Genomic DNA, 56,713 nt, shown 5'->3' with positions numbered 1-56,713 from the left:
GGCCGCTCCGACGGCGCGCGCCTGGAGTCGCTGGCCCGCGCCGCGCTCGCCGCCCCTGCGGCCGAGACCCGGGTGATCCCCGACGGCTTCGTCTACGAGATCACCGTCGACGCCCGGGTGGTGCGCTGCGCCGACCCCCATCTCACCGCCGCGCAGCGCCAGTTGATCAGCGCGGTCCTGCACGAGGGCGCGTAGGGTCCGCCGTCCGGACCTGCGCCCCGCCGGGGCGGACGGCGCCGCGGCGTAGGCTGGCCGCGGTGATCGACTGCGCCGCCTCGCGCACCGCACGCGCGCGGCGGGAACCGGAGGAATCGTGGAATACCTGAAGCTGGGCAGGACCGGTCTCGAGGTCTCCCGGATCTGCCTCGGCTGTATGAGCTACGGCGTCAAGTCCCGCGGCAACCACTCCTGGGTGCTGGAGGAGGAGGACAGCCGCCCCTTCATCCGCCGGGCGCTGGACGCCGGGATCAACTTCTTCGACACCGCCAACGTCTACTCCGACGGCACCAGCGAGGAGATCGTCGGCCGCGCCCTGCACGACTTCGCCCGGCGCGACGACATCGTGCTCGCCACCAAGGTGCACGGCCGGATGCGGCGGGGCGCCAACGGCGGCGGCCTGTCCCGCAAGGTGATCATGACCGAGATCGACCACAGCCTGCGCCGGCTCGGCACCGACTACGTCGACCTCTACCAGATCCACCGCTACGACCCGGTCACGCCGGTCGAGGAGACGATGGAGGCGCTGCACGACGTGGTGAAGGCCGGCAAGGCCCGCTACCTCGGGGCGAGTTCGATGTACGCCTGGCAGTTCGCCAAGCTGCAGCACGCCGCGGAGCGGGGCGGCTGGACGCCGTTCGCCGCCATGCAGGACCACTACAACCTGCTCTACCGCGAGGAGGAGCGGGAGATGCTGCCGCTCTGCGAGGACCAGGGCGTCGGCGTCATCCCGTGGAGCCCGCTGGCCCGCGGCCGGCTGACCCGCCCGTGGGACACCGCGAGCGCGCGCAGCGAGACCGACGAGTTCGGCAAGACCCTCTACCAGGAGGGCGACCGGCACATCGTCGACGCCGTCGCCGAGGTCGCCGCCGCGCGCGGCGTCGCGCCCGCGCAGGTCGCGCTGGCCTGGCTGCTGCGGCAGCCGGCGGTGACCGCGCCGATCATCGGCGCGACCAAGCCGCACCACGTGGACGACGCGGTCGCCGCCGTGGACCTCGTGCTCACCGACGAGGAGGCCGGGCGGCTGGAGGAGCACTACACGCCGCGCGGGATCGCGGGCCACGCGTAGCCCGCTCCCGCGCTGCGGGCGGGCGGGCGGGTCAGGCGGGCGGCGCGGCCTTGCGCAGCACCTCGATGAACGCGCGCATCCACCCCGGGTGGTCGGGCCAGGCGCGGGCCGACACCAGCGTGCCGTCGACGACGGCGTCACCGTCCTCGAACCGGGCGCCGGCCGCCAGGACGTCCGGTTCGAGCGCCGGGTAGGCGGCGGTGCGGCGGCCGTCGAGCAGGCCGGCCGCCGCCGAGATGAGCGGGCCGTGGCAGATCTGGGCGACCGGTTTGCCCGCGCCGAAGAAGTGCTCGACGATCCGCCGCAGGTCGGGGTCGTTGCGCAGGTACTCGGGCGCCCTGCCACCCGGGATGACCAGCGCCGCGTAGGCCGCCGGGTCGACGTCCGCGAAGGCCAGGTCGGCCGGCCAGGTGTAGCCCGGCTTCTCCGTGTACGTGTCGTAGCCGTCCTCGAAGTCGTGCACCACGAAGCGCAGCTTCTTGGCGGTGGGCGCGGCGATCTCCACCGCGTAGCCCTCCTCCGTCAGCCGCTGGTAGGGGTAGAAAACCTCCAGCGACTCGGCCGCGTCCCCGGCCACCAGCAGGATCTTCACCGTCATGTCCCGGCACCGTCCTCTTCCGCGTCGGGTCCGCCGGTTCCGGCGGGCCGCTGTCCACGATCCCCCGCCGCGCCGAAGCGCGCCAGCAGATGCCAGACCTTCTTCAGGTCCTGCGGGTCGTGCCGGCCGGCCCGCGCGGCGTCGCCTATCATCCGCGGGTCGAGGACGCCGTCCTCGGCGAGGGAGGCGCCCAACTCCGTGAACCGCGGGCCGCGGTAGTCCGGGTGGCGGCGCAACTCCTCGACGGTGAGCCGGAATCCGGCATGCCATCGCACCGGGCACGGCAGCGTGCGGGCCGCCGCCTCGACCTGCGTGCCGCGGTGGCTCGGGTCGAGCACCAGCGCCTCGACGTCCCGGTCCAGGCGCACCGGCCCGTGCACGTGCGCCTCGACGTAGTCGTCCAGCCGGTCCCGGCCGCCCGCCTCGGCCAGCTCGACCAGGGCCATCCGGGCGGCGGTGCCGAAGTCGGCGGGCTCCTCCGCGCTGTCCGGATAGCAGAAGGTGGCGCGCGCCAGCGCCTCCCGGGTCAGCCGCAGGTGCGCGGAGCCGAACCGGGGGGCGGCGCCGGCCGGCAGCGAGCGGAAGTCCAGCGCGCCGTACACCGGCCGCTCCGCGGCGGGCCGTTCGTCGTAAGCGCCGCCGAAGATCCGGCTCTCCCACCGCCAGCGGTCACCGCCGGGGTAGGCGGTCAGCCCCCCGTTGCCGGTGCCCGTCACGAACTGCGAGACGTACGTGCCGTCCGCGGCGAGCGCGGCCAGCGTCAGCCACCGCGCCCGCTCCCCCGCCGCCCGCGGCGCGGCCCAGCGGTCGGGGTGGAAGTTCAGCGTCACCCGCGCCCCGCTCCCGACCGGGCCGGCAGCCGCTGCCGACACAGCCGCGACATGGCGCAAGGCGCGCTCGGCCGCGCCGGGTTCCCGCTCTGCGGGCCCGCGGCACTCGGTGTCCGTGGCCACCTCTACGATCCGACCATGAGCATGATCGGAGAATACGTCCGCCTGACGCCGGCCGAACTCGACCGCCTGATCGGCGACGAGCAGTGGGCGGACGGGTTCGTGCACGAGCTGATCGACACCGAACTCGACGAGGAGCCCGAGGCGTCGCAGGCCCGCTGCCACGACACCGACAAGGCGTGGGACGCGCTGCGCTTCCTGCTGCGCCGGGCCGGCTTCCCCGTCGACATCGTGCACGGCGAGCAGTCCGTGCCGTGGGACGAGGACTGGGGCTACGGCCCGCCCCGCTACCTCACCGCGGCCCGCGTCCAGGAGGCCGCGCGGGCGCTCACCGCCCTCTCCCCCGAGCACCTCGTCGAGGGCGTCGCACCGGCCGACCTGGCCGCGGCCGACGTCTACCCCGCCCTGGTCTGGGAGCGCGGCGAATCCCTCGACTACGTCGCCGCCCACTACGAGGCCGTGGCGGTCTTCTTCCAGGCCGCCGCCCGCGACGGCCACGCGGTCCTCGTCTGGCTGGACTGACGGCCGGCGACGGCCGAGCGGCCGCGGCTGCTCACCCCGGACGGGCTGGAAGCACGGCGCGGCGAGCGCGCCGGGCCCCCACGGCTGCTCCGCCGTCGGCGCCGGCCGCATGGTCGGCCCCTTCCCGCCGCACGGCATCGGCACCGCCGGCCTCGACGGCGGCAACCCCCAGCCTGCTGCTCGCCCACGACCCCCTGACCCGGCTCCACGTCGTCGACGTCGCGCCCGGCGCGGCGCCCCCGCCGTGAGGGCCGGGGCCGTCAGCGGGTGCGGGCGGTCGCCGGCGCTTCGGCCGGCGCCGCCGGCCGCGGCACCGCCACGGCGGCGGGCCGGCGGACGGTGACCGCGACGACCACCGCGCCGGCCAACGCGGCGAGCGCGGACCACAGGGCGACGCGGTCGATGCCGGAGGCGTAGCCCGCGTGCAGGTCGGGCGCGGCCGCCCGGACCTTCGCGGAGAAGACCGCGCCGAGCAGGGCGATGCCCAGCGTCATGCCGAGCTGGCGGAAGGTGTTGACGGCGGCGCCCGCCATGCCGGCGCGGGCCGGCGGTACGGAGTCGACGGCCGCCGAGACCAGCACGGGGGTGGCCAGGCCGACGCCGACGCCGCTCACCGCGAGCCCGGCGAAGAGCGCGGACTGGCCGGAGGAGGCGTGCACCGAGGACCACACCAGCAGCGAGCCCGCGCCGATCAGCAGCATGCCGCCGGCGATCGGCACCCGCGGCGCGAAGCGGTGCATGTGCCGGCCGGCCGCGCCGGCGACCACGAAGGCGGTACCGGCCAGCGGCATCAGCGCCAGCCCGCCGCGCACCGGGCTGAGCCCGAGGACGTTCTGCAGCCACAGCGAGACGAAGACCAGTCCGCTGAAGGCCGCGAGCTGGTAGAGCAGGGCGCCCGCCAGCAGGCCGGAGAAGGCGGGCCTGCGCAGCAGGGAGAGGTCCAGCATCGGGTGCGCCGAGCGCAGTTCGGCGGGCACGAAGGCGACCGCGGCGGCCGCCGCGACGGCGAAGGCCACGACCGTCTGCCCGTCGCTCCAGCCGTGCTCGCCGCCGCGGATCAGCGCGTAGGTGAGCGCGGCGGCCGCCACGGTGAACAGCAGGCCGCCGGCCAGGTCGATCCGTCCGGCGCCGCGCGCGCCGGCCGGCAGCACGCGCAGCGTCAACAGCACCGCGACGACCGCGACGGGCAGGTTGACCAGGAAGATCGCCTGCCAGCCGAACCCCTCGGTGAGCAGGCCGCCCACGATCGGTCCGGCCGCGGCGGCGGCGCCGTTGACCGCGCCCCACACGCCGAAGGCGACCCCGCGGTCCCGCCCGTGGTAGGTCGCGGAGACCAGCGCCGCGGAGGTCGCGAACATCGCCGCGCCGCCCACGCCCTGCACCGCGCGGAAGGCGATCAGGGTGGCCGCGTCGGGGGACAGCGCGCAGCCGAGCGAGGCGAGCGCGAAGACGGTGAGGCCGGCGACGTACAGCCGCCGGTGGCCGAAGAGGTCGGCGAGCGAGCCGGCCGCCATCAGCAGGGCCGCGAGGGCGAGGGCGTAGACGTCGATGACCCATTGCAGGGAGGTGAAGGACGCGTCGAGGTCGTGCGCCATCCGCGGCAGCGCGACGTTCACGATGGTGACGTCGACGAGCAGGATGAAGGCGCCCAGGCTGATCGCCACGAGGGGCAGCCACTTGCGCATGGCTGAGCTCCGTTCCAGCGGGAGGGGAGGGTGGTCGCGGCGGTTGCGCCGGTGCCTCCACGATCCGGTGGAGCGGTCCCCCTTCCCCAGCCGGTGCGCGCTTCGTGGCGGAATCCGACATCCCGTAGGCTGACCGGATGAAATCCGACACCGCGTGGCCGCTGCTCGACGGGCTGGACGAGCTCGACCAGCGCCTGGTGCACGCCCTGCAGATCGACGGCCGGGCGGCCTTCAGCCGGATCGCCGAGGTGCTGGGCGTCTCCGACCAGACCGTCGCCCGCCGCTACGGGCGGATGCGCGGCAGCGGCATGCTGCGCGTGCTGGGGCTGGCCGATCCGCTGCGGATCGGGCTGACGCCGTGGTTCGTCCGGGTGCGCTGCACGCCGGACGCCGCGGCGTCGGTCGGCGAGGCGCTGGCGCGGCGGCCCGACACGCGGTGGGTGTCGCTGATCTCCGGCGGCACCGAGATCGCCTGCCTGGTGCAGGCCGCGGGTCCCGGCCAGGACGACGCGCTGCTGCTGCAGCGGCTGCCGCGGACCCCGCAGGTCGTGCAGGTGACCGCGCACGCCCTGGTGCACGTCTTCTTCGGCCAGGAGCTGAGCCCGGTGAGCCGCAGCGGCCCTCTCGGGCCCGCAGAACGCGCCGCGCTCACCCCGGCCGACGCGCCGGCCCGGCCGGTCAGCGAGGCGACCGAGCCGTTCCCGCTGAGCGCCCTGGACCATCGGCTGCTGGACGTGCTGGGCGCGGAGGGCCGCGCGCCCGTCGCCGAACTGGCCGACGCCACCGGCTGGTCGCAGACGACCGTACGGCGCCGGATGTCCGAACTGCGCGCGTCCGGCGCGCTCTACTACGACCTGGCGCTGGACGGCGACCAGCTCACCCCGGCGCTGCGCACCGCGCTGTGGCTGGAGGTCGAGCCGGCGCACCTGGCCGAGGTCGGCGAGGCGCTGGCCGGACACGAGGAGGTTGCCTTCGCCGCGGCCACCACCGGCGCGGCGAACGTCTACGCGGCCGTCAACTGCCGCAACCCCGGGGCTCTTTACCGCTATCTGACCGGTCCGGTCGCCAAGCTGCCCGGTATCCACCGCACCGAGACCGCGCCGATCCACCGCATCCTCAAGGGCCCCGGCCCGGCGTACGACCCGCAGCGCGCCCGCTCCACCCACTGACCGGCGGCCCCCGAGCGGCTGACCGCGGCCGGCCGGCCGTAGCCGGCCCGGCCGGCGCGCGGGCTCAGAAGCCGAGCTTGCGCAGCTGCTTGGGGTCCCGCTGCCAGTCCTTCGCCACCTTCACATGCAGGTCGAGGAAGACCGGCGTGCCCAGCAGCGCCTCGATCTGCTGGCGGGACTTGGTGCCGACGTCCTTGAGGCGGGCGCCCTTGGGCCCGATGACGATGCCCTTCTGGCTGGGCCGCTCGATGTAGAGGTTGGCGTGGATGTCCAGCAGCGGGCGGTCGGCGGGGCGGCCCTCGCGGGGGATCATCTCCTCGACCACGACGGCGATGGAGTGCGGCAGCTCGTCCCGCACCCCTTCGAGCGCCGCCTCGCGGATCAGCTCGGCGACCATGACCTGCTCGGGCTCGTCGGTGAGGTCGCCCTCGGCGTAGAGCTGGGGGCCCTCGGGGAGCAGCGGCACCAGCAGGTCGGCGAGGAGCGTCACCTGGTCGCCGCCGACCGCGGAGACCGGCACGATCTCGGCCCACTCCAGGCCGATGTCGCGGCCGAGCTTGTCGACGGCGATGAGCTGGGCGGCCAACTGCCGGGCGTCGACCAGGTCGGTCTTGGTGACCACGGCGACCTTGGGGGTCCTCTTCACACCGGCCAGCTCGCGCGCGATGTAGGTGTCGCCGGGGCCGAGCTTCTGGTCGGCGGGCAGGCAGAAGCCGATGACGTCGACCTCGGCCCAGGTGCTGCGGACCACGTCGTTGAGCCGCTCGCCGAGCAGGGTGCGCGGCTTGTGCAGGCCGGGGGTGTCGACCAGCACCAGCTGGGCGTCCGGCCGGTGCACGATGCCCCGCACGGTGTGCCGGGTGGTCTGCGGCCGGTTGGAGGTGATCGCCACCTTCTGTCCGACCAGAGCGTTCGTCAGGGTGGACTTGCCGGCGTTGGGGCGGCCGACGAAACAGGCGAAGCCGGACCGGTGGGCAGGGGTACGAGCGCTCATGGACCCCATTCTCCCCGATCCAGGGCACCGCTCCCGCCCACGCCCGCGCCGCGCGCCCGCCCGCGCCGTGCGCGGGCCGCGGTGAACAGCCGGAAACGCCCGCGCAACACGAAACACCCGCGAAACACGCCTGTCCACATCCGGTAACGCGCACGCCCGACGCTCGATGGGACCCGCGCCGACCGAAGGGACTCCCCCGTGCTGATCCTGTCCGCCGGTACACCCGCCGTCGACGCGGGCGACACCGCGTGGCTGCTGGCCGCCACCGCACTCGTGCTGCTGATGACGCCGGGGCTCGCGCTGTTCTACGGGGGCATGGTCCGCAGCAAGAGCGTGCTCAACATGCTGATGATGAGCTTCGTGTCGATCGCACTGGTCACCGTGGTGTGGCTGGTCGCCGGGTACAGCCTGGCGTTCGGCCCCGACGCGGGCGGCATCGGCCTGATCGGCGACCTGAGCCATCTGGGCATGCACGGCATCGGGCCCGCCTCGGTCACCGGCCACGTCCCCACGCTGCTCTTCGCGACCTTCCAGCTGACCTTCGCGATCATCACCGCGGCGCTGATCAGCGGCGCGGTCGCGGACCGGGCGCGGTTCGGCGCGTGGGTGGTCTTCGTGCTGGTGTGGACGCTGGCCGTATACGTCCCGGTGGCGCACTGGGTGTTCGGCGGCGGCTGGATCGCGAGCAGGCTGCACGCGCTGGACTTCGCCGGCGGCACCGTGGTCGAGGTCTGCTCGGGCGCCTCCGGGCTGGCGCTGGCGATCGTGCTGGGCCCGCGGCTGGGGTTCCGCAAGGACGCGATGAGGCCGCACAACCTGCCGCTGGTGCTGCTCGGCGCCGGGCTGCTGTGGTTCGGCTGGTTCGGCTTCAACGCCGGCTCCGCGCTCGGCGCGAACGGCCTGGCCGCCGCGGCTTTCCTCGACACGCAGGCGGCGGGCTGCGCGGGCCTGCTCGGCTGGCTCGTGGTGGAGAAGCGCAGGGACGGCCACCCGACCACGCTGGGCGCCGCCTCCGGCTCGGTGGCGGGGCTGGTGGCGATCACCCCGGCCTGCGGCAGCGTCGACCTGCTCGGCGCGGTCGTGGTGGGCCTGGCGGCGGGCGTCCTGTGCTCGTACGCGGTGAGCTGGAAGTTCCGCTGGGGCGTGGACGACTCGCTGGACGTGGTGGGCGTGCACCTGACGGGCGGCGTCGTCGGGACGCTGCTGATCGGGCTGCTCGCGTCGGCGACGATGACCGGCGGCCCGAAGGGCCTGCTCTACGGCGGCGGCCTGGGGCAGCTGGGCCGGCAGGGCGTCGCGGTGCTCGCCGTCGGGGCGTACGCGTTCGCCGTGACCTACGCGCTCGGCAAGGGCGTCGACCGGCTGATGGGCTTCCGGGCCAGCGAGGACGAGGAACGCACCGGCCTGGACCTGACCCTGCACGCCGAGACCGCCTACGATCACGGCGTACTCACGCACGGCACGACGCACGGATCGTTCCTCACCGGGCACTCCGCGCATCCCGGCATGTCGAACGCCGGCATGTCGCACGCCGCGCCCTCGCAGGACAGGAGCCCACTGGGATGAAGCTGGTCACCGCCGTCATCAAGCCGTACAAGCTCGATGACGTGAAGACGGCGCTGCAGGAAATGGGCGTGCAGGGCCTGACGGTCACGGAGGCCAGCGGCTACGGCCGGCAGCGCGGCCACACCGAGGTCTACCGGGGCGCCGAGTACCGCGTGGACCTGGTGCCGAAGGCACGGATCGAGGTACTGGTCGAGGACGCCGAGGCGGACGCCGTGATCGACGCGCTGGTGGCGGCGGCGAGGACCGGCAAGATCGGCGACGGCAAGGTGTGGTCGGTGCCGGTGGACACCGCGGTCCGGGTCAGGACCGGCGAGCGCGGACCCGACGCCGTCTAGCGGCCGGGGCGCGGGGCCGGGGTCAGCCGGCGGTGACCGTGCGGCGCACGGCGCCGTCGGGTCCCGCGAGGATGACCGGGGTGTCGGGCCCGCCGAGGTCCCGCACGGCCGCGCGGTCCTCGTCGGCCGGCGCGTCCGCGGCGGTGACCACCGCGGCGGCCTCCAGCGACGTCGCGCCGCTGGCCACCGCCATGGCGACGGCGGTCCGCAGCGCGCTGAGCCTGAGCGAGTCCAGGGCCACGGACCCGGCGACGTAGGTGCGGCCGGTCCCGTCGCGGACCGCGGCGCCCTCGGGCACGCCGTTGCGCGCGCGGGCGGACCTGGCGAGCGTGATCAGCTTGCGGTCTTCGGGGTTCTCGGCGGCGGCCGGCGCGGAGTCGCTCATACGCGCGATCATACGGCGCGGCTCCGGGCCGCAGGCCCGGCCACCGGCCTCACCGCGCGTGACCGGAGATGCGCGGGCGGCGACCAGACCCTAGTCTGCGAGATGTGAGCATCGTCCTCCTTCGAGGAGTTCCGCCATGTTTCTGCACATACCCGTGGTCATCGCTCTCGCCGTGGTGACCTTCTTCCTCACCCGCAAGGGCGCGCTCAAGGGCAGCCACGCGCTGGCCTGCGGCTCCCTCGGCTTCTTCCTCTCCGACACGAGCCTGTCCGGGTCGATCCACTCGGCCGGCGCGAACCTGCTGAGCATGCTGGGCCAGTTCGCCCTCTGACCGCGGCCGGCCGGGCCCGCACCCGGCAGCCCCTCCGGGCCGGCGACGACGTGCACCCCTCGTCGCCGCCGGCCGCGCCGTTCCCCGCGCCCCTCAAGGACCCCGGGCCGCGCCCGGACCGCCCTGGGGCTCGCGCCCGAACCCCGGGCCGCGTACGGAACGCGCCGGGCGTCACGCCCCACCAGGGGCGCGGGGAACCGCGCGAGCAACCCACCACCGGCCGGTGGCCGGCAACGACCGCAACAGCCCCTCCGGGCCGGTGACGACGCGCAGCCGCCGCGGTGGCCGGCCGGTGGCAAGCGGGGTGACGCCCCGGGCGTCAAGAGGTGGGGGCGGGAGGCTCGTCGAGGCCGAGGGGCTCGACGAGGACCGTGCCGATGCGGTTGCGCCGGCCCGCCTGAGTCTCCGCCGTCAGGCGGATCGCCACCGTCTCGCGGGACGAGGACGCGTCCTCGGGCAGCGGGAAGACCGCCGTCGCCCCGGGAATCGGCACCCGCCCGAGGGACTTCGCGAGGAGCCCGCCGACCGTCTCGACGTCGTCGTCGTTGAGCAGCACCCCGTACAGCTCCCCGAGATCGCCGATGTCGAGCCGCGCGGTCACCCGGAAGCGCTGCCCGCCGAGCGGCTCCACCGGCGGCGTCTCGCGGTCGTACTCGTCGGTGATCTCGCCGACGATCTCCTCGAGGATGTCCTCGATGGTGACGATGCCCGCGGTGCCGCCGTACTCGTCGACGACCACGGCGACATGGTTGCGCTCGCGCTGCATCTCGCGCAGCAGGTCGCCCGCGTTCTTGGTGTCCGGGACGAACGCGGCGGGCCGCATCAGCGAGGAGACCGGGTCGGACTCGGCGTCGCGGTTGACGTGCACGCGGCGTGCGAGGTCCTTGAGGTAGACGAAGCCGACCACGTCGTCCTCGCTCTCGCCGGTGACCGGGATCCGGGAGAACCCGCTGCGCAGTGCCAGCGTCATCGCCTGACGGGCCGTCTTGAACCGCTCGATCATGACGAGGTCGGTGCGCGGCACCATCACCTCGCGCACGATCGTGTCGCCCAGCTCGAAGACCGAGTGCACCATGCGGCGCTCCTCGTCCTCGATGAGCGACTCGGACTCGGCCAGGTCGACCATCGCGCGCAGCTCCGCCTCGGAGGCGAACGGGCCGCGTTTGAAGCCCTTCCCGGGTGTCAGCGCGTTGCCGAGCAGGATCAGCAGCCCCGGCACCGGGCCCATCACGCGGGCCAGCGGCAGCAGCACGTAGGACGCCGCGGTGGCGGTGTTCATCGGGTGCTGGCGGCCGATGGTGCGCGGCGAGACGCCCACCGCCACGTACGAGACCAGGACCATCACGCCGATGGCCACGCACACCACCTGCCAGGTGCGGTCGAAGCCGCGGTCGCAGACGACCGTGATGAGCACGGCGGCCGCAGTCTCGCAGGCCACCCGCAGCAGCAGCGCGACGTTGAGGTAGCGGGTCGGGTCGGAGGCGACCGCGAGCAGGTTCGCGGCGCCCTTGCGGCCGGAGCGCAGCGCGTCCTCGGCGCGGAACCGGGAGACGCGGGCGATGCCCGTCTCCGCGCAGGCGGCGAACCAGGCGACGACGACCAGCAGGACGGCGGAGACGATCATCCGGAGGGGACCTCGTCGCCGGTCAGTGGGTGGTCGGGGCCGGGGAGGGCCCCTCGACGCCGCGGTCGGCCCGCCAGTCGTCCAGGATCGCCTTCTGCAGGCCGAACATCTCGGCCTTCTCGTCCGGCTCGCCGTGGTCGTAGCCGAGGAGGTGCAGCACGCCGTGGATGGTGAGCAGCTGCAGCTCCTCGTCCATGGAGTGCCGGGTCGCCGCCTCCTCGCCCTGCCGCTTGGCCACCTCGGGGCAGAGCACGATGTCGCCGAGCAGGCCCTGCGCGGGCTCCTCGTCGTCCTTCCCGGGACGCAGCTCGTCCATCGGGAAGGACATCACGTCGGTGGGGCCCGGCAGGTCCATCCACTGCAGGTGCAGCTGCTCCATGGCGGCCGCGTCCACCACGATCACCGACAGCTCGGAGAGCGGGTGGATGCGCATGCGGTGCAGGGCGTAGCGGGCCGCGTCGAGGACCGCCTGCTCGTCGATGTCCCAGCCGGACTCGTTGTTGACGTCGATCGCCATGGGGTTACGTGGGTTGCTTTCTCTTGGACCGTGCGCGGTCGCGGCGGTCACCGGTGCGGTCGCCGTCGTCCGCGGTCTCGTTGTCGTACCGCTCGTAGGCGTCCACGATGCGTCCGACCAGCTTATGGCGTACGACGTCGGTGCTGGTGAGCCGCGAGAAGTGCACGTCGTCCAGGCCGTCCAGAATGTCCTGGACCTGGCGCAGCCCGCTCTTGGTGCCGCCGGGCAGGTCGACCTGGGTGACGTCGCCGGTGACGACGATCTTGGAGTCGAAGCCCAGCCGGGTGAGGAACATCTTCATCTGCTCGGCGCTGGTGTTCTGCGCCTCGTCGAGGATGATGAACGCGTCGTTCAGCGTCCGGCCGCGCATGTACGCCAGCGGGGCGACCTCGATGGTGCCGGCCGCCATCAGGCGGGGGATCGAGTCGGGGTCGACCATGTCGTGCAGCGCGTCGTACAGCGGCCGCAGGTAGGGGTCGATCTTCTCGTAGAGGGTGCCGGGCAGGAAGCCGAGGCGCTCGCCGGCCTCGACCGCGGGACGGGTCAGGATGATCCGGTTGACCTGCTTGGACTGCAGGGCCTGGACCGCCTTGGCCATCGCCAGGTACGTCTTGCCGGTGCCGGCCGGGCCGATGCCGAAGACGATCGTGTGGGTGTCGATCGCGTCGACGTAGCGCTTCTGGTTGAGCGTCTTGGGGCGGATGGTGCGGCCCCGGCTGGAGAGGATGTTCTGGGTGAGCACCTGCGCCGGGGTCTCCGCGCCCTCGGCGCCCGACGCGCCGTTGGCCCTGAGCATGGCGATGGAGCGCTCCACGGCGTCCTCGGTCATCGGCTGGCCGGTGCGCAGCACCAGCATCATCTCGTCGAAGACCCGCTGGACGAGGGCCACGTCGGGGGCGTCCCCGACGGCGCTGATCTCGTTGCCCCTGACGTGGATGTCGACGGTGGGGAACGCCCGCTCGATCACCCGCAGCAGGGCGTCCCCCGACCCCAGGACGGTCACCATGGGGTGCTTGGCCGGTACGACGAAGTGCGCGCGCGCCTGCGGGGGCTGCTGCGGCTGGTGCTTTGTCGGTGTCTGAGTCATGGGCCGGCGCTAGGGCCTGCTCATCCCGCCTTCTGCTGTGCGGGCCCGGTGGGCCCTGGGGCTACCAAGCCTACGACGGCTCGCCCCGGTGTCCGAGGGGTTTAGGGTCGGTCGCCGCCGGGCGCCGCGCGGAAGCCGACGGTGGGGACCGCCCGGCGCAGCGGCCAGGGGCGGGTGCCCGCGGGCAGCAGCTCGTCGAGGAAGGCGTATCTGCGCAGCGCCTCGCGCTCGCCGACGGCCTGCCCGGCGTACGCCTTGACCTGCTGCCACCAGCCGGCGATCTCGATCCAGCCGGGTGCGGACAGCGAGCCGCCGAACTCCTGCACGGACAGCGCCGCGCACAGGGAGGCGAAGGAGAGCCGGTCGCCGAGCGGCCAGCCGGCCAGCGTGCCGGTGACGAACCCGGCCACGAAGACGTCGCCCGCGCCGGTCGGGTCCAGCGCCTCCACCATCAGCGCGGGCACCTCGGCGGTCTCGCCGGTGGCGGAGTCCACCGCGTAGGCGCCCTCGGCGCCGAGGGTGACGACGGCCAGCGGCACCCGGTCGGCCAGCCGCCGGGCGGCCTCGCGGGGGGTGTCGGTGCGGGTGTAGCGCATGGCCTCCTCGGCGTTCGGCAGGAAGGCGGCGCAGTGCCGAAGGCCGTCGAGGTCGGCGGGGTCCCAGCGGCCGGTGTCGTCCCAGCCGACGTCGGCGAAGACCTTGGTGCCGGAGGCGGCCGCCTCCGCGATCCAGCCCGGGTCGCCGTCGGCGGCCTCCGCGCGGTGGCCGAGCGCGGCGACGGCGGCCCTGGCGGGCGGCGGGCAGGCCGGCACCGCCTCCTCGGGCGGCGGCGCGCGGTGGCCGTGGCTGACCATGGTGCGCTCGCCCTCGTACGCCATCGACACGGTCACCGGGGAGTGCCAGCCGGCGATCCGCCGTGACGGCGCCAGGTCGATGCCCTCGCCGCTGAGCAGGCTGTCCCAGCAGTAGTCGCCGTACACGTCGTCGCCGAAGGCCGCGGCGAGGGTGGTGCGCAGGCCGAGCCGGGCCAGCGCGGTGGCCATGTTCGCGATGCCGCCGGGGCTGGAGCCCATGCCCCGGGCCCACGACTCGGTGCCGCGGACGGGGGCGCTGTCCAGTCCGGTGAAGATGATGTCGAGGAACACGGTGCCCGTCAGATAGACGTCGGTCGCCGGGTCCCCCGCGGCGCGCAGCGCGCCGAGCGGGTCGAGAACGGGATGGTCGTCCATGCCGACACTCTTGCACGGCGCGGGGGTCGCCCCGGGGCGGCGCGTAGGGTCGGTTTCCGGGCGGAACCGAGAGGGAGACACGACGTGCGGCTCACGATCCTGGGCGGGGGCGGTTTCCGCGTGCCGCTGGTGTACGGCGCGCTGCTGGACGATCCGACCGTCGACGAGGTCGTCCTGTACGACACCGACCCCGGCCGCCTGGACGTCGTCGCCGCGGTGCTGGCGGCCCAGGCGGCGCAGGCCGCGCGGCGGGAGGGCAGGCCGGGCCGGGCGCCGGCGGTGCGGCTGACCGCCGACCTGGACGACGCGCTGACCGGCGCGGACTTCGTGTTCTCGGCGATCCGGGTCGGCGGCACCGCGGGCCGGGTGCGCGACGAGCGGCTGCCGCTCGCGGAGGGCGTGCTCGGCCAGGAGACGGTCGGCGCGGGCGGCGTGCTCTACGGCCTGCGCACGCTGCCGGTGGCGGTGGCGATCGCCGAGCGGATACGGGAGTTGGCGCCGCGCGCGTGGGTGATCAGCTTCACCAATCCGGCGGGCATGGTGACCGAGGCGATGGCGCGGGTACTGGGCCCGCGGGTGATCGGGATCTGCGACTCGCCGGTGGGCCTGGTGCGGCGGGCCGCGCGGGCGGCGGGCGCCGACCCGGACGCGCCGGGGTTCGGCTACGACTACGTGGGCCTGAACCACCTGGGCTGGCTGCGCCGGATGACCGCCTCGGCGGACGGCCCCGACCTGCTGCCGGGGCTGCTCGCGGACCCGTACGCGCTCGCCTCGTTCGAGGAGGGGCGGCTGTTCGGCGCGCGGTGGCTGGCGGCGCTCGGCTCGCTGCCCAACGAGTACCTGCACTACTACTACTTCCGGCGCGAGTCGCTGGCCGCGGTGCGGGCCGCGGACACCACCCGCGGGGAGTTCCTCGACCGGCAGCAGTCGGGCTTCTTCCGGGCGGCGCTGGGCGCGGCGCCGCAGGCCGCGTACGAGCTGTGGCAGCGCACCCGGCGCGAGCGCGAGGAGACGTACCTGGCGGACAGCCGGGCGGCCAGCGGCGGTTGGCAGCGCGACCCGCACGACCTGGACGGCGGCGGCTACGACCGGGTGGCGCTGGCGCTGATGCGGGCGATCGCGCACGACGAGCGGACCACGCTGATCCTCAACGTGCCGGGCGGCGGCGCGATCTCCTTCCTCGACCCGCAGGCGGTGGTGGAAGTGCCGTGCGAGGTGGGCGCGTTCGGGGTGCGCCCACTGCCGGTGGCGGCGCCCGACGAGCACCAGGCGGGCCTGATGCTGACGTTGAAGGCGGTGGAGCGGGCGACGGTGGAGGCGGCGGCGACGGGTTCGCGTACGGCCGCGCTGCGGGCGCTCGCGCTGCACCCGCTGGTCGACTCGGCGTCCGCGGCGGACCGCATCCTGACCGCGGCCGGTTGGTGACACCTCTCTGAACTGCACGTTAACCACGGAGAAATCCGCGTGGCGCAGACTCCTTCGACCACCTCCGTGCACCACGCGCGTAGACACTCCTTGACCTGCCAGGATGCCGGGGTCTAAGTTTCGCCGCACCAACGAGAGTTGAAGGAGCACCGCCATGCCCCGTGCCCGCCTGTCCCGCCGCTCCCTGGCACTGACCGCCGCCGCGGTCGCGCTGGGGGCATCGTTCTACGGTGTCGGCGCCGCCACCGCGGACAACTCCGTGCCGCGCAGCGACAAGGAGATCCCGAACCTCACCAACGTGGTGAACGACATCAAGGCGTACTACGGCGACACGGTGGACGCCTCGGGCGAGCACTACGCCTCCGCCACGAGCAACTACGCCAAGCAGCTCGCCGGCATCGAGGCCAAGGCCGAGTCCACCCTCGCGCACGGCGGCCACAGCCGGCACGGCGCCAAGCCGGCGATCGTGCTGGACGTCGACGACACCTCGCTGCTGACCTACAACTACGAGCTGGAGGTGGGCTTCAACTACACCCCGGCCAGCAACTCGGCGTACCTGGACACCAAGAACATGGCGCCGGTCTTCGGCATGGACGCCCTCGCCAACTGGGCCTCCGACCACGGCTACACGGTGTTCTGGATCACCGGCCGCCCGGAGGCGCAGCGCGCCGACACCGTCCGCAACCTCACCGCGGTCGGCTACCGGGCCGCGCCCGACGCGGCCCACCTGTACCTGAAGAACAAGGACAACCCGCCGGCGTACCTGCCGTGCGGCGCGACCTGCTCGACCATCGACTACAAGTCCGGCACCCGCGCGCACATCGAGTCGCTCGGCTACGACATCGTGGCCAACTTCGGCGACCAGTACAGCGACCTGTCCGGTGGCTACGCCGACCACGCGTACAAGCTGCCGAACCCGATGTACTTCCTGCCGTAGCGCCGGACCGGTCCGCGCCCCGCCCCCGCCCCCGCGTCTCAGCGGCGCTTGGGGACGGGGACGCGGACGAGGTCGGCGGCCACCGTCAGCGCGCCCTCGAACCCGGCGGCGCGGGCCTGCCGGCCGAAGGCGCCGGGGTCGGTGTAGCGCTGCGAGAAGTGCGTCAGCACCAGGTGCCGCACGCCGCCGTCACGCGCCACCGCCGCGGCCTGACCGGCCGTCAGGTGCCCGTACTCGGCGGCCAGCCCGGCGTCCTCGTCGAGGAACGTCGACTCGATGACCAGCAGGTCGCAGCCCTCGGCGAGGGCCGGCACCGCGTCGCACAGCCGGGTGTCCATGATGAACGCGAAGACCTGGCCGGGCCGGTGCTCGCTGACCTCCTCCAGCGTGACGCCGTCCAGCTCGCCGTCGCGCTGCAGCCGGGCGACGGCCGGGCCGGTGATGCCGTGTGCGGCCAGCCGCTCCGGCAGCATCCGGCGGCCGTCGGGCTCGGTCAGCCGGTAGCCGTACGCGTCGACGCCGTGCGACAGGCGGGCGGCGCTCAGCGTGAAGGCCGGGGTGCGGGCGAGCACGCCGTCGCCGGTGACGGGCTCCTCGCGCAGGTCGGCGCCCTCCCGGTAGAGGGTCGCGTGCCGCAGCCGGTCGAAGTAGGGCCGGCCTGACGCCGGGTAGTGGGCGGTGACCGGGTGCGGCACCCGGTCGAGGCTGATCCGCTGGATCACGCCGGGCAGGCCCAGCGCGTGGTCGCCGTGGAAGTGGGTGACGCAGATCCTGGTGAGGTCGTGCACCGCGACGCCGGCGTGCAGCATCTGCCGCTGGCTGCCCTCGCCGGGGTCGAAGAGGATGCCCTCGCCGTCCCAGCGCAGCACGTAGCCGTTCTGGTTGCGCTGCCGGGTCGGGACCTGGCTGGCGGTGCCGAGGACGACGAGTTCGCGCATGCCGGCGCCCCGGGCCGTCCCGCCGGCCTCAGACCAGCCGGTGCAGGTCGCGGCCGCCCAGGACGTGGGCGTGCGCGTGGAAGACGGTCTGGCCGGCGCCCGCGCCGGTGTTGAACACGATCCGGTAGCCGCTGCCGGCCACCCTCTCCTGCGCGGCGACCTCGCCGGCCTCGCGCAGCACCGCCGCGCTCGCCTCGGGGTCGCCGGCGGCGAGCGAGGCGGCGTCCGGGTAGTGCGCCCGGGGGATCACCAGCACGTGCGTCGGCGCCTTCGGGTCGATGTCCCGGAACGCGACGGTGGTGTCGGTCTCCCGGACGATCGTCGCCGGGATCTCCCCGGCCGCGATCTTGCAGAACAGGCAGTCGGCCTGCGGCTCCCCGGCCATGTGGGCTCCTCCGTGGTGGCGTGGTGGGCGCAGCCTACCGGGCCGCGGGCCTTCGCCCGCGGCGCCCGGCGGGCGTTCAGGCGAGCGGCGGCAGCGGTGGGGGCGTCTTGGCCGGGGACTCCTCCAGCGCGGCCAGCGCCAGCGCGACGGCGGCGTCGAGCTGCGGGTCCCGGCCGGCCGCCCAGTCCTGCGGGGTGTGCACCACCTCGACGTCCGGGTCGACGCCGTGGTTCTCCACGTCCCAGCCGTAACCCTCCAGCCAGAAGGCGTACTTGGGCTGGGTGACGGAGGTGCCGTCGACCAGCCGGTAGCGGCTGTCGATGCCGATCACGCCGCCCCAGGTGCGGGTGCCGACGACCGGACCGATGCCGAGGGTGCGGACCGCCGCGTTGACGATGTCGCCGTCGGAGCCGGAGAACTCGTTGGCGACGGCGACGACCGGGCCGCGCGGCGCGTCCTGCGGGTAGCTGTAGACGTGGCCGTGGCGCGGCAGGTCCCAGCCGACGATGCGGCGGGCCAGCTTCTCGACCACCAGCTGCGAGGTGTGGCCGCCGCGGTTCTCCCGGACGTCCACCACCAGGCCCTCACGGGCCACCTCCACCCGCAGGTCGCGGTGGAGCTGCGCCCAGCCGCTGCTGACCATGTCGGGGACGTGCAGATAGCCCAGCCGGCCGCCGGACGCCGCGTGCACGTGGGCGCGGCGGTCGGCCACCCAGTCGTGGTAGCGCAGCGGCTCCTCGTCGGCCAGCGGCACCACGACGACCTGCCGGGCCGGGCCGCCCGCCGCGGGGACGACGGTCAGCTCGACGGGCTTGCCCGCGGTGCCCACCAGCAGCGGCGCGGGGCCGGTCAGCGGGTCCACCGGGCGGCCGTCGACGGCCGTGACGGTGTCACCGGCGCGCACCGCGACGCCGGGCGCGGCGAGCGGGGAGCGGGCGTGCGGGTCGGAGGACTCGCCGGGCAGCACCCGGTCGATCCGCCAGCCGCCGTCCCCGGCGCGCGACAGGTCCGCGCCGAGCAGGCCCTGCCGGTGCAGCGGGTCGTGGTAGCCGCCGGGGCCGCTGACGTACGCGTGCGAGGTGCGCAGCTCGCCGTGCAGCTCCCACAGCACGTCCACCAGGTCGTCGTGGGTGGCGACGGCGTCGAGCAGCGGCCGGTAGCGGTCGCCGAGCGCGTCCCAGTCCAGGCCGTTCATGTCGGCGCGCCAGAAGTTGTCGCGCATCAGGCGGTGCGTCTCGTCGTACATCTGCCGCCACTCGGCGGCCGGGCGCACCGTCACCCGGACCCGCGCCAGGTCGACCGCGGAGACGCCGTCGGCGTCGTCGGAGGAGTCGGCCTTGCTGTCGGCGGCGGTCACCCGCAGCCGGCCGCCGCTGGTGAGCAGCACCTTGCTGCCGTCGCCGGTGACCGCGAAGTCGTCGACGTCGTCGGAGATCTCCTCGGACCGCAGGTGCCCCAGGTCGTAGCGCTCCAGCACGGTGCCGGGCGGCTGCGCGTCGGGGGTGGCCAGCGACGCGCCGAGCATGCCGGTCAGCGGGTGGCGCAGCCACAGCACGCCGCCCTTGGCGGCGCGCAGCCCCGAGTAGCGGCCGGCCTCGACCGGGAAGGGCACGATCCGGTCGGCGATGCCGTCCGCGTCGACCCTGGTCGGGCGCGGCCGCTCGGACTTGGCGTCCTTGTCCTCGCCGCCCTTCTGCTGCTCGCCGTCCTCGGCCGGCGCGGCGCCGTCGCCCTCGTCCCCGTCGGTGTCGTACGGCCGCCCGTGCCGCTGCGGGCCGAACGGCGACGGGGTGGTGGCGGCCAGCGTGATCAGGTAGGGGCGGCAGGCGTTGGGGAAGGACAGGTCGAAGACGTGCGCGTCGTAGACCGGGTCGAAGGCCCGCTCGGACAGGAACGCCAGGTGCCGGCCGTCGGCGGTGAAGGCGGGCGCGAAGTCGTTGAAGCGCAGCGGCGTCGCGTCGACGGTGGCGAGGTCGGCGGTCGAGGCCAGCTTGATCTGGCGCAGCGAACCGGCCCCGGGGTGCGACCAGGCGAGCCAGCCGGAGTCCGGCGAGAAGGCCAGGTCGGCGGCGTCGCCGCCGTCGGTCGCGGCGACCTCGCGGACCTCGCCGGTCTGCGTCTCGACCAGCAGCACCCGGCCGTCGTGGGTGGCGACGGCGATGCGGTGGCCGTCCGGCGACACCTCGATCCCGTGCACCCGGCCGAGCCGTCCGGCGGCCAGCCGGCGCGGCGCCGTCCCGGCCGGCAGCCCGGCGGCGGGCGCGACCTCCAGGGCGTCGTCGCCCTCGGCGTCGGTGACCCACACCACGTACGGGTCGGCGCCCTGCTGGAAGACCCGCGGGCGCCGGGTGCGCACCCCGTCGTCCGCGGCCAGCGCGCGGGCCGGACCGCCGCGGTGGGTGACCCAGTGCGTGGTGCCGCGGATCTCCACCGCGCTGCCGCGCCCGGTGTGGTCGGGGCGGGCGTCGCCGAGGTGCTGGGCGGCGCGCACCGGGTGCGGCTGCAGATCGCCGCGCTGCCCGCCGACCCGGATGTCGAGGGCGCGCGGCTCGTCGCCGTCGCCGAGGCCGTCGAGCAGGTGCAGGCGGCCGCCGGCGGTCCAGGCGACGCGGACGCCGTCGGTGGCGGCATGCCGCGCGTAGAACTCGCCCTGCGGGGTGTGCCGCCGCAGCTGCGTGCCGTCGGGCAGGCTGGAGTACAGCGCGCCCTGGCCCTCGTGGTCGGAGAGGAAGGCGATCCGCCCGCCCACCCACATCGGGCACTCGATGTTGCCGTCGAGGTCCTCGTGCACGCGGTGGAACGCGCCGCCGCCGTCCGGGTCGAGCCACAACTTGCCCGCGGTGCCGCCGCGGTAGCCCTTCCAGTACGCCGCCTCGCGGCCCATGGTGACCGACAGCAGCAGCACCGCGCCGTCGGGGCCGTACGCCACGTCGCCCACCGGCCCGTACGGCAGCGTGGTGAACGCGCCGCCGTCCAGCGGGAGTCGGCGCGCCCAGGTGCGGCGCAGGCTGGCCCGGCCGTCGGCGGTGGTGACCACCGGCAGGCCGTCGGGGGTCCAGGTGCGCACCGCCGTACGGGCGTTGCCCCAGTAGGTCAGCCGGGTCGCCGGGCCGCCGTCGAGCGGCGCGAGGTGCACCTCGGGGGCGCCGTCGCGGGTCGACGTCCAGGCGATCAGGTCGCCGCCGGGGGCGATCCTGGGCCGGCCGACGGGCATGTTGTCCGCGCTGACCCGCCAGGCCCGGCCGCCGTCCAGCGGCGCCACCCACACGTCGTCCTCAGCGGTGAAGGCGATCACGTCGCCGTGCGGATGCGGGTTCCTGAGGTACGAGGGCTGCGGCGGCCTCGGATGCGTCGTCACCGGCCCAGCCTAACTTCGATCAACTCGGCGTCGCAGTACGGTGGACGCAGTCGCCCAGGCCGCCCACGTCGAAGACGGTCCGGCCGCCGGCCACGGCGGTCAGCCGGCCGCGGACGCAGGTGTCGTCCTGCTGCTCGGTCACCGTGCCCTGCACGGTGATCCTCTGCTGGTCCTCGGTGCGGCCCAGGCAGTCGACCTTCACCTGCCGGCGGCCGGTGGAGGCGCTGCACGACAGCCACTGGACCTTCACGTGGTCGCTCCTGAGCGCGTGGGTGGCCAGTTGGTCGGTGGTGACCGACACCGCGCTCTCCGAGAGGCCGTCCGCGGGGTCGCACCCCGACGCCCCGACGAGCAGGGCCGCGGTCGTCGCCGTCAGGGCCGCGACCGCCCAGATCTTCCCGTTCCGTCCCATCCCCCCACGGTGCCCCCGCGCCGCGGTCCGGTCCATCCCCCGAACGGCCGATACGCCCCTTACGGGACAGGGCGGTCGACGCGGCACCTCCGGCCGGCACTCCTGAGGTGACCGTCGTCATGAGGGGCGCCCAGTGCGGTGGCGGCGACCTGCGGCCGGGCCTCGTCGACGGCAGCGGCCGACGGGCGTACGCCGGGCGCGGCCGCCGCGCCCGCCGCCGGATCGACGCCCACCGCTGCGCCGCGTGCGGGCACCTGGAGCTGTTCGCGACGCACGGGGACCGAACGGGCCGGTCGGGCTCAGTCCCAGCCGCGCAGCGTGACGCCGGGAGGATCGCCGGCCAGGTGCGCGCGCAGCGCGCCCGCCGCGCTCGGCACGAAGGCGCCGGGCAGCGCGCCGGTGTCCGCCCACGCGACCGCCGCGTGCTTCTCCGGTTCCCGGTTGGACAGTTCACCGGTCCACGCGTACGCGGCGAACACCACCGTGACGAACCCGCCGGGCGACTGCGCGCCCCAGGCGCCGTGGACGAGATGGGCCAGCACGAGGTCGTCCTCGCGGACCGACAGGCCGGTCTCCTCGTGCAGTTCGCGCACCGCCGCCGCGGTGACCGGCTCGCCCGGTTCGCGCTTGCCCGACGGCAGGTCCCACAACCCCCGCCCGAACCTGGCCCGTTCGCCGCGGCGCAGCAACACGACCCGCCCGGCCGCCCGGTCGTGCACGATGACCGCGGCGACCAGCATCGTCATCGCGCCGACGGCCGCCGGACGCACGGGCGTTCGCGGCGCGGGGCCGGGCGGAGGGGAGCCGGGCGGCGGGCTGCCCGGCGGCGGGTGCGGCGCCACCGGTCAGGACCAGCGGCCGGTACGGGTGAGCAGCAGCGCGGTGGCCGCGACGCCCGCGGTGGACGTGCGCAGCACGGTCGGGCCGAGCCGGTACGCGGGCGCGCCCGCCTGCGCGAACGCCGCCGACTCCTCCGGCGCCACGCCGCCCTCCGGGCCGACCACCAGGACCAGCGAACCGGCCGCCGGCAGCGCGGCGGTGGCCAGCGGCGACGAGCCCTCCTCGTGCAGCACGCCGGCGAAGTCCGCGCCGCGCAGCAGCTCCGCCACCTGACGGGTCGTCATCGCCTCGGTCACCTCGGGGAACCGCAGCCGGCGCGACTGCTTGGCCGCCTCCCTGGCCGTGGCGCGCCACTTGGCCAGCGACTTCGCCCCCCGCTCGGCCCGCCACTGGGTGACGCAGCGCGCCGCGGCCCACGGCACGACGACGTCGACCCCGGCCTCGGTCATGGTCTCCACGGCCAGCTCGCCGCGGTCGCCCTTCGGCAGCGCCTGCACGACGGTCACCGAGGCGGCGGGCCGGGGTTCGGCGCGGACCTCCCGGACGTCGACGTACAGCACGTCCTTGCCCTCCACCGCGGCCACCAGACCGAACGCGCCGCGCCCCTCGCCGTCGGTGAGCACGACCTCCTCGCCCGCCGTCAGCCGCCGCACCGACACCGCGTGGCGGCCCTCCGGGCCGTCGAGGGCGATCCGGGTCGGCGAGCCGTCCAGCGCGGCGGCGGGCACCAGGAACACCGGCGCCGTCATGCGCCCGCCTCCCGCGCGGCGCGCAGCTCCGCGGCGAGCGTCTCCACCAGCGCCCCCGCGGGCAGCTCGCGGGCCAGCCGGTGCCCCTCGCCGGCCCACAGCGCCATGCCGTGCGGGTCGCCCGCCTCGGCCGCCGCCCGGCGCAGCGCCGAGGTCAGGTGGTGCACCTGCGGATAGCCGGGCGGCGCGTCCTGGCCGTGCTCGCGCAGAAAGCGGTTCAGCAGGCCGCGGGCCGGGCGGCCGGAGAACGCCCGGGTCAGCTCGGTGCGCGGGAACGCCGGATCGGTGAGGGCCTTCTTGTGCACGGGGCTCGCGCCGGACTCCGGGCAGACCAGGAAGGCCGTGCCGAGCCCGGCGGCGTCGGCGCCCGCGGCCAGCACGGCGGCGATCGCGCCGCCGCGCATCAGGCCGCCGGCGGCGACGATCGGCAGCCGCACGGCGTCACGCACCCGCGGGACCAGGGTGAGCAGGTCCACGCCCGAGCCGTCCAGCCGGGGGTCGTCGCGGTGCGTGCCCTGGTGGCCGCCGGCCTCCACGCCCTGCACCCACACCGCGTCCGCGCCGGCCTCCTGGGCGGCGAGCGCCTCGGCCGGCGACGTCACCGTCACGACGGTGTACGTCCCGGCCTTCGCGAAGGCCGCCAGCACGCCGGGGTCCGGGCAGCCGAAGGTGAAGCTCACCATCGGCACCGGGTCGGCCAGCAGCGCCGCCACCTTCGCCTCGTACGCGTCGTCCGCGCCGGCGTCGGGATCGCCCAGCTCGGCGCCGTACCGGGCGGCCTCGGCGGCCAGCTGCCCGGCGTACGCCGCCACCGCGGAGCGGTCCGCGGCCGGCGGCTGCGGCAGGAACAGGTTCACCCCGAACGGCCGCGAGGTCAGCTCCCGCAGCCGGCGGACCTCCTCGCCCATCGCCTCCGGAGTCCTGTACCCGGCGGCCAGGAACCCGAGGCCGCCCGCGGCGGCGACCGCCGCGGCCAACCGCGGCGTCGAGCCGCCGCCGGCCATCGGCGCCTGGATGATCGGACACGCCGAGAAGGCGGAGAGATCGGTCAACGCGGACATGCCGCCATCCTCCCACGCCCCGGGCATGCCCCCGTTTCCCAGCGGCCCGCGACGGGCTCCCCCGCCCACCGGCCCGCCACCGTCCGGCGGGCCGGCGACGGCGACGGCAGCACCACCGGGCCGGTGGCGAACCGCGGGCGGTGTCCGCGAGAAAACGTCCTCGCGCCCAGCGCAGGGCACTGCGCCCCCCAGGGGCGCCGGGGGGGCGCAGCGCACGCCGCCAGGTGAACGGCGGTCGTGTTAACGCCCGTTGAAGGCGTCCTTGAGGCGGGAGAAGAGGCCCTGCTGGCCGGGGGCGAACTGGCCGGTGGGGCGCTCCTCGCCGCGCAGCTTCGCCAGCCGCCGCATGAGCTCCTCCTGGTCGGGATCGAGCTTGTGCGGCGTGACGACCTCGACGTGGACCACGAGGTCGCCGCGGCCGCCGCCGCGCAGGTGGGTGATGCCGCGCTGGTGCAGCGGGATCGACTGCCCCGACTGGGTGCCCGGCCGGATGTCGATCTCCTCAAGGCCGTCGAGGGTCTCCAGCGGGCATTTCGTGCCAAGCGCGGCCGCGGTCATCGGGATGGTGACCGTGCAGTGCAGGTCGTCGCCGCGGCGCTGGAACACCTGGTGCGGGACCTCGCGGATCTCCACGTACAGGTCGCCGGCCGGGCCGCCGCCGGGGCCGACCTCGCCCTCGCCCGCGAGCTGGATACGGGTGCCGTTGTCGACGCCCGCGGGGATCTTCACGGTCAGCGTGCGGCGCGAGCGCACCCGGCCGTCGCCCGCGCACTCCGGGCACGGCGTCGGGACGACGGTGCCGAAGCCCTGGCACTGCGGGCACGGCCGGGACGTCATGACCTGGCCGAGGAAGGAGCGGGTGACCTGGGACACCTCGCCGCGGCCGCGGCACATGTCGCAGGTCTGCGCCGAGGTGCCGGGCGCGGCCCCCTCGCCGTTGCAGGTGCCGCAGGTGACGGCGGTGTCGACCTGGATGTCCTTGGTGGTGCCGAAGGCCGCCTCGTCCAGCTCGATCTCCAGCCGGATCATGGCGTCCTGCCCGCGCCGGGTGCGCGAGCGCGGTCCGCGCTGCTGCGACTGTCCGAAGAAGGCGTCCATGATGTCGCTGAAGTTGCCGAAGCCGGCGCCGAAGCCGCCCGGCCCGCCGGCGCCGCCGGCCGCGGACAGCGGATCGCCGCCGAGGTCGTACACCTGCTTCTTCTGCGGGTCGGAGAGCACCTCGTAAGCGGCGTTGATCTCCTTGAACCGCTCCTGGGTCTTCGGGTCCGGATTGACGTCCGGGTGCAGTTCGCGGGCGAGGCGCCGGAACGCCTTCTTGATCTCGTCCGGTCCTGCGTCGCGGCGTACGCCGAGCACGGCGTAGTAGTCCGTGGCCACTTACGACTCCGCCAGGATCTGTCCGACGTAACGTGCCACTGCGCGTACCGCTCCCATCGTTCCGGGGTAGTCCATGCGGGTCGGTCCGACCACGCCGAGTTTGGCGACTGCCTCGTCGCCCGAACCGTAGCCGACTGCCACCACGGAGGTGGAATTGAGGCCCTCGTGAAAATTCTCATGCCCGATGCGCACGGTCATCGTCGAGTCCCTGGTCTCGCCGAGCAGCTTCAGCAGGACCATCTGCTCCTCCAGTGCTTCCAGCACGGGCCGGATCGTCATCGGGAAGTCGTGGTTGAACCGGGTGAGGTTCGCCGCGCCCCCGAGCATGATGCGCTCCTCCTTCTCCTCGACGAGCGTTTCGAGGAGGGTGGCGAGCACCGTCGCGACGGCCGGCCGGTCGTCGGGTTCGAAGCTCTCCGGCAGGTCCTGGACCTGCGGCGGAACGTCGCTGAAGCGGCGGCCGACGATCCGGCTGTTGAGCCGGGCCCGCAGGTCCGCGAGCAGGGTCTCGCCGACCGGCGCGACGCAGTCGACGATCCGCTGCTCGACCCGGCCGGTGTCGGTGATCAGCACCAGCATGAGCCGGGCGGGCGCCAGCGACAGCAGCTCCACGTGCCGCACCGAGGAGCGGGTCAGCGACGGGTACTGCACGACGGCGACCTGCCGGGTGAGCTGCGCCAGCAGCCGCACCGTGCGGCCGACCACGTCGTCGAGGTCGACGGCGCCGTCGAGGAAGTTCTGGATGGCACGGCGTTCGGCGACGGACAGCGGCTTGACGCCGGCCAGCTTGTCGACGAAGAGCCGGTAGCCCTTGTCGGTGGGGATGCGGCCGGCGCTGGTGTGCGGCTGCGCGATGTACCCCTCGTCCTCCAGCACCGCCATGTCGTTGCGGACCGTGGCGGGCGAGACGCCGAGCTGGTGCCGCTCGGTCAGCGCCTTGGACCCCACCGGCTCCTCGGTGCCGACGTAGTCCTGAACGATCGCACGCAGCACCTCGAGTCTGCGTTCGCTCAGCATCGTGCACCTCCAGCCCCGGGATCTCGGACGTCCTGCCTGGCACTCCGCCGTTTCGAGTGCCAGCTCTCCCGCAGCCAGTGTACGGCGAGGCGGCAAGGGCTCGGCAAGACCGGCTCGGTATCGGACATCGCGCGACGGCGGGGACGGGCGGGGACGGAAGGACGCATTCACGGCCGGGTCGGGACAACACGCACGGCCGGGCAGGCGGGCGCGGGCGGCCGGGCGGCGAGCGCACGGCGACGGTAGCGTCATCCCCGTGGACGGTGCGGACGAGGCCGGCGGCGCGGTTCCGGCCGGGCCCGCGTGGGAGCAGCTGGCGCCCGGGGTGGCCCGGCGGCGGCTGCCCTTCCTCGACGTGACGATCGGGCTGGTCGTCGGCGCGGACGCGGTACTGCTGGTCGACACCGGTTCCACCCTGGGCGAGGGCGCGGAGCTGCGCGACCAGGTCGCGGCGCTGACCGGCCGCCCGGTCACCCACGTGGCGCTCACCCACGGCCACTTCGACCACGTCTTCGGCGCGGCCGCGTTCCCGGACGCCCGGGTGTGCGGGGAGCGGTCCCTCGCCGGGTACCTGGCACGCGAGCGGGAGCCGCTGCGCGCGGCCGCGGTCGCGTACGGCGTCGACCCGCGGGAGGCGGCACGGGCCGCGGCCGCCCTGCGCGCTCCTGACCTGCCGGTGGCCGGGGAGCTGGCGCTCGACCTCGGGGGCCGGCCGGTGCGGCTGCTGCACCCGGGTCCCGGGCACACCGGGCACGACCTGGTGGTGCTGGTGCCCGGCGCGGGCGCCGGCGACCCGCCGGTGGTGTTCTGCGGCGACCTGGTGGAGGAGTCGGGGGAGCCGCAGGCCGACGAGGACGCGGTGCCCGCCCGCTGGCCGGGCACGCTGGACGCGCTGCTGGCGGCCGGCGGCGAGACCGCGCGGTACGTGCCGGGGCACGGCGCGGTCGTCGACGCCCGCTTCGTGCGGGCCCAGCGGGACACGCTGGCCCGGCGGTTCGGCGCCGCCGGCTGAGCCGGACGGCCGCCGCTGGCTACCATCACCCCCATGCGCAGCCGCAGTTACGACGCCGATCTGACCCCGCCCTGGAAGAAGCAGGGACCCGCCCCCGAAGTGGCCGCGGAGGCCGACCTGGTGGTCGAGGAGGCCGCCACCGGCTTCTGCGGCGCGGTGGTGCGGGTGGAGAAGACCGCGGAGGGCCTCACCGTCACCCTGGAGGACCGCTTCGGCAAGCACCGGGTGTTCCCGATGGCGCCGCGCGGCTTCCTCATCGACGGCAGGACGGTGACGCTGGTGCGGCCCGCCGCCGCGCCGGCGCCCCGCGGCCCGCTGCTGTCCGCCTCCGGCTCGATCGCGGTGACCGGCGCGAAGGCCCGCGTGGCGCGGGCCGGCCGGATCTACGTCGAGGGCCGGCACGACGCCGAGCTGGTCGAGCGGGTGTGGGGGCACGACCTGCGGGTCGAGGGCGTCGTCGTGGAGTACCTCGAAGGCGTCGACGACCTGCCGGCCCTGGTGGCCGCCTTCGGGCCCGCCCCCGACGCCCGCCTCGGCGTGCTCGTCGACCACCTGGTGCCCGGCTCGAAGGAGTCCCGCATCGCGGCGTCGGTCACCGGGCCGGACGTCCTGGTCGTCGGCCACCCCTACATCGACGTGTGGGAGGCGGTGAAGCCGTCGTCGGTCGGCATCCCGGGGTGGCCGCGGGTGCCTCGCGGCGAGGACTGGAAGACCGGCGTCTGCCGGGCGCTCGGCTGGAGCGACCTCAGCACCGGTGAGGCGTGGCAGCGGATTCTGTCCGCCGTCAGCTCCTTCCGGGACCTGGAGCCGGAGCTGTTGGGCCGCGTCGAGGAGCTCATCGACTTCGTCACCTCCCCCTGACCCACCGGGCTTCGCCCGGAAGCCGCCTCCGACCGCCCGCCGGCCGGTGGCCCGGACGCGATCGCGACTGCCCCTCCGGGCCGGTGGCCAACCGCGCGCCGCGCGGCGGCTGAGCGCGCAGTTCCCCGCACCCCCTCAAAAACGGGCCCGCGCCCGCGCAGGGCCTCGCCCCCAGCAGCCCACCACCGGGCGGTGGACAGGGGGCGCGGCGTCAGTCGACGAGGTCGCGGACGACGGCGTCGGCCAGGAGGCGGCCGCGGAGGGTGAGGACGGCGCGGCCGAGGGCGTAGGGGCCGGGTTCGAGGAGGCCGTCGCGCAGGGCGCGGGCGGCCGCGCGGGCGCCCTCGTCGGCGAGCAGGTCGAGCGGGCAGCCCTGGGAGAGCCGCAGCTCCAGCAGGATCCGCTCGACCCGCCGGTCCTCGGCGGCCAGCACCTCGCGGCCCGCACCCGGGCTGCGCCCCTCGCCCAGGGCCTGCGCGTACGCGCCCGGGTGCTTGACGTTCCACCAGCGCACGCCGCCGACGTGGCTGTGCGCGCCGGGGCCCGCGCCCCACCAGTCCGCGCCGGTCCAGTACAGCTCGTTGTGCCGGCAGCGCCCCTCGGGGGTGGTCGCCCAGTTCGACACCTCGTACCAGGAGAAGCCCGCGGCGGCGAGCCGCTCCTGCGCGATCAGGTAGCGGTCGGCGTGCACGTCGTCGTCGGTCGTCGGGACCTCGCCGCGGCGGATCCGCGCGGCCAGCCGGGTGCCCTCCTCCACGATCAGCGCGTACGCCGAGACGTGGTCGGGACCGGCCCCGACGGCCGCGTCGAGGGAGGCCCGCCAGTCGTCGTCGGACTCCCCCGGGGTGCCGTAGATCAGGTCGAGGTTGACATGGTCGAAGCCGGCCGCGCGGGCCTCGGCGACGCAGCGCTCCGGCCGCCCGGGGGTGTGGGTGCGGTCCAGCACCTTCAGCACGTGCTGCCGGGCGCTCTGCATGCCGAAGGAGATCCGGTTGAAGCCGCTGTCGCGCAGCCGCGCCAGATAGGCGGGGTCGACGGACTCAGGGTTGGCCTCCGTGCTGACCTCGGCGCCCGGCGCCAGCCCGAACTCGGTGCGGATCGCATCCAGCATCCGCCCGAGGTCGGCCGCCGGCAGCAGCGTGGGGGTGCCGCCGCCGACGAAGACCGTCTCGACCGGCCGCGGGTCGTCGCCGAGCACCTTGCGGGCCAGCCTGACCTCGTCGATCAGCACGTCCGCGTAGTTCTCGCGGGAGGCCGGCGCGCCGCCCGAGCCGCGCAGCTCGGTCGCCGTGTAGGTGTTGAAGTCGCAGTAGCCGCAGCGGGTCGCGCAGTACGGCACGTGCACGTAGAAGCCGAGCGGCCGGTCGGCCGCGCCGGCCAGCGCGTGCGCCGGCAGGGCGCCGTCGGCGGGCACGGGTTCGCCGTCGGGGAGTACGGAAGGCATCCTCCCAGTATCCGGCACGCCCGCGGTGTCCCGGCCGGGCCGCCGTCCAGGCCGGGCCGCCGTCCCGGCCGGCGTCAGGCCCGCAGCACCAGCAGCGCCAAGTCGTCGGCGGGCGGCTCGGCGTCGAAGTCGTGCACGGCCCTGCGGATGCGCTCGGCGACGCCGGCCGCGTCCAGGCCCGCGCAGTCGCGCAGCGCCGCCGCGAGCCCGTCCCCGTCGTCGAACTGGCGGGGGCCGTGGCGGCGTTCGGTGACGCCGTCGGTGACGCACAGCAGCACCTCGCCGGGCGCGAGGTCGAAGGACTGGGCGGTGTAGCGGGCGTCGTCGGCGATGCCGAGCAGCAGCTGCGGGTCGGCGGCGGGCCGTACCGAGCCGTCCGCGGCCAGCAGCAGCGGCAGCGGGTGGCCGGCGGAGGCCAGCGTGCACCGGGCGCCGGCCGTACGCCCCTGGCCCGCTCCGTCCCGGCGGTACGGCGTGACCTCGCCGTACAGCAGCGACAGGAAGCGGCCCTGGCCGCCGTCCCAGGTCGCGGTCTCGGCGAGCAGGGCGGTGGCCGCCTCGTCGGCCAGCGCCCGGTTGAGCCGGTCGAGGACGTCCGCGACGCCGTAGCCCTCGCGGGCCAGCAGCCGCAGCACCGGGCGGGCGATCCCGGCGAGCGACGCGGCCTCGGGGCCGCCGCCGCAGACGTCGCCGAGCGCGAAGCACCAGCGGCCGTCGCCCGCCGGGAACAGGTCGTAGAAGTCGCCGCCCACCCAGTCGCCGGCCGCCGGCTCGTAGACCACCGCGTGCGCCACCCCGGGGATGTGCCCGGTGGCGGGCGGCAGCAGGCCGCGCTGCAGCACGGTGCTGATCATGGCCTGGCGGGCGTACTGCCGGGCGGTGCCGAGGGCCAGCGCGACCCGGCGGGCGAAGTCCTCGATGAGGCCCGTGGTCTCGTCGGGCAGCCCGAGCACGCCGCTGCGGCCGAGCATCAGCGTGCCGTGGCAGTGGCCCGCGGCGACCAGCGGCACGGCGAGCGCGCCGAAGGGTTCCGCGAGCGGCCGCCGCACCCCGGGGGGGTTGCCTGCGGCGGGCGGCAGCGCGGGCGGCGACTTCTCCAGTACGGCCCGCAGGTCGTCGATGCGGTGCTCCGCGCCGTGCCAGACGTGCGCGAGGCGCGGCGCCGCGTTCTGCGGGTACAGCCACACCGCGCACCAGTCCGCGAGGCGCGGCACGAGCAGCTGGGCGGCCAGCGAGGCGATGTTCTCCTCGTCGAGCTGTCCGGCCAGCAGGTCGGACGCCTCGGCGAGGAAGGAGAGCGAGCCGCGGCTGATCCACTCCGGGTCGGCACGCCGTGACGGGCCGGGCCGGACCGGCGCGAGCAGCTGCGCGGGGGCGGGGGCGTCGAGGTCCCGGCCGGGACCGTGGACGCCGTCGGCGTCGTCCGCGTGGTCCGCCTCGTCCGCGTCGAGCGGCACGCGGCACCAGACGGTCTTGCGGTCGCGGTGGTAGGTGATGCCCCAGGAGTCGGCGAGGACCGCGACGAGGTGCAGGCCGCGGCCGCCCTCCGCGCTGTCCGGCGGCCCCTCCATGCCGGCCCGCAGGGTGCGGGCCGGGTGGCGGTCGGTGACCTCCAGGACGAGGGCGGGGCCGCCCTGGTCGGTGGTGTCCAGCCGGCACAGCAGGTCCACGGTGGTGCCGGCGTGCACGACGGCGTTCGTGACCAGCTCGCTGACCAGCAGCGTGCCGTCCTCGACGGCCCGCTCGGCGAAGCGCGGGTCGGCCCACGCGGCGAGCGCGGACCCCAGGAAGCGGCGGGCCGCGGCGGCGGCCAGCTCGTTCCCCGGCAGGGTGGTCGCCGCCACGCGGTGGTCGGGCCTGGGGCCCGCGTCGGTCACGCTCATCGCTCCAGGCTCCCAGCGATGCCGCCTCGCGGCGGCGAGCCCGGGTCAACGTCCCCCGTTCGTACGACGTCGGGCCGCGCGGGGCCCCGCTCCCCTGCCGCGTCCGCTATGGTCCGCCCCCGCCCCAGCGCTGGGCGCGCGGCCGTTTGCCCAGCCCCTTCAGGCCGGTGGCCGGCCGCGGGCCGGTACGTGGCCCGTCGCGCCGTTCCCCGCGCCCCCGGAAAACCCCGGGCTGCGCCCGCGGTGGGTCAGGACTCGCGGGAGCCGGTGTACATCTCGTCGATGAGCGGGGCGAACTCCCGCTCGACGACCGGCCGCTTGAGCTTGAGGGAGGGGGTGAGGTCGCCGTGCTCGACGTCGAGGTCGCGCGGGAGGATGCGGAAGTTGCGGATCTGCTGCCACCGCTGCAGCCCCTCGTTGAGGCGCTGGACGTAGCCGTCGATCAGCTCGCGGACCTCGTCGCCGGTGACGACCTCCTGGTAGGTGCGGCCGGCCAGGCCGTGCTCGGCCGCCCAGCCGAGGATCGTCGGCTCGTCGAGGGCGAGCAGCGCCGTGCAGAAGTTGCGGCCGCCGCCGACCACCAGGACGTTGCTGACGAACGGGCACACCGCCTTGAACTGGCCCTCGACCTCGGCCGGCGCGATGTACTTGCCGCCGGACGTCTTGATGAGGTCCTTCTTGCGGTCGGTGATCTTCAGGAAGCCGTCGGGCGACAGCTCGCCGATGTCGCCGGTGTGGAACCAGCCGTCCGGCTCCAGCACCTCGGCGGTCTTCTCGGGCAGCCCGTGGTATCCCAGCATGATGCCGGGGCCGCGCAGCATGATCTCGCCGTCCTCGGCGATCCTGACCTCCAGGCCCGGCAGCGCCTTGCCGACGGTGCCGGTCCGGTAGGACTCGCCGGGGTTGACGAAGCTGGCCGCGCTGGACTCGGTGAGGCCGTAGCCCTCCAGGATGTGGATGCCGGCGCCGGCGAAGAAGTAGCCGATGTCCGGGGCGAGGGCCGCGGAGCCGGAGACGCAGGCGCGCAGCCGGCCGCCGAAGGCCGCCCGCAGCTTGGCGTAGACGAGCTTGTCGGCGAGCGCGTGCTTGGTGCGCAGGGCGAGCGGGGCGGTCGGCGAGCCGGTCAGCCGCATGCTGTTCTGGGTGGCCTTGGCGTACTCGCGGGCGACCTCGGCGGCCCACTGGAAGATCTTGTACTTCGCGCCGCCGCCGGCGCGCGCCTTGGCCGCGACGCCGTTGTAGACCTTCTCGAAGATCCGCGGCACGGCGGCCATGTAGGTGGGCTGGACGATCGGCAGGTTCTCGATGATCTTGTCGACCCGGCCGTCGACCGCGGTGACGTGCCCGACGGTGATGTGCCCGGCGGTCAGCACCTTGCCGAAGACGTGCGCGAGCGGCAGCCACAGGTACTGCACGTCGTTCTCGTCGAGCAGGTCGATCGCCTCGATGGCGCGGGCCATGTACGCCCAGGCGTCGTGGGGCAGCCGCACGCCCTTGGGGCGCCCGGTGGTGCCCGAGGTGTAGATGAGGGTGGCGAGCTGGTCGCGCTGGAGGGCGGCGACCGCCTCGCGCACCGCCTCGGGGTGCTGTTCGAGGAAGGCCGCGCCACGCTTCTCCAGCTCCTGGAGCGACAGCACCCAGCCGTCGCCGTCCGGGTCGGCGGCGTCCGCGGTGTCGATGACCACGACGTGGGCGAGGTCGGGCAGCTCGGCGCGGCGCTGGCGGGCCTTGGCGAGCTGCGCGGCGTCCTCGGCGATCAGGATCCGGCTGCCGGAGTCGGCGAGGATGAACGCGGTCTCGTCCGCGTTGGTGCTCGGGTAGATCGTGGTGGTGGCCGCGCCCGCGCACAGCACGCCGAGGTCGGCGAGGATCCACTCGACGCTGGTGTTGGCGGCGATGGCGACGCGCTCCTCGGGGCGCACCCCGAGGTCCATCAGCCCGGCGGCCACCGCGAAGACGCGGGTGGCAGCCTGGCCCCAGGTGAGCGACTTCCACCCGTCCGGCCCCTGTCCGTCGTCGGCCGGCACCGGGTAGCGGTAGGCCTCGGCGTCCGGTGTCGCGGCGACCCGCTCCAGGAAGAGCGACGCCACGGACGGGGGCCGATTCTCGATCAGGGACTGTGTGCCGGTCACGACGACCTCCGGGACGCGCGGGGTTTTGTTAACTCACCAGTAACCTATCCGGTCGAAACAGGGTAGAGGGCCGACGCCCGGCGCGTAAGAGGGTGCGGCCGGCGGGTTCGCCGCACCCCGGCTCCCCGCGGCCGCTACTTCTTGGCCTTGGCCTCCCCGTCGGAGTCGGTCGACAGGACCGCGATGAACGCCTCCTGCGGCACCTCCACGCTGCCGACCATCTTCATCCGCTTCTTGCCCTCCTTCTGCTTCTCCAGCAGCTTGCGCTTGCGGCTGATGTCACCGCCGTAGCACTTGGCGAGGACGTCCTTGCGGATGGCGCGGACCGTCTCGCGGGCGATCACCCGGGAGCCGATGGCGGCCTGGATGGGCACCTCGAAGTTCTGCCGCGGGATCAGCTCGCGCAGCTTGGCGACCAGCCGGACCCCGTAGGCGTACGCCTTGTCCTTGTGGGTGATCGCGGAGAACGCGTCGACCTTGTCGCCGTGCAGCAGGATGTCGACCTTGACCAGCTCGGCGCTCTGCTCGCCGGTGGGCTCGTAGTCCAGCGAGGCGTAGCCGCGGGTCTTGGACTTCAGCTGGTCGAAGAAGTCGAAGACGATCTCCGCGAGCGGGAGCGTGTAGCGGATCTCGACGCGGTCCTCGGAGAGGTAGTCCATGCCCAGCAGCGAGCCGCGGCGGTTCTGGCACAGCTCCATGATCGCGCCGATGAACTCGGTGGGCGCCAGCACGGTGGCCCGCACCACCGGCTCGTGCACCTCGGCGATCTTGCCCTCGGGGAACTCGCTGGGGTTGGTGACGATGTGCTCGACGCCGTCCTCCATGACCACCCGGTACACCACGTTCGGCGCGGTGGCGATCAGGTCGAGGCCGAACTCGCGCTCCAGCCGCTCCCGGATCACGTCCAGGTGCAGCAGGCCGAGGAAGCCGCAGCGGAAGCCGAAGCCGAGCGCGGCGGACGTCTCCGGCTCGTAGGCCAGCGCCGCGTCGTTCAGCTGGAGCTTGTCCAGCGCCTCGCGCAGCTCCGGGTAGTCCGAGCCGTCCAGCGGGTAGAGCCCGGAGAACACCATCGGCTTGGGGTCCTTGTAGCCGCCGAGCGCCTCGGTGGCGCCGTGGCTGAGGGTGGTGATGGTGTCGCCGACCTTGGACTGGCGGACGTCCTTCACCCCGGTGATCAGGTAGCCGACCTCGCCGACGCCCAGGCCGTCGTGCGGGTGCATCTCCGGGGAGGAGACGCCGATCTCCAGCAGCTCGTGGGTGGCGCCGGTGGACATCATCCGGATCCGCTCGCGCTTGGTGAGCTGGCCGTCGATGACCCGGACGTAGGTGACGACGCCGCGGTAGGAGTCGTAGACCGAGTCGAAGATCATCGCGCGGGCGGGCGCGTCCTTGACGCCGACGGGGGCCGGCACCTCGCGGACCACCCGGTCGAGCAGCGCGTCCACGCCCACGCCGGTCTTCGCCGAGACCCGCAGCACGTCGGCGGGGTCGCAGCCGATCAGGTTGGCCAGTTCCTCGGAGAACTTCTCCGGCTGGGCCGCGGGCAGGTCGATCTTGTTGAGCACCGGGACGATGGTGAGGTCGTTCTCCATCGCGAGGTAGAGGTTCGCCAGGGTCTGCGCCTCGATCCCCTGCGCCGCGTCGACCAGCAGGACGGTGCCCTCGCAGGCGGCCAGCGAGCGGGACACCTCGTAGGTGAAGTCGACGTGGCCGGGGGTGTCGATCATGTTCAGGATGTGGGTGCGGCCCATCTGGTCGCCCGCGGTCGGCGCCCAGGGCAGCCGGACCGCCTGCGACTTGATCGTGATCCCTCGCTCACGCTCGATGTCCATCCGGTCGAGGTACTGGGCGCGCATCTGGCGCTGGTCGACCACGCCGGTGAGCTGCAGCATCCGGTCGGCCAGGGTGGACTTGCCGTGGTCGATGTGGGCGATGATGCAGAAGTTGCGGATCAGCGCCGGGTCGGTACGGCTCGGCTCCGGGACGTTGAGCGGCACATGGGAAGGGATGGCGGGCACGCAGGGTCCATTTTCTTGAGACGCGTTACGGTGCGGGCTGTCTGTCTACGCTGTCCCCCATAGTCCCATGGCCGGGGGGCTGCTCGGGTTTGGGAGGCGCGGCGCGCTGCTGGTAGTCTGGGGCGCTGTGCCTCGTGCCCTCTACCCGAGGCGCTCACCTCCCGGCGGACCCCGCCGGGAACCCCTTGAAGAATACGAACCTGAGAAGGCTCTTTCGTGGCGAACATCAAGTCCCAGATCAAGCGCAACAAGACCAACGAGAAGGCGCGCCTGCGCAACAAGGCCGTCAAGTCCGAGCTGAAGACCGCGATCCGCCGCACCCGTGAGGCCGTCGCCGCCGGTGACGCCGAGAAGGCCGGCACCGCCGCCCGTCTCGCCGCCAAGAAGCTCGACAAGGCCGTCAGCCGGGGCGTCATCCACAAGAACCAGGCCGCCAACAAGAAGTCGGCGCTGGCTCAGTCGGTCTCCGCGCTGCAGGGCTGATCCCGCGCGGTCCCGCCCCAGGCGCGGACCGCTCCTTTCCACGATCTGCGGCACCTCCGGCAATCGGACTCAGCGGCCCCTCTACCGCCCGGACCGGCACCGCCCATGATCAAGTGCGCCGCACGCGGACGTTCGCCACGTGCCAGCGGCGCCGGAAATCCACCACACCGCCCGCCCGGGAAAACCGGGCGGGCGGTGTGTTTTCCGCACTATTCTCTGGCCATGTCGACGCCTCCGGAACAGCCGAGCGCCTCCCCCTACTCCCCTCCGCCGCAGAACCCCGGCGGATACGGCACACCGGTGCCGCCGCAGCACAACCCCTACGCGCAGGAGCCGCCGGCGCCGGGGCAGGCACCGGGGCCGGGGCAGGCACCGGGGCAGCCGGTCTGGGCCCCGCCGGGCACGGCGCCGGGTGCGCCGGCCGGCGGCGGGCGCGGCGGGGCCGGGAAGGCGGTGCTGTGGGCCGTGGTCGGCGCGGTGGTCGCCTCCGCGGCGTGGGGCGGCGCGATCGTGCTGCTGCGCAAGGACTCCAGCGCCGACCTGCGCGGGTACAAGGTCGTGAGCGACCTGTGCACCTCCTCCGACCTGTCCGCCTTCGGCCCGGACTACGAGGGCAGCTCCTCGCACACCGCCTACTTCTCCAAGGGCGCCTCGCTCGACTCGATGACGTGCAGCGAGAGCCTGTCCACGCCGCCGACCGCCGCGGACTCCGAGTCCGCGTACACCTACAGCCAGCTCGACCTGCACAAGAAGACCGACCCCGCGGGTGAGTTCCGGGACACCTGGAAGGGCTTCACCCAGCACAAGGACGACAAGTACACGGTCACCTCGATCCCCGGCCTCGGCGACGAGGCGTACCTGATCAAGGGCGACTCGATCACCACGAGCAGCTCGGGCGAGCGCTACGTCACCGTCGCGGTCCGCGACGGCTGGACGACGTACTCGCTGAACTGGACGCAGTTCAGCGACTACGGCGACACCGCCGCCACGGCCAAGCTGCCGAGTGTCGACAAGGTCGCGCAGTGGGTGCAGACCTCGGCGAAGGAGACCCTGGCGAAGCTGAAGAAGTAGCCGGGCAGCCGCCGGGGCGGGTGCGGCCGCCCGGACCTGCGGCTCAGGCGTGGGCGCGGGACGCCCGGGAGATGGTGACGACCGCCTTCTCCAAGGCGTACGCCGGGTCTGCGCCGCCGCCCTTGACCGCGGCGTCGGCCTCGGCGACGGCCCGCAGCGCGTCCGAGACGCCGTCGGCGCTCCAGCCGCGGACCTGCTGGCGGACGCGGTCGATCTTCCACGGCGGCATGCCGAGGTCCCGGGCGAGCTGGCCCGGGTTGGCGCCGCGCGGCGCGGAGGCGACCTTGCCGATCGCCCGCACCCCGGAGGCCAGCGCGAAGGTGATGCCGGGCGCCGGCTGGCCGACCGACAGGGCCCAGCGCAGCCGCTCCAGGGCCTCGGCGGTACGGCCGGTGACGGCGAGGTCGGCGACCTCGAAGCCGGTGGCCTCGGCGCGGCCGGTGTAGTACCTGGCGACCGTCTGCACGTCCACGGCGCCGTCGATGTCCGCAGTCAACTGGGCGCAGGCGCTGGCGAGTTCCCGCAGATCACTGCCGATCGCGTCGACCAGCGCCTGGGCCGCCTCGGGGGTGACCGAGCGGCCGAGGGTACGGAACTCGCCCCGGACGAAAGCCAGCCGGTCGGCGGGCTTGGTCATCTTCGGGCACGCCACCTCGCGGGCGCCGGCCTTGCGGGCGGCGTCCAGCAGCGCCTTGCCCTTGGCGCCGCCGGCGTGCAGCAGCACGAGGGCGATCTCCTCGACGGGCGCGGCCAGATACGCCTTGATCTCCTTCACGGCGTCCGCCGAGAGGTCCTGGGCGCCGCGGACCACGAGGACCTTGCGCTCGGAGAACAGCGACGGGCTGGTCAGCTCCGCCAGGGTGCCGGGCTGGAGCGCGTCGGACGCCAGGTCCCGCACGTCGGTGTCCGCGTCGGCGGCGCGGGCGGCGGTCACCACCTCGCGCACGACGCGGTCGAGCAGCAGGTCCTCCTGTCCCACCGCGAGGGTGAGCGGAGCGAGGACGTCGTCGGGTGCGCTCTTTCTGGCCATCGCGGCCCAGCATCCCACGGGCCTGTGACAGACCGGGCCCCGGCGTCGGCGAGAATGCCGGGGTGAGCGACGTACGACATGTGCTGGTCCTGCCCGACCGCGACGCCGCGCAGGGGGCCGCCGAGGCCCTCTCCGCCCGTTTCGCCCTCCCGGAGGAGCCCCGCCTGGTGCGCGACGCCCTGGCCGGCGAGGACGACGCCGAGGACGCGCAGTGGCTGGTCGTGGTCGAGGACCCGCGCGAAGACCTGGAGCGCGCCGCGCTGGACGCGGTGGCCGAGGAGTTCGACGGCTGGCTGGAGTAGCCGCCCCTCCCCGGGCGGTGGCGGCGTGCGCCCCCGGCCGGCCCTGGTGCCACGGCAGCGCCCGGGGACTACGGCAGCGGCTGCGGCTGGGGCCGAGGCCCGGGGAGCGCCGGGGGCCCGGCGGCCTCGCCCGTGGCCTTCCGCGGGAGCTCGCGCAGCCGCGGCACCGGCGACGGCAGGATCCACAGCACGCACAGCACACCGCCGACCGTGGCGATCCACAGCGTCGGACGCAGGCCGATGGAGCTGCCCAGCACGCCGCCGACCAGGGCGCCGAGCGGGCGCATGCCGTAGTTCACGGTGCGGAACGCGCCGCTGACCCGGGAGCGCAGCACGTCGGGTATGAGCGCGGCCTGCAGCGAACCGCTGGTGATGTCCAGCAGCATCAGCCCGAAGCCGGAGAGGAACTCCGCGGCGAAGAACGCCCCCAGCACCGCGAGCTTCGGGCCGCCGGCGAGCGGCACGAGCACCAGCGGCGCGGGGAATCCGAGGTAGCCCAGCAGCACGGTTCGGCCCAGGCCGATGCGGCGCGCGATCCGCCCGGTGAGCGTCGCGCCCAGCAGCCCGCCCACCGCGCCCGCGCCGACCACCACGCCCAGCGTCCCGGCGTTCAGGCCGAGTCGGTCCACCGCGTAGAGCACGACGAGGGTGTGGAAGACGAAGTTGAAGAAGTTGACGGTGGCCGCGGCGGCGACAAGCGCGCGCAGGATCGGCGAGCGGCCGATGAAGCGCAGCCCGGCGGTGAGCTGTCCCTTCCCGCGGGCGGCGGCGGGCGGTTCCGCCGGGGCTATCCGGCTCAGCGAGGCGGCCGAGCAGAGGTAGGAGGCCGCGTCGGCGAGCAGCGCGAGGGGCGCGGCGAGCAGCTGGACCAGCAGCCCGCCCACGCTCGGGCCGGCCACGAACGAGAAGGCCCGGCTGCCGTTGCCCAGCGAGTTGCCCTCCACGTACTTCTCGGGCGCCACCAGCGACACGAACAGCGCCGCGTTGCACACGTCGAAGACCACCGCGAGGGCGCCCACCGCGAAGGCCACCACCATCAGCTGGACGAGCGTCAGGGCGCCGAGCGCGTAGGCCACCGGGACCGAGGCCATCAGCGCGGCGCGGCCGAGGTCGGCGGCGATCATCACACCGCGGCGCCTCCCGCGCCGGTCCGCCCAGGCGCCCGCGGGCAGCGACAGCAGGAGCGCGGGGAGCAGCCCCGCCATGGAGAGCCAGCCCATCTGCGCGGCGTCGGCGTGCAGCACCAGCACCGCGGTGAGCGGCAGCGCGAGGAAGGTGATCTCGTCGCCGAGGAACGAGATGCCCTGCCCCGTCCAGTACCGCCGGAACTGCCGCTCCCGCAGCAGCGACGGCGCGCGTGTGGCCAGCGCGCGGGCGACCCGGGCGGCCCTCACGCGTCCTCCTCCCGGGGCTCCGGCCGCGCGGGTTCGCGCCGCACCGGTTCGGGCGCGACGTACGCGATCTGCAGGTACGGCACCCGCCTGGCGCCCTCGGGCCGCAGCGAGGGGTCGGCGCCGCGGTCGGTGTACCGCGCGAGCAGGGCGTCCATCCGCTCCCCGAGGTCCGCCAGCTCCTGCGGGGTGAGATAGAGCGTGGTGTCGGTGAAGCGCTCCGCCTCCTGCCACTGCCGAGGCAGATCGCGCCGGGCCTCCAGCGCCTTGGTGAGGCGGGCGAAGTGGTTCTCCGCGACGGCGAGGGTGAGCGCGTCGGCGGCCTCGGCGACCGCGGGGTCGTCCGAGTAGCCGGGCCAGTTGGTGGAGTCCGCGGTCGCCCGCCAGGGCTTCTCACGGCCCGGCCCGTCCGGGTCGGCCTCCTCCGCGAGACCGTACTTGGCGAGTATCCGCAGGTGGTACGAGCAGCTGGCGACGGACTCGCCGGTCAGCTCGGCGGCGCGGGTCGCGGTGAAGGGCCCCTCCCGGCGCAGCAGCCCGGCCAGGGTCATCCGCGTCGGATGGGCGTAGGCCCGCAGGGCGCGGGGATCGGTCAGCTCGATCTTGGACGGCATGGGCTTCTGCTCCGGCATGTATGTAAAGCTATCTTTAGAAAGGACTGCTTGCAAGGATTCCTTTAGAAAGGAGTCTCTATCTCTCGCCGTCCCGTCAGCGAGCGCGCCCCACCGCCGTCCCCAAGTCGGCCGGCCGGTCGCCGGTCACCGCGATCGGGCCGTCGGTGTCGGTCCGCAGCACCACCGCGCCGAGCGCCCGCAGCGCGGTGACCGTGCGGGCCGCCGGATGCCCGTACGAGTTGCCCCGGCCCACGCTGATCAGCGCGAGCCGCGGGTGCGCCCGGGCCAGCAGCTCCGGGTCCTGGTGGGCGGAACCGTGGTGCGCGACCTTCAGCACGTCCACCCGCGGCAGATCCGGCACCTCGGCGAGCAGCTCCTCCTGCGCGGACGGCTCCAGATCGCCCATCAGCAGCAGCGTGAGGCCCGAGGCGTGCACCAGCAGTGCGACGCTCGCGTCGTTCGGGTTGTCGTCCGGCAGCGCCGCGGCGGACGGCGGCGGCCACAGCACCCGCCACCACAGCGCGCCGACCCTGCGCTCCTCCCCCGCGGACGCCCGTGACTCCGGCACGCCCGCCGCCGCGGCGGCCCGCCGCACCCGGGCCGCCTCGCCCGCGGGCTCGTCCAGCACGCTGGTCTCGATCGCGCCGACCCTGCGGCCCCGCAACACCCCCGGCAGACCGTCGGCGTGGTCCGCGTGGAAGTGCGTCAGGATCAGCAGCGGGACCGTGGTGACGCGCAGATCGCGCAGACACCGGTCGACCAGCGCCGGGTCGGGCCCGGTGTCGATCACCACGGCGGCGGCCGGGCCCGCAGCCAGTGCGAGCGCGTCGCCCTGGCCGACGTCGCACATCGCGAACCGCCAGTCCGCGGGCGGCCACTGCCCCGCGGGAACGGGCAGCCGCACCGGCCGCAGCAGCGCGAGCAGCAACAGCAGCGCGCAGCCGGCCGCCACCCGGGGGCGGCGCAGCAACGGGCGGCCGCACACCGTCGCGGCCGCCGTGACCACGACGAGCAGGGCCGCGCCCGGCCGGCCTGCGGGCCAGCCGATCTCCGCGCCCGGCAGCGCGGCGCCGTGCCGGGCGACGGCCGCGATCCACTGCGCGGGCGCCGCCGCGGTCCAGGCCAGCAGCCGGGCCGCGGGCATCGCGACCTGGGCGGCCGTCAGCGTGGCGAACCCGAGCGCGGTGGCCGCGCCCACCGCGGGCTCGGCCAGCAGGTTGCACGGCACCGCGACGAGGCTCAGCCGCCCCGACAGCAGCACGATGAGCGGGCCGCACGCGGCCTGCGCCGCCGCGGCGGCGGCCAGCGCCTCCGCGAGCCGCGGGCGCATCCCGTGCCGGCGCAGGGCCGCGCTCCAGCGCGGCGCGAGCGTCAGCAGCGAACCGGTCGCCAGCACCGACAGGGCGAACCCGTACGACCTCGCGAGGTCGGGCTCGTGCAGCACCAGCAGCACCACGGCGGCGCAGAGCGCCGGGAGGAGGGAGCGGCGGCGGCCGGTCGCGACGGCGAGCAGCGTGATCAGGCCGCACGCGGCGGCCCTCAGCACGCTCGGACCCGGTCGGCACACCAGCACGAAGCCGAGGGTCAGGGCCGCACCGGCCAGCGCCGTCCAGCGCAGCGGCAGGCCCAGCGCGGCGGCGAGGCCACGCCGCTCGATCCTGATCGCGGTCGCCGGCGGGCCGATCAGCAGGAGCAGCACGATCGTGAGGTTCGACCCAGAGACCGACGTCAGATGAGCGAGGTCGGTGGCCCGGAAGGCGTCCGCGAGGTCCTTCGGCACGGCGGTGGTGTCGCCCACGACCAGACCGGGCAGCAACGCGCGCGCGTCCCCCGGCAGCGGCGCGACCGCCTCGCGCAGCCCGTCGCGCAGCCGCGCGGCGAACCGCTGCGCCGCGCTCGGCGGGGCGACGATCCGGGGCGGGCCGTGTGTGCTCAGCACGGCGGCCTCGGCGGGGCCGCCGCCCGGCGGCCGTCCTGGCGGCGCGAGGCGGGCGGTGACCCGCACGGTCGTCGACGGGACCAGCCGGAGCCAGGGCGCGGGCGCGCCGCCCGCCATCACCACGACGGGAGTACGCACCCGGACGCCTTCCACCGCCACGGCCACGGCCGGCACCACGACCGTGCGCGGGGCGCGGATCGGGTCACCGCCGACCCTGACGGTGACGTCGGCGGTGGCCCTCGCCCGTGCCAGGCCCGGCACCGGGCCGCGGTGCAGGTCGGCGGCGCCGAGCACGGTGGCCGCCAGCGCGGCGGCGGCGCTCAGCGCCGCTGCCAGCGCCGCCAGCACGAGGCCGGCCCTGCGCCGCGCGTACCCGAACACCGCGCCCACCCCGAGCGCGACGCCGATCGCGGCCGCGGTCCACCCCGCGCCCACCCCCGGCACCGCCGCGGCAGCCGCCCACGCCCCCAGCGCCGGCCCCACCAGCCGCAGATCCGCCGGCCCCTCTCCCCGCGGCTGCGCCGCCCCCAGCCGCGACGCCGCCCCCGCGTGCACCGCGGCGCGGCGGGCTGCCGCCCGCGTCTCCACCGCCGGGCCCATCGGCCCCTCCCCGCGCACCCGGCCCGGCGGCCGAGCCGGTCCGACGTCGGCGCTCGCCGCGCTCGCCGGGCCCAGCGCGGCGTGCGGGCTCGTCACCCGGGCCGCACCCGGCGCCCGCTCCGGGCTCGCCCCGCCGGCCGGAACGGGAAGGCGCTCCCGGCGCACCGCACTCGGACGCGGCGCGCGACCTCGGCGCGCCGCCCGCCCGGAAGCCGCCGTCTCCTCGGAGTCCGCCGCCCACCGCGGGCGCGCCGCCCAAGGCGGACCCACCACCGGAGCCCGGCCCGACCTCGTGTCCCGACCCGGCGGCTCATCGCCCTTCCGTGGGGCGGCGCCGCCGAACCCGGCCGGGACTGCTCCCGCCCCGGCGGCCTCCGCGGCCGCTGCGGCTGCCGCCACCTCCGCCTGGGCGGCGGGGTCGGCCACCGCGCCCGTCACGCGCACACCCTCCGGCACCGCACGCTCCGCCTCCGCGCCCTGCGGCACCGCACCCTCCGCGCCCTCGCCGCCGAGCCCGGCCGGCATCGCTGCCGGCCTCGCCGCCCCGGCCGCGGCGGCGGAGTCCGCCTCCGCGCCGGCGGGCGGGCGGCTCATGGCTGGACCAGGGGCTGGAGGGTGGCGTATTTGCGGGGGCCGATGCCGGGGATCTGGCGGAGTTGGGTGAGGGAGGTGAAGGCGCCGTGGCGGGTGCGGAAGTCGAGGATGTGCTGGGCGAGGACGGGGCCGACGCCGGGGAGGGCGTCGAGTTGGGCGAGGGTGGCGGAGCTGAGGCTGACCGGGCCCGCAGGCGGGGACGCCCCCGAGGGGTCGGCGGGGCCGGGGGCGAGAGCAGGGGCGGGGTGGACGCCGACGAGGATCTGCTCGCCGTCGACGAGGACGCGGGCGAGGTTGAGGGCGGTGGTGTCGGTGCCACGGAGCGGGCCGCCCGCGGCGCTCAGGGCGTCGGCCACGCGGGAGCCCTGGGGAAGGCGCCGCAGCCCCGGCCGGGCGACCTTGCCGGCGATGTCGACGGTGACCCGGGCCGCCGCGCTCGGCCGGACGGCGGGCGGAAGCCGCAGCGGTGCGGCGGCGACCGGTGGCAGAACACGTACGGCGTGCGGGCGGCCCGCCCAGTAGTGCTGGAAGGCGAGGCCGCCCGCGGTCACCAGCACGACCGCGAGCGCGACCACCGTCTTGAACTCCAGCCCGCAGCGCACGAACAGCCAGGCCCGCAGCCGCCCGACCGGGCCGTCGCCGAAGACCGGCAGGCCGGGAAGCGGGTCGGCCAGCCGCGGCTGCGGCGCCGGCTCCCCGTCAGGTGCCGGATCGCCCGGCGGTGCGAACGCCGGCACACCGAAGATCGCCTCGGCCCGCCGCCTGGTGGCGTCCTTGTCGGGCGGGTCGACGACGTGCGCTCCGATGCCGGGACCGGCGGGGCGGGGACGGGTGCGTGTGCTCATGTCCCCGATGCTGGACCGGCACGGGCGGCAAAGATGATCTTGCCGGATTCCTGTGGACAACCCGGCACTTGTGGACAACTCGGCCACCCGTGCGGGTGACGTGACGCCCCGACGCCGCCCCCGACCCTGCCCGCACCCGCACCGCCGGCGCCCGCACCGCCCGCCCCGGCCCGCCGGCGCCCGGCGGCTCAGTGCGGCGAGACCACGACCCCCAGCAGCCCCGGCCCCGCGTGCGCCCCGATCACCGCGCCCACCTCGCTGACCACCAGACCGTCCAGCCCGGGGACGCGCTCGCGCAGCCGGTCGGCGAGGGCGGCCGCGCGGTCGGCGGCGGCGAGGTGGTGGACGGCGAGGGCGACGCGGCGTGCGCCGGCCTCCTCGACCACGATCTCCTCCAGCCGGGTGATCGCCTTGGACGCCGTCCGCACCTTCTCCAGCAGCTCGATGCGCCCGTCGGCGAGCCGGAGCAGCGGCTTCACGGCCAGCGCGGAGCCGAACAGCGCCTGGGCGGCGCCGATCCGGCCGCCGCGCCGCAGGTAGTCGAGGGTGTCGACGTAGAAGTACGCCGAGGTGTCGGCGGCCCGCTTCTCGGCGGCGGCCACGACCTCGTCCGGCGTGCCGCCGGAGCCCGCCGTCTCGGCGGCGGACAGCACGGTGAAGCCGAGGGCCATCGCGACCATGCCGGTGTCGACGACCCGCACCGGGACGGGGGCGCTCTTCGCCGCGACCGTCGCGGCGTCGTACGTGCCGGAGAAGTCGGCGGACAGGTGGAGCGAGACGATCGCCTCGGCGCCGGACGCGGCGGCCGCCTCGTACGCGGCGGCGAACTCCGCGGGGGCGGGGCGGGAGGTCGTGACCGGGCGGCGGCGCTGGAGCGCGCGGGCGACCGCCGGGGCGGAGATCTCGGTGCCCTCCTCGAACGCCTCGTCGCCGATCACCACGGTGAGGGGGACGACGGAGATGCCGTGGCTCGTGAGGGCGTCCTGGCCCAGGTAAGCGGTGGAATCCGTGACGATGGCGACGTGCGGGGGCATGTCGGGAGGTTACCGGGGTGCAGGTCGCGAGGACAGTTGGGGCGGCGGGCCGCGGGCCGCGGATCGATGCCGGATCGATGGCGCGGCCGGGCTCCGAGGACCGAACCGGGCCTGCCGGGGTCACCGGCCGGGGTCAGTCGCCGGACGGGCTGAGCTTCGACGGCCAGTGGCGCAGCGCGGTGGATTCGAGGTCGATCTCGCGGCTGAGCCCGGCGAGGTCGTCGGCCGCGAAGTGGCGGGCCCGGTCCTGGGCCGCCCAGCGCAGCGCGTCCGCGCTGTGCGTGATCCGCTCGGCGCGCGCCGCGAGGTCGGGCAGCCGCGCCTGGACCCTGGCCCGGTCGGGTTCGCCCTCCAGCAGGCGCAGTTCGCCGTCGAGGGCGCGCGCGTGGCCGTCGAGCCGGGCCAGCAGCCCGGCGGCCTCGTCCAGCGAGGCGTCCTGGCCGCGGCCCTCCTCCACGGCGCGGAAGGTGCTGTCCAGGGAGGTGCGCAGGGCCAGCCGCAGCCGGGCCAGCTCGCCCGACGGGCCGGGCACCGTACGGCTGCGGACGCGCAGCCGGTTGTCCTCGACGACGCGCCGCGCTTGGGCGCTGCCCCGGTCGATCCCCTCGCGCACCCGGCGCTTGACCGCGCGCGCCGTGCGCACCGTCGCCACCACCGCGAGCGAGGCGAAGATCAGGAAGAGCAGGAGGACGATCATCCCTGCGGTCTCCACGGCATCTCCTCCTCAGGCTCTCTGCCTCCACGGTAGCGGCTGGGGGCGGGTTCGGGGGTCCGGCGGACCCCCGAACCTGCCCCTAGGGGCCGGATGCGGCCCCGAGCCGGCCCGTACCCGCAGGCACCCGGCCCTCCCCGCACCCGCAGGCACCCACCCGCTCACACCCGCTCACACCACGATGTTCACCAGCTTCGGCGCCCGCACGATCACCTTCCGCACCTGCGCGCCGCCCAGCGCCGCGACGACCGCCGGGTCGGCCAGCGCGACCGCCTCCAGGTCGGCGTCGGCGATGTCCGGGGCGACCTCCAGGCGCGCCCTGACCTTGCCCTTGATCTGCACGACGCAGGTCACGGCCTCGTCCTGCACCAGCGCCGGGTCGGCCACCGGGAACGGCGCGTGGGTCAGCGAGGCGGGGTGGCCCAGCCGGGACCACAGCTCCTCGGCGACGTGCGGCGCCAGCGGCGCGACCAGCAGCACCAGGGGCTCGGCGATGGCGCGCGGGACCGGGCCGCCGGTCCTGGTCAGGTGGTTGTTCAGCTCGGTGATCTTGGCGATGGCGGTGTTGAAGCGCAGGCCGGCCATGTCGGCGGTGACGCCGTCGATCGCCTTGTGCAGGGCGCGCAGGGTCTCCTCGTCCGGCTCGGTGTCGACGACGGTGACCTCGCCGGTCGTCTCGTCCACCACGTTGCGCCACAGCCGCTGCAGCAGCCGGTACTGGCCGACGACCGCGCGGGTGTCCCAGGGGCGGGACACGTCCAGCGGGCCCATCGCCATCTCGTACAGCCGCAGGGTGTCGGCGCCGTACTCGGCGCAGATCTCGTCGGGGGTCACCGCGTTCTTCAGCGACTTGCCCATCTTGCCCAGCAGCCGCGAGACCTGCTCGCCCTGGTGGTAGTAGGCGCCGTCGCGCTCTTCGACCTCGGCGGCGGGCACCGCGATGCCGCGCGCGTCACGGTAGACGAACGCCTGGATCATGCCCTGGTTGTACAGCTTGTGGAACGGCTCGAAGGACGAGACGTGGCCCAGGTCGTACAGCACCTTGTGCCAGAAGCGCGCGTACAGCAGGTGCAGGACCGCGTGCTCGGCGCCGCCGACGTACAGGTCGACGCCGCCGGCGGGCTGCCCCTCGCGCGGGCCCATCCAGTACGCCTCGGCCTCGGCGGAGACCATCTGGGCGGAGTTGTGCGGGTCCAGGTAGCGCAGCTCGTACCAGCAGGAACCGGCCCAGTTGGGCATGGTGTTGGTCTCGCGGCGGTAGCGGCGCACGCCGCGGCCGTCGCCCAGGTCCAGCTCGACGGTGACCCAGTCGGCGTCGCGGGACAGCGGCGTCTCGGGCGAGGTGTTCGCGTCGTCCGGGTCGAAGGTGCGGGGGCTGTAGTCGTCGACCTCGGGCAGCTCGACGGGCAGCATCGAGTCGGGCAGGGCGTGCGGGACGCCGTCCTCGTCGTAGACGATCGGGAAGGGCTCGCCCCAGTACCGCTGGCGGCTGAACAGCCAGTCGCGCAGGCGGTAGTTGACGGTGCCCTCGCCGATGCCGCGGTCGGTCAGCCAGGCGGTGATCGCGGCCTTGGCCTCGACCACGCCCAGGCCGTCCAGGCTGATGCCGGCGCCAGCCGACTGGATGATCCGCGCGTCGTACGCCACGAAGGCGTCGTCCCAGCTCGCCGGGTCGGTGCCGCGGCCGTCGGTGGGCTCGACCACGCAGCGCATCGGCAGCTCGAAGGCGCGGGCGAAGGCGAAGTCGCGGCTGTCGTGGGCGGGCACCGCCATGATCGCGCCGGTGCCGTAGCCCATCAGGACGTAGTCGGCGATGAAGACCGGGACGGGCTCGCCGCTGACCGGGTTCACCGCGAAGGCGCCGGTGAAGACGCCGGTCTTGTCCTTCGCCTCGGCCTGCCGCTCGACGTCGGACTTCGAGGCGGCCTGCTTGCGGTAGGCGGCGACGGCCTCGGCGGGGGTGGCGTGGCCGCCGGTCCACACCTCGTGGGTGCCCTCGGGCCAGGAGGCCGGCACGATCGAGTCGACCAGGGCGTGCTCGGGGGCCAGCACCATGTAGGTGGCGCCGAACAGGGTGTCCTGGCGGGTGGTGAAGATCGTGACGGCGTGCTCGGTGTGTGCGCCGGACGCCTCGTGCACCGGGAAGTCGACCCGGGCGCCCTCGCTGCGGCCGATCCAGTTGCGCTGCTGCAGCTTGATCGCCTCGGGCCAGTCCAGCGCGTCCAGGTCGGTCAGCAGCCGGTCGGCGTAGGCGGTGATGCGCATCTTCCACTGGCGCAGGTTCGCCTTGAAGACGGGGTAGTTGCCGCGCTCGGAGCGGCCGTCCGCGGTGACCTCCTCGTTGGCCAGCACGGTGCCCAGCCCCGGACACCAGTTGACCGGCGACTGGGCGGCGTAGGCCAGCCGGTGGTCGCTCAGCACGTCGGCCCGCTCGGCGTCGGTCAGCGCGCCCCAGGCGCGGCCGTCCGGGGTCGGCCGGGTGCCGGCGGCGAACTCGGCGATCAGCGTGTCGATCGGCCGGGCGCGGCCGGCCGACTCGTCGTACCAGGAGTTGTAGATCTGCAGGAAGATCCACTGCGTCCAGCGGTAGTAGTCGGGGTCGATGGTGGCGAAGGAGCGGCGGCGGTCGTGGCCCAGGCCCAGGCGGCGCAGCTGCTCGCGCATGTTGACGATGTTGGCCTCGGTGGAGACCCGCGGGTGGGTGCCGGTCTGCACGGCGTACTGCTCGGCGGGCAGGCCGAAGGCGTCGAAGCCCAGCGTGTGCAGCACGTTGTGCCCGGTCATCCGCTGGAACCGGGCGAAGACGTCGGTGGCGATGTAGCCCAGCGGGTGCCCGACGTGCAGGCCCGCACCCGAGGGGTACGGGAACATGTCCATGATGAACTTCTTGGGCCGGGCGGCCTGCTCGGGGTCGCCGTCCAGCTCGCCGCTGGGGTTGGGCGCGGCGAAGGTGCCGTGCTCGTCCCAGTGGTCCTGCCAGCTCTGCTCGATCCGGGCGGCCAGCTCGGCCGTGTAGCGGTGCGGCGCAGCCGTCTCGGCGGCCGGGGTGGTCTCGCTCATCGTCCTCGGTACTCCATCGCAATCGTGACGGCCGCGGCCGGGGAGCCTGCTGCCCTGCGCCGCTTTCTGGTCTGCCTGCGGGTTTCCCTCGGGAAACAAAAAAGCCCCTCACGCATGAGGGGTGCCGCACCGACGTGGATCCTGGTCAGCGCGGCTCGCTAAGCAGAAGGCTCACGGCTCGCATGGGCTCAGGTTACCGCAGCGGGCGCGGGGCCCGCACCGAGGTTCACCCCGGTGCGGGCCCCGCGTGGTGCTCCGCGGTCAGCGACCGCCGTGCGTGCGCTGCGGCAGCGTCGAGGTCACGTACCCCTTGCTGGGCGTGCCCACGCCGGTGACGTCGTCGTAGCCCACGGTGGCGTTCAGCGAGGCGTCCTTGCCGAGGCTGCGGAGGGACGTGATGGTGCCCTCCGAGGCGTCGAAGGCGTTCGCGAAGTCCACCCGGACCACCGCGAGGTCACGGCCCTGGCCCAGCGGGTGGTCGGTGACGTCGTGGTAGGCCGACGTGCCGTAGTTGTTGTAGATCGACGGGTTCGCGAAGCCGATCGCGATCCCGTGCCGCGCCTGCTGGGCGAGCGCCTGGACGCCGGCGATCACCGGGCAGGCCAGCGAGGTGCCGCCGATGCGGTACTCGCTGTACTGCAGCGACCCGTCGGGGAACGTCTGGGTCTGGCCGACCAGGAAGCCGGTGTTCGGGTCGGCGACCGCGGCGATGTCGGGCTCGACACGCTGCTTGACGGTGCCGCCGTTGGCCAGCGCCAGCGAGTCCGGCACGACGCCGCGCTGGTAGAACGGCTGCGCGTACAGGCTGCTGGTGCCGCCGCCCGCGCCCGAGGTGTACGGGCCCGGGAAGCCGGTCCAGGTCTTGCCGTCCGCGGACAGCACGGCCTTCTTGGTGCCCCAGCCGGTCTCCCACTGGTACTTGTCGTTCTTGCCGACCGCCAGCGAGGTGCCGCCGACGGAGGTGGCCCACGGGGAGTTTCCGGGGGTGTCGGCCTGCTTCACACCGGTGGACGCGACGTTGTCGCCCGCGTCGCCGGAGGAGAAGTAGAAGCCGATGCCCTCGACGGCGCCCTGCTGGAAGACCTGGTCGTAGGCCGCGGCCACGTCCGGGGTCTCGTTCGCCTCGACGTCGCCCCACGAGTTGGAGACGATGTCGGCGAGGTGGCCGTCGACGACCTTGTTCAGGGCGTCGAGCAGGTCGTTGTCGTAGCAGGAGGCGCCGGCGACGTAGACGATGTCCGCGTCGGGCGCGACCGCGTGCACGGCCTCGACGTCGAGCGTCTCCTCGCCGTACCAGCCGGACGCGCCGCAGATGTCGGTGCTGTTGAAGTCGCTCGGCAGGACCTGCGTGAGCTGGCCCTTCTTGTACTTCTGGTCGCCGTTGCGCTTCGCGTACTCGGCCGCGTCCTGGGCGATGTACGGGGAGGCGTACGCGTCGGTGATCGCGACCCGCACACCCTTGCCGGTGTACTTCCCGGCGCCGTACGCGGCACGCAGCTGCGCGCCGGTGTAGCCCTGGATCGCGTACGGGGCCTTGGTCCCGTACGCGTCCGGCAGCGAGGTGTTGGTCTTCGAGCCGTAGTACGAGGAGAACGGCCCGGCGTTCTTGAACACCGCGTCCGGCGGCGGCAGTTCGTCGTCGTGCTTGGACGTCTTCGGAGCGTTGTCCAGGCCCGTGACGGTGAGCACCGCGCCCTTGAGCGACGCGGGCGCGGAGGCCGTGGTCGCCGGGGCGTGGTAGACCTTGCCGCCCTTGGTGTAGTTGTGCAGCTGGGTGCCGAACGCCTTCTCGGCGGCGGCCACGTCACCGGTGACGGTGATGTAGTGCTGCGAGGTGCCGGTGACCTTCAGGCCGGCCGACTTCAGCCAGCCGGTGACCTCGGCTATCTGGGCCTTGGTCGCGCCGTAGCGCGCCTGGACCTGGGAGGCCGTCAGGTACTTGCCGTAGGAAGCCGAGTTCGGGTCGGAGACGGCCGCCGCATAGGCAGCCAGGCCCTTGGCGTCCTGTCCGGCCAGGTAGACGCGTGCGGTCACCTTGCCGGAGTCGGCCGCCGAGCCCTTGTCCGCCTGGGCGGTGGCCCACGCGGGCTTGGTCCCGTTCAGGAGCTGGCGTCCGCTCGGCTGGTCGGCCGTCGCGGACTGCGCGCCAAGCGCGAGCGCGCCGGCCACCAGGGGCAGTGCCGCGGCAGCCACCAGTCCAGCGCGCGTCATTCTGCGCTCAAATCTCATCAAACCCCCATGCGAAGCGAGTTGTCGTCGCGTGCTGCGGTGTGACCGCGTTCGCCGGTATGCGTACGGCTCGTACCGCAGAGCGACACTCTTTCGCTGATCGGTTCACGCCAGGGCCATGGTTTACCCAAGAGCAGGTCAAGGAACCGTCACCACCGCCCAGTTGGGACCGCGCGGCGAACTGACGCTAGCAGGGGGGCAGTCGACGCGACAGGGAACCGGCCGAGGGGCCGGTCCGACTTCGCCCCCGCCGTCGCGGACCCCACGGGCCGCGGCCGACGACACCCCCGCCACCACCCACCGGGGGGTGCGGGTGGCGAAGCCCCCGCCACGCGAGGCGAAGCCGAGCAGAAACGACAAGGGCGGACAGGCTCGCGCTTTCCGCGAGCACCCCCGCCACCCACCCACCGGGGGTGCGGGTGGCGAAGCCCCCGCCACGCGAGGCGAAGCCGAGCAGAAACGACAAGGGCGAAGCGGCTCGCGCTTTCCGCGAGCACACTCCGCCCTCGACCTTGTGGAGCTACGGGGAATTGAACCCCGGACCTCTTGCATGCCATGCAAGCGCTCTACCAACTGAGCTACAGCCCCGCGTCCGCCTCGTTGCCGGGGCGACTCGGGATACTTTACACGGCGGCGGGCGGCGGCCGCCAATCGGAATCGGGGCTGCGACCTCGGGTTTCACGGGCGTGGGAGAGTTCACACGCTCTCAATACGACGCCGCGCGGCACCGGGTTACGGTGGCCGGGGCCGGGGCGGCCGGCCCGGCCGTAGAGCAGCCCTGGAGACCGACGTGACCACCGCGTTCGACCCCGTCGACCTGTCCGGGACGCGCCTGCCCAACCGGATCGTCATGGCGCCGATGACCCGCAGCCGGGCGCACGGCCCCGGGCAGGCGCCGACCGCGGCGACCGCCGCGTACTACGCGCAGCGCGCCTCGGCCGGGCTGATCGTCACCGAGGGGGTGCAGCCCTCCCCGGTCGGCCAGGGCTATCCGGACACCCCGGGGCTGCACAGCGCGGCGCAGGTCGCCGCCTGGCGCTCGGTGACCGACGCCGTGCACGCCGCGGGCGGACGCATCTTCGCGCAGCTGATGCACACCGGCCGGATCGGCCATCCCTCGCTGCTGCCCGACGGGCTGGTCCCGGTCGGCCCGTCCCCGGTCGCGGCCGCCGGGAAGGTGTACACGGCGGCCGGCCCGAAGGAGTTCGTGACGCCGCGCGAGCTGACCGAGGACGACATCGCGCGCACGCTGGAGGACCACGTCGTGGCCGCCCGCAACGCCGTCGCGGCGGGCTTCGACGGCGTGGAGCTGCACGGCGCCAACGGCTACCTCGCGCACCAGTTCCTCGCGCCCAACTCCAACCGGCGCACCGACGCGTGGGGCGGCAGCCCGGAGCGCAGGGCCCGCTTCGCGGTGGAGATGGTGGCGGCGGTGGCCGGCGCGATCGGCGCCGAGCGCACGGGCTTGCGGATCTCCCCCGGCAACCCGCTGGGCGACATCGCCGAGCCCGAGCCGGAGGCCGCCTACCTGGCGCTGCTGCGCGGCCTCGAACCGGTCGGCCCGGCGTACCTGCACCTGGCGGAGACCGCCGACCGGGCCCTGACGCTGGAGCTGCGCAAGCGCTTCGGCGGCGTCTTCATCCTCAACGCCCGCACCGAGGGGCGCTTCTCGGGCCCGCAGGAGCTCGCGCTGATCGAGGACGGCACCGCCGACATGCTGTCGTACGGCGCCCTCTTCCTCGCCAACCCGGACCTGCCGCGCCGGCTGCGGGCCGGCGGGCCGTACAACACCCCCGACCGGGCCACCTACTACGGCGGTGACGAGCGGGGCTACACCGACTACCCGGCGCTGGCGGACTGAGCGTCCCCGGCGGGCCGCGACCCGCCGCCGCGGCTGAGCGCCGCGAGCACGCCGGCCAGCGACACCGCGGTCAGTGCCGCGGCGGTCACCGCGAAGGCGTGCGCCGAGGGGTGCGGGCCCGGCACGTCGAGCCGGTTGAGGTACAGCGTGCCGAGGGCGGCCACGCCGATCAGCTGACCGAGCTGGGTGACCGTGGCCAGCAGCCCGCTGGCGTCCGCGGCGTCCTGCGGCGCCACTTGGGACAGCGCGAGGGTGAAGGTCGGGCTGAAGCCCAGCGCCAGCCCCGCGCCGAGCACCAGCAGGCACACGTACAGCAGCGGGCCGCCGTGGCCGCCGCCGCGCAGTGTCAGGCCGAGTCCGGCGAAGGCCGCCGCCGCGACCAGCAGTCCGGCCGCGGCCAGCCGGGGCCGCCAGGTGACCGGCAGCCGCGCCCAGTTGAGCCCCAGGGCGCCGAAGCTGACCGCGGTCACCGCGAAGGTCAGGCCGGTGCGCAGCGCGCTGAAGCCCAGCCCGGACTGGAGGTGCAGGGCGACCGCGAAGAGGAAGCCCGCGTTGACCGCCATGGTGACGGCGAGGACGACGACCGCCCGGGCCATGCCCGGGGCGCGCAGCACCCGGGCGGACACCAGCGGGGCGCCGCCGCGCCGCGCCAGCCGCGCCTCGAGCGCGGTGAAGGCGGCGAAGAGCAGCACGCTCAGGCCCAGGCAGACCCAGCCCCACACCGGCCACCCCTCCTGCTGGCCGAGCACCAGCGGGACGGTGAAGAGCGTCACCGCGGCGCCGAGCGCGAGCAGGCCCGGCAGGTCGAGGCCGCGCCGGCGCTCCGGCGCCCGCCGGGTGTCGCGGGGCAGCACCCGCGGCGCCAGCACCAGCATCACCGCGCCGATCGGCACGTTGACCAGGAACACCGGACGCCAGCCGGTGCCGAACAGGTCGGCGCTGACCAGCACGCCGCCCAGCGACTGGCCCACGGCCGCGCCGGAGGACAGCACCGCGGCGTACACGCTCATCGCGCGGGTGCGGGCCTCGCCGGTGAAGTTCAGCTGCAGCAGGCTCAGCACCTGCGGGATCATCAGCGCCGAGCCCGCGCCCTGGACGAACCGGAAGCCGATCAGCTCGCCGGTGCTCTGCGCCAGCCCGCAGGCCAGCGAGGCCGCGGTGAAGACCGCGAGGCCGACCAGGAACAGCCGCCGGTGCCCCAGCAGGTCGCCCAGCCGCGCACCGGTGATGAGCAGCACCGCGTACGCGATGGTGTACCCGGCGATGATCAGCTGCAGCCCGGCGCCCGAGGCGTGCAGGTCGGTGCGGATGGTGGGCGCGGCGACGTTCACGATGAAGACGTCCAGCAGGGCCATGAACTGGCCGGTGAGGATGATGCCCAGCAGCAGGCCGGGGCGGGGTCCGGCCCGGCCTGAGCCGTGTGCGCCGGGATCGGCGCCGGCGGCGGAGCGGGTCGTCGCGGCGGCGGGGAGCGAGGCGGCGGCGGGACCCGGCGCCGAGGTGCGCAGTACGTTGTCGGCCATGCTCCGAGCCTGACGGGAGCGCGGTACCGGTAACGAGAGCCCGGTGATCCTGGTACTGACAGCACCTGGCAGCCGCGGCGGGCCCGGGTGAGGATGGGCGGTATGGCAGGCCAGCCGCAGACCCGAGTCCAGCCGCCCGCCCGATCCACCGCACCCGCCCGGCGGGCCACGCGCCGCACCGAGCTGGCCGCCTTCCTGCGCAGCCGCAGGGCCCGGATCTCCCCCGCGGACGTCGGGATGCCGCCGGGCCTGCGCCGCCGCACGCCCGGCCTGCGCCGCGAGGAGGTCGCGCAGCTCGCCGGGGTGGGCGTCACCTGGTACACGTGGCTGGAGCAGGGCCGGCCGATCAACGCCAGCGTCCAGGTGCTCGACGCGGTGGCCCGGGTGCTGCAGCTCGACGTCACCGAACGCGAGCACCTGTACCGGCTGGCCGGCATCCCCTTCGTGCGCGAGCCGGTCTCGGACGCCGAGGTGGTCGGCCAGGAGGTGCTCGGCATCCTCGACGCGCTCGACCCGCTGCCGGCCGCGGTCTACAACGCCCGCTACGACGTCCAGGCGTCCAACGCGTCCTACCGCACGCTGTGGCCGATGACGTCGGTCGTGCAGCGGTGGGAGCGCAACGTCCTGTACAAGCTGTTCACCGTCCCGGAGTGCTGCTCCACCTTCGTCAACAGCTCGGAGGAGCTGCCCTGGATGGTCGCGCAGCTGCGCCGCTCCTACGGCCGCCACGTCGGCGAACCGGCCTGGGAGACCTTCGTCGCGCTGATGGTGTCGGAGAGCCCGCGCTTCGCCCAGCTGTGGGCGAAGGCCGACGTGGCCGCCCCGGGCCGCCGGGTGAAGATCTTCCGGCACCACGAGATCGGCAGGATCGCGCTGACGTCGACGTCGCTGGGCATCGACGGCATGGCCGAGCACCGCATCGTGGTGTACACCCCGGTCTCCGAGGAGGACCGGCTCCAGATCGAGCGGCTGCGGGGGCTCGACGACCCGATCATCGGCTGCCGCAAACACGGCAGCCGGCTCTCCGAGGCCCTCACCGACCGCGCCCACACCGCCCGCCCCTGACCCCCGGGGGCGCCGGCAGCGCAGGCGTGCGGGTGGCGAAGCCCCCGCCACGCGAGGCGAAGCCGAGCAGAAACGACAAGGGCGAAGCGGCTCGCGCTTTCCGCGAGCACCCCCGCCACCCACCCACCGGGGGTGCGGGTGGCGAAGCCCCCGCCACGCGAGGCGAAGCCGAGCAGAAACGACAAGGGCGGACAGGCTCGCGCTTTCCGCGAGCACCCCCGCCACCACCCACCG

The 56,713-nt window shown here is 74.7% G+C and carries 48 protein-coding genes and 1 tRNA gene (1 of these 49 cut by a window edge); 16 read left to right on the top strand and 33 right to left on the bottom strand.

Going from position 1 to position 56,713, the window contains the following annotated elements; all coding sequences use genetic code 11:
- Positions 1 to 195: the 3' portion of a protealysin inhibitor emfourin gene (locus tag V2S66_RS20690; protein ID WP_330797384.1), read on the top strand. 69 nt of this gene lie to the left of the window's left edge; the window shows 195 of its 264 coding nt (coding positions 70-264); its start codon lies beyond the left edge, outside the window; the stop codon is at positions 193 to 195.
- A 118-nt stretch (positions 196 to 313) separates the two neighbouring features.
- Positions 314 to 1,285: an aldo/keto reductase gene (locus V2S66_RS20685; protein WP_330797383.1), complete on the top strand. Its 972-nt coding sequence runs from the start codon at positions 314 to 316 to the stop codon at positions 1,283 to 1,285.
- A 31-nt stretch (positions 1,286 to 1,316) separates the two neighbouring features.
- On the opposite strand, the gene V2S66_RS20680 is transcribed toward V2S66_RS20685, so the two are convergent.
- Positions 1,317 to 1,883: a DJ-1/PfpI family protein gene (locus V2S66_RS20680; RefSeq protein ID WP_330797382.1), complete on the bottom strand. Its 567-nt coding sequence runs from the start codon at positions 1,881 to 1,883 to the stop codon at positions 1,317 to 1,319.
- Complete coding sequence (locus V2S66_RS20675) at positions 1,880 to 2,773, bottom strand: DUF3626 domain-containing protein (protein WP_330797443.1); 894 nt, start codon at positions 2,771 to 2,773, stop codon at positions 1,880 to 1,882. The genes V2S66_RS20680 and V2S66_RS20675 overlap by 4 nt, the downstream gene beginning before the upstream one ends.
- A gap of 78 nt (positions 2,774 to 2,851) precedes the next feature.
- Between V2S66_RS20675 and V2S66_RS20670 the strand changes: the two genes are divergently transcribed.
- Complete coding sequence (locus tag V2S66_RS20670; RefSeq protein ID WP_330797381.1) at positions 2,852 to 3,355, top strand: YfbM family protein; 504 nt, start codon at positions 2,852 to 2,854, stop codon at positions 3,353 to 3,355.
- A gap of 260 nt (positions 3,356 to 3,615) precedes the next feature.
- Here the strand turns inward: V2S66_RS20670 and V2S66_RS20665 are convergent, their stop codons facing one another.
- Positions 3,616 to 5,040 carry an MFS transporter gene (locus V2S66_RS20665; protein ID WP_330797380.1) on the bottom strand — a complete coding sequence of 475 codons (1,425 nt, stop codon included), beginning with the start codon at positions 5,038 to 5,040 and terminating at the stop codon, positions 3,616 to 3,618.
- A 137-nt stretch (positions 5,041 to 5,177) separates the two neighbouring features.
- Between V2S66_RS20665 and V2S66_RS20660 the strand changes: the two genes are divergently transcribed.
- On the top strand, positions 5,178 to 6,209 hold the full coding sequence (locus V2S66_RS20660) for an Lrp/AsnC family transcriptional regulator (RefSeq protein WP_330797379.1): 1,032 nt from the start codon (positions 5,178 to 5,180) through the stop codon (positions 6,207 to 6,209).
- Positions 6,210 to 6,273: 64 nt separating this feature from the next.
- On the opposite strand, the gene era is transcribed toward V2S66_RS20660, so the two are convergent.
- On the bottom strand, positions 6,274 to 7,212 hold the full coding sequence (gene era, locus V2S66_RS20655) for a GTPase Era (protein ID WP_330797378.1): 939 nt from the start codon (positions 7,210 to 7,212) through the stop codon (positions 6,274 to 6,276).
- Positions 7,213 to 7,401: 189 nt separating this feature from the next.
- Between era and V2S66_RS20650 the strand changes: the two genes are divergently transcribed.
- Positions 7,402 to 8,769, top strand: a complete 1,368-nt coding sequence (locus tag V2S66_RS20650; protein WP_413966442.1) for an ammonium transporter — start codon at positions 7,402 to 7,404, stop codon at positions 8,767 to 8,769.
- Positions 8,766 to 9,104: a P-II family nitrogen regulator gene (locus V2S66_RS20645; protein ID WP_330797377.1), complete on the top strand. Its 339-nt coding sequence runs from the start codon at positions 8,766 to 8,768 to the stop codon at positions 9,102 to 9,104. The genes V2S66_RS20650 and V2S66_RS20645 overlap by 4 nt, the downstream gene beginning before the upstream one ends.
- A 22-nt stretch (positions 9,105 to 9,126) precedes the next feature.
- Here the strand turns inward: V2S66_RS20645 and V2S66_RS20640 are convergent, their stop codons facing one another.
- Complete coding sequence (locus tag V2S66_RS20640; RefSeq protein WP_413966441.1) at positions 9,127 to 9,501, bottom strand: cytidine deaminase; 375 nt, start codon at positions 9,499 to 9,501, stop codon at positions 9,127 to 9,129.
- Between the two features lie 124 nt (positions 9,502 to 9,625).
- Between V2S66_RS20640 and V2S66_RS20635 the strand changes: the two genes are divergently transcribed.
- Entirely contained in the window at positions 9,626 to 9,820 is a 195-nt protein-coding gene (locus V2S66_RS20635) for a hypothetical protein (RefSeq protein ID WP_330797375.1), read from the top strand.
- A gap of 319 nt (positions 9,821 to 10,139) precedes the next feature.
- On the opposite strand, the gene V2S66_RS20630 is transcribed toward V2S66_RS20635, so the two are convergent.
- From V2S66_RS20630 to V2S66_RS20615, 4 genes are all read right to left on the bottom strand, one after another.
- Complete coding sequence (locus tag V2S66_RS20630; RefSeq protein WP_330797374.1) at positions 10,140 to 11,444, bottom strand: hemolysin family protein; 1,305 nt, start codon at positions 11,442 to 11,444, stop codon at positions 10,140 to 10,142.
- A gap of 22 nt (positions 11,445 to 11,466) precedes the next feature.
- On the bottom strand, positions 11,467 to 11,961 hold the full coding sequence (ybeY, locus tag V2S66_RS20625) for an rRNA maturation RNase YbeY (RefSeq protein ID WP_330797373.1): 495 nt from the start codon (positions 11,959 to 11,961) through the stop codon (positions 11,467 to 11,469).
- Between the two features lie 4 nt (positions 11,962 to 11,965).
- Complete coding sequence (locus tag V2S66_RS20620) at positions 11,966 to 13,048, bottom strand: PhoH family protein (RefSeq protein ID WP_330797372.1); 1,083 nt, start codon at positions 13,046 to 13,048, stop codon at positions 11,966 to 11,968.
- A 101-nt stretch (positions 13,049 to 13,149) separates the two neighbouring features.
- Entirely contained in the window at positions 13,150 to 14,277 is a 1,128-nt protein-coding gene (locus V2S66_RS20615; protein WP_330797371.1) for a carbohydrate kinase family protein, read from the bottom strand.
- An 84-nt stretch (positions 14,278 to 14,361) separates the two neighbouring features.
- On the opposite strand from V2S66_RS20615, the gene V2S66_RS20610 reads away from it, so the two are divergent.
- On the top strand, positions 14,362 to 15,702 hold the full coding sequence (locus V2S66_RS20610; protein WP_330797370.1) for a family 4 glycosyl hydrolase: 1,341 nt from the start codon (positions 14,362 to 14,364) through the stop codon (positions 15,700 to 15,702).
- Between the two features lie 154 nt (positions 15,703 to 15,856).
- The gene (locus tag V2S66_RS20605; protein WP_330797369.1) at positions 15,857 to 16,639 is read left to right on the top strand and encodes an HAD family acid phosphatase; all 783 of its coding nucleotides are present in this window, start codon (positions 15,857 to 15,859) and stop codon (positions 16,637 to 16,639) included.
- Positions 16,640 to 16,677: 38 nt separating this feature from the next.
- On the opposite strand, the gene V2S66_RS20600 is transcribed toward V2S66_RS20605, so the two are convergent.
- The 9 genes from V2S66_RS20600 to hrcA form a co-directional block, all read right to left on the bottom strand.
- Positions 16,678 to 17,577: a ribonuclease Z gene (locus V2S66_RS20600; RefSeq protein WP_330797368.1), complete on the bottom strand. Its 900-nt coding sequence runs from the start codon at positions 17,575 to 17,577 to the stop codon at positions 16,678 to 16,680.
- A 28-nt stretch (positions 17,578 to 17,605) separates the two neighbouring features.
- Positions 17,606 to 17,962, bottom strand: coding sequence for a histidine triad nucleotide-binding protein (locus tag V2S66_RS20595; protein WP_330797367.1), 357 nt, complete (start codon positions 17,960 to 17,962; stop codon positions 17,606 to 17,608).
- 76 nt (positions 17,963 to 18,038) lie between these two features.
- Positions 18,039 to 21,320, bottom strand: coding sequence for a S41 family peptidase (locus tag V2S66_RS20590; RefSeq protein WP_330797366.1), 3,282 nt, complete (start codon positions 21,318 to 21,320; stop codon positions 18,039 to 18,041).
- 19 nt (positions 21,321 to 21,339) lie between these two features.
- Positions 21,340 to 21,732 carry a hypothetical protein gene (locus V2S66_RS20585; protein WP_330797365.1) on the bottom strand — a complete coding sequence of 131 codons (393 nt, stop codon included), beginning with the start codon at positions 21,730 to 21,732 and terminating at the stop codon, positions 21,340 to 21,342.
- A 299-nt stretch (positions 21,733 to 22,031) separates the two neighbouring features.
- Positions 22,032 to 22,478 carry an NUDIX domain-containing protein gene (locus tag V2S66_RS20580; RefSeq protein ID WP_330797364.1) on the bottom strand — a complete coding sequence of 149 codons (447 nt, stop codon included), beginning with the start codon at positions 22,476 to 22,478 and terminating at the stop codon, positions 22,032 to 22,034.
- A gap of 99 nt (positions 22,479 to 22,577) precedes the next feature.
- A complete protein-coding gene (locus V2S66_RS20575) occupies positions 22,578 to 23,321 on the bottom strand; it encodes a 16S rRNA (uracil(1498)-N(3))-methyltransferase (RefSeq protein ID WP_330797363.1) in 744 nt (247 codons plus the stop codon).
- Complete coding sequence (locus V2S66_RS20570; protein WP_330797362.1) at positions 23,318 to 24,382, bottom strand: nitronate monooxygenase; 1,065 nt, start codon at positions 24,380 to 24,382, stop codon at positions 23,318 to 23,320. The genes V2S66_RS20575 and V2S66_RS20570 overlap by 4 nt, the downstream gene beginning before the upstream one ends.
- A 240-nt stretch (positions 24,383 to 24,622) precedes the next feature.
- A complete protein-coding gene (gene dnaJ / locus V2S66_RS20565; protein ID WP_330797361.1) occupies positions 24,623 to 25,759 on the bottom strand; it encodes a molecular chaperone DnaJ in 1,137 nt (378 codons plus the stop codon).
- Complete coding sequence (hrcA, locus tag V2S66_RS20560; protein ID WP_330797360.1) at positions 25,760 to 26,776, bottom strand: heat-inducible transcriptional repressor HrcA; 1,017 nt, start codon at positions 26,774 to 26,776, stop codon at positions 25,760 to 25,762.
- A gap of 256 nt (positions 26,777 to 27,032) precedes the next feature.
- On the opposite strand from hrcA, the gene V2S66_RS20555 reads away from it, so the two are divergent.
- Positions 27,033 to 27,788 (top strand): MBL fold metallo-hydrolase, encoded by a 756-nt coding sequence (locus V2S66_RS20555; protein WP_330797359.1) that lies wholly within the window; start codon positions 27,033 to 27,035, stop codon positions 27,786 to 27,788.
- A gap of 33 nt (positions 27,789 to 27,821) precedes the next feature.
- Entirely contained in the window at positions 27,822 to 28,649 is an 828-nt protein-coding gene (locus V2S66_RS20550; RefSeq protein ID WP_330797358.1) for a DUF3097 domain-containing protein, read from the top strand.
- 211 nt (positions 28,650 to 28,860) lie between these two features.
- Here V2S66_RS20550 and hemW read toward each other — a convergent pair whose 3' ends face one another.
- The 4 genes from hemW to lepA all read right to left on the bottom strand — a co-directional run bounded on the left by hemW (position 28,861) and on the right by lepA (position 36,126).
- Positions 28,861 to 30,093, bottom strand: a complete 1,233-nt coding sequence (gene hemW / locus V2S66_RS20545) for a radical SAM family heme chaperone HemW (protein ID WP_330797357.1) — start codon at positions 30,091 to 30,093, stop codon at positions 28,861 to 28,863.
- A 74-nt stretch (positions 30,094 to 30,167) separates the two neighbouring features.
- Positions 30,168 to 31,976 (bottom strand): SpoIIE family protein phosphatase, encoded by a 1,809-nt coding sequence (locus V2S66_RS20540; protein ID WP_330797356.1) that lies wholly within the window; start codon positions 31,974 to 31,976, stop codon positions 30,168 to 30,170.
- Between the two features lie 248 nt (positions 31,977 to 32,224).
- Positions 32,225 to 34,108 carry an AMP-dependent synthetase/ligase gene (locus V2S66_RS20535; protein WP_330797355.1) on the bottom strand — a complete coding sequence of 628 codons (1,884 nt, stop codon included), beginning with the start codon at positions 34,106 to 34,108 and terminating at the stop codon, positions 32,225 to 32,227.
- Positions 34,109 to 34,242: 134 nt separating this feature from the next.
- Entirely contained in the window at positions 34,243 to 36,126 is a 1,884-nt protein-coding gene (gene lepA, locus V2S66_RS20530) for a translation elongation factor 4 (protein ID WP_330797354.1), read from the bottom strand.
- Positions 36,127 to 36,342: 216 nt separating this feature from the next.
- On the opposite strand from lepA, the gene rpsT reads away from it, so the two are divergent.
- Together rpsT and V2S66_RS20520 are read left to right on the top strand one after the other, a co-directional pair.
- Positions 36,343 to 36,609, top strand: coding sequence for a 30S ribosomal protein S20 (gene rpsT, locus V2S66_RS20525; RefSeq protein ID WP_330797353.1), 267 nt, complete (start codon positions 36,343 to 36,345; stop codon positions 36,607 to 36,609).
- A 222-nt stretch (positions 36,610 to 36,831) separates the two neighbouring features.
- Positions 36,832 to 37,680: a hypothetical protein gene (locus V2S66_RS20520; RefSeq protein ID WP_330797352.1), complete on the top strand. Its 849-nt coding sequence runs from the start codon at positions 36,832 to 36,834 to the stop codon at positions 37,678 to 37,680.
- Between the two features lie 43 nt (positions 37,681 to 37,723).
- Here V2S66_RS20520 and holA read toward each other — a convergent pair whose 3' ends face one another.
- Complete coding sequence (gene holA / locus V2S66_RS20515) at positions 37,724 to 38,710, bottom strand: DNA polymerase III subunit delta (RefSeq protein ID WP_330797351.1); 987 nt, start codon at positions 38,708 to 38,710, stop codon at positions 37,724 to 37,726.
- Positions 38,711 to 38,772: 62 nt separating this feature from the next.
- On the opposite strand from holA, the gene V2S66_RS20510 reads away from it, so the two are divergent.
- Entirely contained in the window at positions 38,773 to 39,012 is a 240-nt protein-coding gene (locus tag V2S66_RS20510; RefSeq protein WP_330797350.1) for a hypothetical protein, read from the top strand.
- Between the two features lie 68 nt (positions 39,013 to 39,080).
- Here V2S66_RS20510 and V2S66_RS20505 read toward each other — a convergent pair whose 3' ends face one another.
- From V2S66_RS20505 to V2S66_RS20465, 9 genes are all read right to left on the bottom strand, one after another.
- Positions 39,081 to 40,406: an MFS transporter gene (locus V2S66_RS20505; protein WP_330797349.1), complete on the bottom strand. Its 1,326-nt coding sequence runs from the start codon at positions 40,404 to 40,406 to the stop codon at positions 39,081 to 39,083.
- Positions 40,403 to 41,035 carry a helix-turn-helix domain-containing protein gene (locus V2S66_RS20500; protein WP_330797348.1) on the bottom strand — a complete coding sequence of 211 codons (633 nt, stop codon included), beginning with the start codon at positions 41,033 to 41,035 and terminating at the stop codon, positions 40,403 to 40,405. Before V2S66_RS20500 ends, V2S66_RS20505 begins: the two co-directional genes overlap by 4 nt.
- Before the next feature lie 76 nt (positions 41,036 to 41,111).
- A complete protein-coding gene (locus V2S66_RS20495; protein WP_330797441.1) occupies positions 41,112 to 43,556 on the bottom strand; it encodes a ComEC/Rec2 family competence protein in 2,445 nt (814 codons plus the stop codon).
- A gap of 590 nt (positions 43,557 to 44,146) precedes the next feature.
- Entirely contained in the window at positions 44,147 to 44,995 is an 849-nt protein-coding gene (locus V2S66_RS20490) for a ComEA family DNA-binding protein (protein WP_330797347.1), read from the bottom strand.
- A gap of 188 nt (positions 44,996 to 45,183) precedes the next feature.
- On the bottom strand, positions 45,184 to 46,029 hold the full coding sequence (locus V2S66_RS20485; RefSeq protein ID WP_330797346.1) for a DegV family protein: 846 nt from the start codon (positions 46,027 to 46,029) through the stop codon (positions 45,184 to 45,186).
- Between the two features lie 133 nt (positions 46,030 to 46,162).
- Entirely contained in the window at positions 46,163 to 46,741 is a 579-nt protein-coding gene (locus tag V2S66_RS20480) for a hypothetical protein (protein ID WP_330797345.1), read from the bottom strand.
- 171 nt (positions 46,742 to 46,912) lie between these two features.
- Positions 46,913 to 49,801: a leucine--tRNA ligase gene (gene leuS, locus V2S66_RS20475; protein ID WP_330797344.1), complete on the bottom strand. Its 2,889-nt coding sequence runs from the start codon at positions 49,799 to 49,801 to the stop codon at positions 46,913 to 46,915.
- Between the two features lie 261 nt (positions 49,802 to 50,062).
- Positions 50,063 to 52,012 (bottom strand): S53 family peptidase, encoded by a 1,950-nt coding sequence (locus V2S66_RS20470; RefSeq protein ID WP_413966440.1) that lies wholly within the window; start codon positions 52,010 to 52,012, stop codon positions 50,063 to 50,065.
- Positions 52,013 to 52,545: 533 nt separating this feature from the next.
- Positions 52,546 to 52,618, bottom strand: a tRNA-Ala gene (locus V2S66_RS20465).
- Positions 52,619 to 52,820: 202 nt separating this feature from the next.
- Here V2S66_RS20465 and V2S66_RS20460 point away from each other — a divergent pair.
- Complete coding sequence (locus V2S66_RS20460) at positions 52,821 to 53,891, top strand: alkene reductase (protein ID WP_330797342.1); 1,071 nt, start codon at positions 52,821 to 52,823, stop codon at positions 53,889 to 53,891.
- Here the strand turns inward: V2S66_RS20460 and V2S66_RS20455 are convergent.
- Positions 53,870 to 55,414, bottom strand: a complete 1,545-nt coding sequence (locus tag V2S66_RS20455; RefSeq protein ID WP_330797341.1) for an MFS transporter — start codon at positions 55,412 to 55,414, stop codon at positions 53,870 to 53,872. The genes V2S66_RS20460 and V2S66_RS20455 overlap by 22 nt on opposite strands.
- Before the next feature lie 102 nt (positions 55,415 to 55,516).
- On the opposite strand from V2S66_RS20455, the gene V2S66_RS20450 reads away from it, so the two are divergent.
- Positions 55,517 to 56,479, top strand: a complete 963-nt coding sequence (locus V2S66_RS20450; RefSeq protein ID WP_330797340.1) for a helix-turn-helix transcriptional regulator — start codon at positions 55,517 to 55,519, stop codon at positions 56,477 to 56,479.
- Positions 56,480 to 56,713: the final 234 nt, after the last annotated feature.

The sequence above is a fragment of the Actinacidiphila polyblastidii genome (assembly GCF_036353415.1).
Taxonomy (GTDB): domain Bacteria; phylum Actinomycetota; class Actinomycetes; order Streptomycetales; family Streptomycetaceae; genus Actinacidiphila; species Actinacidiphila polyblastidii.
The sequence above is the reverse complement of the archived record's forward strand: the minus strand, read 5'-3'. Positions and strand labels throughout refer to the sequence as shown.

Bases quoted from the DNA above. Each gene is read 5' to 3' on its own strand.
- V2S66_RS20680 (WP_330797382.1), bottom strand. From the start codon at position 1,883: ATGACGGTGAAGATCCTGCTGGTGGCCGGGGACGCGGCCGAGTCGCTG.
- V2S66_RS20670 (WP_330797381.1), top strand. From the start codon at position 2,852: ATGAGCATGATCGGAGAATACGTCCGCCTGACGCCGGCCGAACTCGAC.
- V2S66_RS20665 (WP_330797380.1), bottom strand. From the start codon at position 5,040: ATGCGCAAGTGGCTGCCCCTCGTGGCGATCAGCCTGGGCGCCTTCATC.
- V2S66_RS20660 (WP_330797379.1), top strand. From the start codon at position 5,178: ATGAAATCCGACACCGCGTGGCCGCTGCTCGACGGGCTGGACGAGCTC.
- era (WP_330797378.1), bottom strand. From the start codon at position 7,212: ATGGGGTCCATGAGCGCTCGTACCCCTGCCCACCGGTCCGGCTTCGCC.
- V2S66_RS20645 (WP_330797377.1), top strand. From the start codon at position 8,766: ATGAAGCTGGTCACCGCCGTCATCAAGCCGTACAAGCTCGATGACGTG.
- V2S66_RS20640 (WP_413966441.1), bottom strand. From the start codon at position 9,501: ATGATCGCGCGTATGAGCGACTCCGCGCCGGCCGCCGCCGAGAACCCC.
- V2S66_RS20635 (WP_330797375.1), top strand. From the start codon at position 9,626: ATGTTTCTGCACATACCCGTGGTCATCGCTCTCGCCGTGGTGACCTTC.
- V2S66_RS20630 (WP_330797374.1), bottom strand. From the start codon at position 11,444: ATGATCGTCTCCGCCGTCCTGCTGGTCGTCGTCGCCTGGTTCGCCGCC.
- ybeY (WP_330797373.1), bottom strand. From the start codon at position 11,961: ATGGCGATCGACGTCAACAACGAGTCCGGCTGGGACATCGACGAGCAG.
- V2S66_RS20620 (WP_330797372.1), bottom strand. From the start codon at position 13,048: ATGACTCAGACACCGACAAAGCACCAGCCGCAGCAGCCCCCGCAGGCG.
- V2S66_RS20615 (WP_330797371.1), bottom strand. From the start codon at position 14,277: ATGGACGACCATCCCGTTCTCGACCCGCTCGGCGCGCTGCGCGCCGCG.
- V2S66_RS20605 (WP_330797369.1), top strand. From the start codon at position 15,857: ATGCCCCGTGCCCGCCTGTCCCGCCGCTCCCTGGCACTGACCGCCGCC.
- V2S66_RS20600 (WP_330797368.1), bottom strand. From the start codon at position 17,577: ATGCGCGAACTCGTCGTCCTCGGCACCGCCAGCCAGGTCCCGACCCGG.
- V2S66_RS20595 (WP_330797367.1), bottom strand. From the start codon at position 17,962: ATGGCCGGGGAGCCGCAGGCCGACTGCCTGTTCTGCAAGATCGCGGCC.
- V2S66_RS20585 (WP_330797365.1), bottom strand. From the start codon at position 21,732: ATGGGACGGAACGGGAAGATCTGGGCGGTCGCGGCCCTGACGGCGACG.
- V2S66_RS20580 (WP_330797364.1), bottom strand. From the start codon at position 22,478: ATGACGATGCTGGTCGCCGCGGTCATCGTGCACGACCGGGCGGCCGGG.
- V2S66_RS20575 (WP_330797363.1), bottom strand. From the start codon at position 23,321: ATGACGGCGCCGGTGTTCCTGGTGCCCGCCGCCGCGCTGGACGGCTCG.
- V2S66_RS20570 (WP_330797362.1), bottom strand. From the start codon at position 24,382: ATGTCCGCGTTGACCGATCTCTCCGCCTTCTCGGCGTGTCCGATCATC.
- hrcA (WP_330797360.1), bottom strand. From the start codon at position 26,776: ATGCTGAGCGAACGCAGACTCGAGGTGCTGCGTGCGATCGTTCAGGAC.
- V2S66_RS20550 (WP_330797358.1), top strand. From the start codon at position 27,822: ATGCGCAGCCGCAGTTACGACGCCGATCTGACCCCGCCCTGGAAGAAG.
- hemW (WP_330797357.1), bottom strand. From the start codon at position 30,093: ATGCCTTCCGTACTCCCCGACGGCGAACCCGTGCCCGCCGACGGCGCC.
- V2S66_RS20540 (WP_330797356.1), bottom strand. From the start codon at position 31,976: ATGAGCGTGACCGACGCGGGCCCCAGGCCCGACCACCGCGTGGCGGCG.
- V2S66_RS20520 (WP_330797352.1), top strand. From the start codon at position 36,832: ATGTCGACGCCTCCGGAACAGCCGAGCGCCTCCCCCTACTCCCCTCCG.
- holA (WP_330797351.1), bottom strand. From the start codon at position 38,710: ATGGCCAGAAAGAGCGCACCCGACGACGTCCTCGCTCCGCTCACCCTC.
- V2S66_RS20500 (WP_330797348.1), bottom strand. From the start codon at position 41,035: ATGCCGGAGCAGAAGCCCATGCCGTCCAAGATCGAGCTGACCGATCCC.
- V2S66_RS20495 (WP_330797441.1), bottom strand. From the start codon at position 43,556: ATGGGCCCGGCGGTGGAGACGCGGGCGGCAGCCCGCCGCGCCGCGGTG.
- V2S66_RS20490 (WP_330797347.1), bottom strand. From the start codon at position 44,995: ATGAGCACACGCACCCGTCCCCGCCCCGCCGGTCCCGGCATCGGAGCG.
- V2S66_RS20485 (WP_330797346.1), bottom strand. From the start codon at position 46,029: ATGCCCCCGCACGTCGCCATCGTCACGGATTCCACCGCTTACCTGGGC.
- leuS (WP_330797344.1), bottom strand. From the start codon at position 49,801: ATGAGCGAGACCACCCCGGCCGCCGAGACGGCTGCGCCGCACCGCTAC.
- V2S66_RS20470 (WP_413966440.1), bottom strand. From the start codon at position 52,012: ATGACGCGCGCTGGACTGGTGGCTGCCGCGGCACTGCCCCTGGTGGCC.
- V2S66_RS20455 (WP_330797341.1), bottom strand. From the start codon at position 55,414: ATGGCCGACAACGTACTGCGCACCTCGGCGCCGGGTCCCGCCGCCGCC.
- V2S66_RS20450 (WP_330797340.1), top strand. From the start codon at position 55,517: ATGGCAGGCCAGCCGCAGACCCGAGTCCAGCCGCCCGCCCGATCCACC.